This window comes from Marinobacter bohaiensis (assembly GCF_003258515.1).
GTDB lineage: Bacteria > Pseudomonadota > Gammaproteobacteria > Pseudomonadales > Oleiphilaceae > Marinobacter_A > Marinobacter_A bohaiensis.
The window spans coordinates 342,107-394,787 of sequence record NZ_QGEH01000003.1 but is presented as its reverse complement, the minus strand read 5'-3'; the positions used below and the strand labels follow the sequence as shown (position 1 = coordinate 394,787).

General features: G+C 63.4%; 52 protein-coding genes (1 of these 52 only partly in view). 21 read left to right on the top strand and 31 right to left on the bottom strand.

Annotation, left to right across the window (positions count from 1 at the left end):
- Positions 1 to 270: 270 nt before the first annotated feature.
- From DKK67_RS16640 to DKK67_RS16620, 6 genes are all read right to left on the bottom strand, one after another.
- Complete coding sequence (locus DKK67_RS16640) at positions 271 to 1,215, bottom strand: toll/interleukin-1 receptor domain-containing protein (protein WP_111497622.1); 945 nt, start codon at positions 1,213 to 1,215, stop codon at positions 271 to 273.
- A gap of 139 nt (positions 1,216 to 1,354) precedes the next feature.
- Positions 1,355 to 2,590, bottom strand: a complete 1,236-nt coding sequence (locus DKK67_RS21640) for a hypothetical protein (protein ID WP_162628859.1) — start codon at positions 2,588 to 2,590, stop codon at positions 1,355 to 1,357.
- A 454-nt stretch (positions 2,591 to 3,044) separates the two neighbouring features.
- Complete coding sequence (locus DKK67_RS16635; RefSeq protein ID WP_111497621.1) at positions 3,045 to 3,986, bottom strand: carbohydrate kinase family protein; 942 nt, start codon at positions 3,984 to 3,986, stop codon at positions 3,045 to 3,047.
- Positions 3,987 to 4,155: 169 nt separating this feature from the next.
- Positions 4,156 to 4,986, bottom strand: a complete 831-nt coding sequence (locus DKK67_RS16630) for a hypothetical protein (protein WP_204355858.1) — start codon at positions 4,984 to 4,986, stop codon at positions 4,156 to 4,158.
- Positions 4,987 to 5,096: 110 nt separating this feature from the next.
- Positions 5,097 to 5,501, bottom strand: coding sequence for a lysozyme inhibitor LprI family protein (locus DKK67_RS16625; RefSeq protein ID WP_162628858.1), 405 nt, complete (start codon positions 5,499 to 5,501; stop codon positions 5,097 to 5,099).
- Positions 5,502 to 5,617: 116 nt separating this feature from the next.
- The gene (locus tag DKK67_RS16620; RefSeq protein ID WP_111497619.1) at positions 5,618 to 6,385 is read right to left on the bottom strand and encodes a helix-turn-helix domain-containing protein; all 768 of its coding nucleotides are present in this window, start codon (positions 6,383 to 6,385) and stop codon (positions 5,618 to 5,620) included.
- 227 nt (positions 6,386 to 6,612) lie between these two features.
- Here DKK67_RS16620 and DKK67_RS16615 point away from each other — a divergent pair, with 227 nt between their 5' ends.
- Positions 6,613 to 6,882, top strand: coding sequence for a YiaA/YiaB family inner membrane protein (locus DKK67_RS16615; protein WP_111497618.1), 270 nt, complete (start codon positions 6,613 to 6,615; stop codon positions 6,880 to 6,882).
- Between the two features lie 4 nt (positions 6,883 to 6,886).
- Positions 6,887 to 7,588, top strand: a complete 702-nt coding sequence (locus DKK67_RS16610; protein WP_111497617.1) for a PspA/IM30 family protein — start codon at positions 6,887 to 6,889, stop codon at positions 7,586 to 7,588.
- A gap of 195 nt (positions 7,589 to 7,783) precedes the next feature.
- Here DKK67_RS16610 and DKK67_RS16605 read toward each other — a convergent pair whose 3' ends face one another.
- From DKK67_RS16605 to DKK67_RS16570, 8 genes are all read right to left on the bottom strand, one after another.
- Positions 7,784 to 8,443 (bottom strand): CerR family C-terminal domain-containing protein, encoded by a 660-nt coding sequence (locus DKK67_RS16605; protein WP_111497616.1) that lies wholly within the window; start codon positions 8,441 to 8,443, stop codon positions 7,784 to 7,786.
- Between the two features lie 16 nt (positions 8,444 to 8,459).
- Complete coding sequence (locus DKK67_RS16600; protein WP_111497615.1) at positions 8,460 to 11,624, bottom strand: efflux RND transporter permease subunit; 3,165 nt, start codon at positions 11,622 to 11,624, stop codon at positions 8,460 to 8,462.
- Positions 11,625 to 11,631: 7 nt separating this feature from the next.
- Positions 11,632 to 12,777 carry an efflux RND transporter periplasmic adaptor subunit gene (locus DKK67_RS16595; protein ID WP_228160680.1) on the bottom strand — a complete coding sequence of 382 codons (1,146 nt, stop codon included), beginning with the start codon at positions 12,775 to 12,777 and terminating at the stop codon, positions 11,632 to 11,634.
- 786 nt (positions 12,778 to 13,563) lie between these two features.
- Positions 13,564 to 13,980 carry a VOC family protein gene (locus DKK67_RS16590; protein WP_111497614.1) on the bottom strand — a complete coding sequence of 139 codons (417 nt, stop codon included), beginning with the start codon at positions 13,978 to 13,980 and terminating at the stop codon, positions 13,564 to 13,566.
- Positions 13,981 to 14,071: 91 nt separating this feature from the next.
- Positions 14,072 to 14,458 carry a DUF4124 domain-containing protein gene (locus DKK67_RS16585; protein WP_162628857.1) on the bottom strand — a complete coding sequence of 129 codons (387 nt, stop codon included), beginning with the start codon at positions 14,456 to 14,458 and terminating at the stop codon, positions 14,072 to 14,074.
- A gap of 32 nt (positions 14,459 to 14,490) precedes the next feature.
- Positions 14,491 to 15,423 (bottom strand): cation diffusion facilitator family transporter, encoded by a 933-nt coding sequence (locus DKK67_RS16580; protein ID WP_111497612.1) that lies wholly within the window; start codon positions 15,421 to 15,423, stop codon positions 14,491 to 14,493.
- 83 nt (positions 15,424 to 15,506) lie between these two features.
- Positions 15,507 to 15,836 carry a TraR/DksA family transcriptional regulator gene (locus DKK67_RS16575; RefSeq protein ID WP_111497611.1) on the bottom strand — a complete coding sequence of 110 codons (330 nt, stop codon included), beginning with the start codon at positions 15,834 to 15,836 and terminating at the stop codon, positions 15,507 to 15,509.
- Positions 15,837 to 15,978: 142 nt separating this feature from the next.
- Complete coding sequence (locus DKK67_RS16570; protein ID WP_111497610.1) at positions 15,979 to 16,437, bottom strand: hypothetical protein; 459 nt, start codon at positions 16,435 to 16,437, stop codon at positions 15,979 to 15,981.
- Positions 16,438 to 16,561: 124 nt separating this feature from the next.
- On the opposite strand from DKK67_RS16570, the gene DKK67_RS16565 reads away from it, so the two are divergent.
- A complete protein-coding gene (locus tag DKK67_RS16565; RefSeq protein WP_204355857.1) occupies positions 16,562 to 17,563 on the top strand; it encodes a ChaN family lipoprotein in 1,002 nt (333 codons plus the stop codon).
- Positions 17,564 to 17,572: 9 nt separating this feature from the next.
- Here DKK67_RS16565 and DKK67_RS16560 read toward each other — a convergent pair whose 3' ends face one another.
- Both DKK67_RS16560 and DKK67_RS16555 read right to left on the bottom strand, forming a co-directional pair.
- Positions 17,573 to 18,229: a glutathione S-transferase family protein gene (locus DKK67_RS16560; protein ID WP_111497609.1), complete on the bottom strand. Its 657-nt coding sequence runs from the start codon at positions 18,227 to 18,229 to the stop codon at positions 17,573 to 17,575.
- Positions 18,217 to 18,783, bottom strand: coding sequence for a PEP-CTERM sorting domain-containing protein (locus tag DKK67_RS16555; protein ID WP_111497608.1), 567 nt, complete (start codon positions 18,781 to 18,783; stop codon positions 18,217 to 18,219). The genes DKK67_RS16560 and DKK67_RS16555 overlap by 13 nt, the downstream gene beginning before the upstream one ends.
- A gap of 191 nt (positions 18,784 to 18,974) precedes the next feature.
- On the opposite strand from DKK67_RS16555, the gene DKK67_RS16550 reads away from it, so the two are divergent.
- The gene (locus DKK67_RS16550) at positions 18,975 to 19,397 is read left to right on the top strand and encodes a DUF4399 domain-containing protein (RefSeq protein ID WP_111497607.1); all 423 of its coding nucleotides are present in this window, start codon (positions 18,975 to 18,977) and stop codon (positions 19,395 to 19,397) included.
- 21 nt (positions 19,398 to 19,418) lie between these two features.
- Here DKK67_RS16550 and DKK67_RS16545 read toward each other — a convergent pair whose 3' ends face one another.
- Both DKK67_RS16545 and DKK67_RS16540 read right to left on the bottom strand, forming a co-directional pair.
- Positions 19,419 to 21,164: an alkaline phosphatase D family protein gene (locus tag DKK67_RS16545; protein ID WP_111497606.1), complete on the bottom strand. Its 1,746-nt coding sequence runs from the start codon at positions 21,162 to 21,164 to the stop codon at positions 19,419 to 19,421.
- 417 nt (positions 21,165 to 21,581) lie between these two features.
- Entirely contained in the window at positions 21,582 to 21,761 is a 180-nt protein-coding gene (locus tag DKK67_RS16540; protein ID WP_111497605.1) for a hypothetical protein, read from the bottom strand.
- Between the two features lie 225 nt (positions 21,762 to 21,986).
- On the opposite strand from DKK67_RS16540, the gene DKK67_RS16535 reads away from it, so the two are divergent.
- From DKK67_RS16535 to DKK67_RS16520, 4 genes are all read left to right on the top strand, one after another.
- Positions 21,987 to 22,835, top strand: coding sequence for a substrate-binding periplasmic protein (locus DKK67_RS16535; protein WP_111497604.1), 849 nt, complete (start codon positions 21,987 to 21,989; stop codon positions 22,833 to 22,835).
- An 11-nt stretch (positions 22,836 to 22,846) separates the two neighbouring features.
- Positions 22,847 to 23,536, top strand: a complete 690-nt coding sequence (locus DKK67_RS16530) for a class I SAM-dependent methyltransferase (RefSeq protein WP_111497603.1) — start codon at positions 22,847 to 22,849, stop codon at positions 23,534 to 23,536.
- An 80-nt stretch (positions 23,537 to 23,616) separates the two neighbouring features.
- A complete protein-coding gene (locus DKK67_RS16525; protein WP_111497602.1) occupies positions 23,617 to 24,180 on the top strand; it encodes a gamma-glutamylcyclotransferase in 564 nt (187 codons plus the stop codon).
- 163 nt (positions 24,181 to 24,343) lie between these two features.
- Positions 24,344 to 25,927, top strand: a complete 1,584-nt coding sequence (locus tag DKK67_RS16520) for a hypothetical protein (RefSeq protein WP_111497601.1) — start codon at positions 24,344 to 24,346, stop codon at positions 25,925 to 25,927.
- Between the two features lie 55 nt (positions 25,928 to 25,982).
- Here the strand turns inward: DKK67_RS16520 and DKK67_RS16515 are convergent, their stop codons facing one another.
- Positions 25,983 to 26,435: a DUF4124 domain-containing protein gene (locus DKK67_RS16515; protein ID WP_162628856.1), complete on the bottom strand. Its 453-nt coding sequence runs from the start codon at positions 26,433 to 26,435 to the stop codon at positions 25,983 to 25,985.
- A 150-nt stretch (positions 26,436 to 26,585) separates the two neighbouring features.
- Between DKK67_RS16515 and djlA the strand changes: the two genes are divergently transcribed.
- The 4 genes from djlA to DKK67_RS16495 all read left to right on the top strand — a co-directional run bounded on the left by djlA (position 26,586) and on the right by DKK67_RS16495 (position 30,453).
- Positions 26,586 to 27,365 carry a co-chaperone DjlA gene (djlA, locus tag DKK67_RS16510; protein ID WP_111497599.1) on the top strand — a complete coding sequence of 260 codons (780 nt, stop codon included), beginning with the start codon at positions 26,586 to 26,588 and terminating at the stop codon, positions 27,363 to 27,365.
- 236 nt (positions 27,366 to 27,601) lie between these two features.
- Complete coding sequence (locus tag DKK67_RS16505; protein WP_228160679.1) at positions 27,602 to 28,414, top strand: poly(ethylene terephthalate) hydrolase family protein; 813 nt, start codon at positions 27,602 to 27,604, stop codon at positions 28,412 to 28,414.
- A 158-nt stretch (positions 28,415 to 28,572) separates the two neighbouring features.
- On the top strand, positions 28,573 to 29,619 hold the full coding sequence (locus tag DKK67_RS16500; RefSeq protein WP_111497598.1) for an AraC family transcriptional regulator: 1,047 nt from the start codon (positions 28,573 to 28,575) through the stop codon (positions 29,617 to 29,619).
- A gap of 9 nt (positions 29,620 to 29,628) precedes the next feature.
- Positions 29,629 to 30,453, top strand: coding sequence for a lipase secretion chaperone (locus tag DKK67_RS16495; RefSeq protein WP_111497597.1), 825 nt, complete (start codon positions 29,629 to 29,631; stop codon positions 30,451 to 30,453).
- Here DKK67_RS16495 and lnt read toward each other — a convergent pair.
- The 6 genes from lnt to DKK67_RS16465 form a co-directional block, all read right to left on the bottom strand.
- Positions 30,395 to 31,972 (bottom strand): apolipoprotein N-acyltransferase, encoded by a 1,578-nt coding sequence (gene lnt, locus DKK67_RS16490; protein ID WP_111497596.1) that lies wholly within the window; start codon positions 31,970 to 31,972, stop codon positions 30,395 to 30,397. The two genes, DKK67_RS16495 and lnt, sit on opposite strands and share 59 nt — an antisense overlap.
- A complete protein-coding gene (locus DKK67_RS16485; RefSeq protein WP_111497595.1) occupies positions 31,969 to 32,496 on the bottom strand; it encodes a hypothetical protein in 528 nt (175 codons plus the stop codon). The genes lnt and DKK67_RS16485 overlap by 4 nt, the downstream gene beginning before the upstream one ends.
- Before the next feature lie 117 nt (positions 32,497 to 32,613).
- On the bottom strand, positions 32,614 to 32,925 hold the full coding sequence (locus tag DKK67_RS16480) for an AzlD family protein (protein ID WP_111497594.1): 312 nt from the start codon (positions 32,923 to 32,925) through the stop codon (positions 32,614 to 32,616).
- Positions 32,915 to 33,634, bottom strand: coding sequence for an AzlC family ABC transporter permease (locus tag DKK67_RS16475; RefSeq protein ID WP_111497593.1), 720 nt, complete (start codon positions 33,632 to 33,634; stop codon positions 32,915 to 32,917). Before DKK67_RS16475 ends, DKK67_RS16480 begins: the two co-directional genes overlap by 11 nt.
- A gap of 53 nt (positions 33,635 to 33,687) precedes the next feature.
- Positions 33,688 to 34,566 carry an Nmad3 family putative nucleotide modification protein gene (locus DKK67_RS16470; RefSeq protein ID WP_111497592.1) on the bottom strand — a complete coding sequence of 293 codons (879 nt, stop codon included), beginning with the start codon at positions 34,564 to 34,566 and terminating at the stop codon, positions 33,688 to 33,690.
- The gene (locus tag DKK67_RS16465) at positions 34,563 to 35,168 is read right to left on the bottom strand and encodes a methyltransferase family protein (RefSeq protein WP_111497591.1); all 606 of its coding nucleotides are present in this window, start codon (positions 35,166 to 35,168) and stop codon (positions 34,563 to 34,565) included. Before DKK67_RS16465 ends, DKK67_RS16470 begins: the two co-directional genes overlap by 4 nt.
- Positions 35,169 to 35,352: 184 nt before the next feature.
- Here DKK67_RS16465 and DKK67_RS16460 point away from each other — a divergent pair, with 184 nt between their 5' ends.
- Together DKK67_RS16460 and DKK67_RS16455 are read left to right on the top strand one after the other, a co-directional pair.
- Positions 35,353 to 36,798 (top strand): amidase, encoded by a 1,446-nt coding sequence (locus DKK67_RS16460; RefSeq protein WP_111497590.1) that lies wholly within the window; start codon positions 35,353 to 35,355, stop codon positions 36,796 to 36,798.
- Between the two features lie 142 nt (positions 36,799 to 36,940).
- Complete coding sequence (locus DKK67_RS16455; RefSeq protein WP_111497589.1) at positions 36,941 to 39,910, top strand: DUF3857 domain-containing protein; 2,970 nt, start codon at positions 36,941 to 36,943, stop codon at positions 39,908 to 39,910.
- Positions 39,911 to 39,919: 9 nt separating this feature from the next.
- On the opposite strand, the gene DKK67_RS16450 is transcribed toward DKK67_RS16455, so the two are convergent.
- Entirely contained in the window at positions 39,920 to 41,797 is a 1,878-nt protein-coding gene (locus DKK67_RS16450; protein ID WP_111497588.1) for a sensor domain-containing diguanylate cyclase, read from the bottom strand.
- 166 nt (positions 41,798 to 41,963) lie between these two features.
- Complete coding sequence (locus DKK67_RS16445) at positions 41,964 to 42,392, bottom strand: secondary thiamine-phosphate synthase enzyme YjbQ (RefSeq protein ID WP_111497587.1); 429 nt, start codon at positions 42,390 to 42,392, stop codon at positions 41,964 to 41,966.
- A 188-nt stretch (positions 42,393 to 42,580) separates the two neighbouring features.
- Between DKK67_RS16445 and DKK67_RS16440 the strand changes: the two genes are divergently transcribed.
- From DKK67_RS16440 to DKK67_RS16420, 5 genes are all read left to right on the top strand, one after another.
- Positions 42,581 to 44,434, top strand: coding sequence for a putative bifunctional diguanylate cyclase/phosphodiesterase (locus DKK67_RS16440; RefSeq protein WP_111497586.1), 1,854 nt, complete (start codon positions 42,581 to 42,583; stop codon positions 44,432 to 44,434).
- 33 nt (positions 44,435 to 44,467) lie between these two features.
- Positions 44,468 to 45,055: a GNAT family N-acetyltransferase gene (locus DKK67_RS16435; protein ID WP_111497585.1), complete on the top strand. Its 588-nt coding sequence runs from the start codon at positions 44,468 to 44,470 to the stop codon at positions 45,053 to 45,055.
- Between the two features lie 81 nt (positions 45,056 to 45,136).
- Positions 45,137 to 45,895 (top strand): amino acid ABC transporter substrate-binding protein, encoded by a 759-nt coding sequence (locus tag DKK67_RS16430; protein ID WP_111497584.1) that lies wholly within the window; start codon positions 45,137 to 45,139, stop codon positions 45,893 to 45,895.
- A 15-nt stretch (positions 45,896 to 45,910) separates the two neighbouring features.
- Complete coding sequence (locus DKK67_RS16425; protein ID WP_111497583.1) at positions 45,911 to 46,585, top strand: amino acid ABC transporter permease; 675 nt, start codon at positions 45,911 to 45,913, stop codon at positions 46,583 to 46,585.
- Entirely contained in the window at positions 46,582 to 47,337 is a 756-nt protein-coding gene (locus DKK67_RS16420) for an amino acid ABC transporter ATP-binding protein (protein WP_111497582.1), read from the top strand. The genes DKK67_RS16425 and DKK67_RS16420 overlap by 4 nt, the downstream gene beginning before the upstream one ends.
- On the opposite strand, the gene DKK67_RS16415 is transcribed toward DKK67_RS16420, so the two are convergent.
- From DKK67_RS16415 to DKK67_RS16400, 4 genes are all read right to left on the bottom strand, one after another.
- Positions 47,325 to 47,771, bottom strand: a complete 447-nt coding sequence (locus DKK67_RS16415) for a hypothetical protein (RefSeq protein WP_111497581.1) — start codon at positions 47,769 to 47,771, stop codon at positions 47,325 to 47,327. The two genes, DKK67_RS16420 and DKK67_RS16415, sit on opposite strands and share 13 nt — an antisense overlap.
- Before the next feature lie 88 nt (positions 47,772 to 47,859).
- Positions 47,860 to 48,681, bottom strand: a complete 822-nt coding sequence (locus tag DKK67_RS16410) for an acyl-CoA thioesterase (protein ID WP_111497580.1) — start codon at positions 48,679 to 48,681, stop codon at positions 47,860 to 47,862.
- Positions 48,678 to 49,295, bottom strand: coding sequence for a 2-hydroxychromene-2-carboxylate isomerase (locus DKK67_RS16405; RefSeq protein ID WP_111497579.1), 618 nt, complete (start codon positions 49,293 to 49,295; stop codon positions 48,678 to 48,680). Before DKK67_RS16405 ends, DKK67_RS16410 begins: the two co-directional genes overlap by 4 nt.
- Positions 49,296 to 49,344: 49 nt before the next feature.
- On the bottom strand, positions 49,345 to 50,118 hold the full coding sequence (locus tag DKK67_RS16400; RefSeq protein WP_111497578.1) for an SDR family oxidoreductase: 774 nt from the start codon (positions 50,116 to 50,118) through the stop codon (positions 49,345 to 49,347).
- A 169-nt stretch (positions 50,119 to 50,287) separates the two neighbouring features.
- Here DKK67_RS16400 and DKK67_RS16395 point away from each other — a divergent pair, with 169 nt between their 5' ends.
- Entirely contained in the window at positions 50,288 to 50,770 is a 483-nt protein-coding gene (locus DKK67_RS16395; RefSeq protein WP_111497577.1) for a winged helix-turn-helix transcriptional regulator, read from the top strand.
- Between the two features lie 221 nt (positions 50,771 to 50,991).
- Positions 50,992 to 52,681, top strand: the 5' portion of a protein-coding gene (locus tag DKK67_RS16390) for a putative bifunctional diguanylate cyclase/phosphodiesterase (RefSeq protein WP_111497576.1). Its footprint extends 323 nt past the window's final position; only the first 1,690 of its 2,013 coding nucleotides appear in the window; its start codon is at positions 50,992 to 50,994; its stop codon lies beyond the right edge, outside the window.

Sequence of the window (52,681 nt, the reverse complement as noted above, 5' to 3'; positions counted from 1 at the left end):
ATGAAAACCGTCGACGATTACTGGCCTCAGCGTCTGTCCTGACCCGCCCTTTAACGGCAACACCTAGCCTTGGAATACAGGCCTGGATCGGTGTTTGCCTCTTGACGTGGGGAGTCATATCAACGCCCAATTAAGGTGTGACCCACGCAATCACGTTACTCAACATGGACGCCGTAAACACTGAACTAAACCTAAACCCAAAATGCCAGGCGTGGGGAATCACTCTTAAATTGTTTGTTATAAGCCGAACACACGGTACAACTTACTTCTTTACGCAAACTTTGAGAATGATGTACTTTTAGCTGGCGCAATTACGTAACTAATAGTCAATTCATCTTTATCATCACCATGCCTACATCTATATAGGACTTGTTCCACTTTTAACGCTAAATAATAACCATTAGTGTTCTGCAAAACTGCAATTTCACCGACCCGTAAACTAGAACTTCTTTCCTCAAGATAAAATGAAGGGTCAGTAGCATCAACAATGTCAGATATGTCTTTGAAACTCTCAGGAGCTATAGATAAGGAATGTATAGATTCAGGGTCGTTGTATATCCATATAGAGCCCGCACCACATCTAGACCAATACAATTCAAAAGCCATCTCTCCCTCACCAACCCAATAACGACCGTTATTAGCTGTCGGATTAACAGTAACTTTGGACTTTGTAGCAGGGTTACTAAAAGAAGCAGGCACATCAAAAGTAATTGGAGTTATGGGAGAAACTTCTCTAGCAAAGGGACTCGAACCTCTCTTTGGTCGTGGTTTTACGGATTTACCCCACAGGTTACTAATGAGCTCGCAGTAACTATTTTCGTAATCTGATGCCTCAAAGCTTAGATATAACTTGCTAGAAACAAACGTCGGAGTCATATTGGGTGAGTCATTATTAACAACTATAGGGATTACCCTGTTGCTTCCCAGATCTGCCATTATTTGAGCAGTAATTATCATTTTTTCATAACCGACACCACCACTACGCATGTCATTAGCTTTTTTTACATATGACTCCGTACATATTAAAACAACTCTATCTGCATCAGTTAGACCAGATTCCATAAAAAAGGGAAGATCATCGCCAACTCTCAAGTCCCATTGGTCTAATGTCACAGCAACTCCATTTTCTTCTAAACGTGTTGCTAGCGCTAGAACCCACGCTTTATGTTCTTCACTATCATGAGAGTAAGAGAAAAACACTTTAGGTACTTGCATAAAATTAACCTTAAACTATCTACTAAAATTTGACTTCCTAAGACGTATGCTCAACTAGGCTTATAACGCTTTTGTTTAGCGGCGCCCCGACAGGGGCGTCCGGTGGAGGCCGTAGGCCGGAACAAACTACAACAACTTGTTAGCTGCCATCTTCGGAAACAGGTTTTAATTCATATAGCTGCCCGTTTACTTGTTCTTTAAAAACACCTTTATCGATGAGCCTTCTAATTGCCTTTTGAGCCATTCCATTCGATATTCCTAGTTCCTGAGCAACGGTCTTGTGGATATGTCGTGGCCACGGTTGACCGGGAAGCTGTAACCTAACTTTATCGATAATTTCATCGGTTAGCTTCATTCCGCTGGAGGGAGCTATGCCTATTCTTTTCAGCCTTACCTCACCGTTGTGATAACGAACTAACCTATATTTAGCTTCGCATTGGTCACAAACCACATTTGAAATTGACCCAGGGAATGAGTTGAGCATGGTAGTAATCACTGACGAGCAATCTTCACAATTAATTTCTTCCGGGATATCTTTACTTACTTCGAGGTAGAAACTGCCCTTGCTCTCGTCATAAAGGGATACATATCTAGATTTACATTCACTACATTCAACTTTCTTTGCTGTATTCTTCTTTGCCCTTTGTCGGTAGCTCAGTTCCGATTCGCACTTGGGGCATTTCACAGATATATCTTTACGGATTGATTTTCTTGCAATCTTTGGTACCGGGCGCCTTCCAGAGACCTCATTTATCATTTTTGATAGGTCGTTTCGCAACGAAAGTAGTTGAACTTCTTTCTCTTTTTGACTTTGCTCAGATTGGCTTGCTTCTCTTTCCAATACTCTTTCAAGCCTATCGGTAAGCTCAAGAACGTATTCTTGTAGTTCCTGCTTTTCTTCCCTTTGTTCTTCTAGCTCTTCACCAATTACTCCCTGCCAATCACTTAAGGACGTATCATTTACAGACTTTAACATTGCCAGCATTTGTATAGCGCTTACTATGCGCTGTTCTCGACTATTGACTAGTTCTTGAATAGTTTCAAAGTCGCTGGCGTTAAGCTCTTCCTCTAAGAAAGCACTTAGTTGTGATAGCTGGTCAGATAGGTTTGTCACTTTCTCAGACGCTTTTAAGGCATAAGTTCTAAGGTTTTCTTGGTGGGACTCTTTTGCTTCCGAGATGGAAGTCCTGTGGATCGATTCAGAGTAAAGGAAAGAAACTATCCATGTGGCAAGAATCGATAGCAATGTGAGTATAGTGCTCATCAATCCTGTTTCCCGAGTCGTTAGAGTCGAGAAAGATAGAATTAGCAACACCGTTAACACGCCAATAACCAACAGGATCAACGCAATGCTTGCTACCGTTTTTGTTTTCATTCTACTCCGTACCTTTGATCTATGAACTGAGTAACAGCTAACAGCGATTAGACCGCGCTCCGCAATATCAAATAATCGTGCGTTCCAGATAACAACCGGGGCAACGGCCCGAACTAATAAAAAACCTATTTTAATCAGCACTTTAGGCCTTGCGCACAGATACCCCATGCAATATCGCGACTTCCGCATTCCATGATTTCCATATACCTGTACACACAACCGCACCGGAACACACGGGAAGGCTCGGAACTCACCACCAGAACGATCAGGAAGGAAAACGCAGAAAACAGAAAGGCAAACCTCATCCCTGATCACACCGCAGCCCCAGCGATATCCCACCGCCAGTGAGGCGCCCGTTTGGGCGCCTTTTATTCGAGTCTAGCGATCCAGCGCGGTGGCACCACCGCGTCTGACAAGCTTTTACAAATCGGGGATTGCGACAGGTCGTGTTAAATCAGAGATCGTCCGCCGTCGGTAGGGCATCGAACGCCCCGTAGCGGGATACGGCCACGGCGCCGCAGCGGCAGGCAAACTGGAGGTCTTTTTCCAGTTGGGCCTTGTTGGCGATCCAGCCGGTCAGGGTTTCGCGGGTGATGCCCTGCTCCGCCAGCCGGTGCAGCAGGCCGGCTACGAAGGCGTCGCCGGCGGCGGTGCTGTCGATCATGTCGGCGGGGACGGGGGCGATGTCGGTGGCGCCGCCGGGCCAGTAGACGTTGAGGGGGTTGCCGCCGTCGGTGACGAGGACGAGCTGGGCGCCGTCGTCGAGCAGGCGGGTGACGGTGGTCTGTTCATCACCGTAGAGGGCCTCCAGCTCTTCGCGGCTGAGTTTGACGATGTGGGCCAGGGCCATGGCGTCGGCGATGGTGTCGGCGGGTGTGGCGGTCTTGGGCCAGAGGTTGTGGCGGTAGTTGACGTCGAAGCTGACCAGGCAGCCGGCGTCCCGGGCCTGTTGCATGAGGGCCAGGGTGGTGTCGGCGATTTCCGGGTCGGTCAGGGTGTTGGAGCAGCAGTGGAAGATGGCGGGCGTGTCGAACAGGCCGTCGGGGACGTGTTCGATGCGGTACAGCAGGTCGGCGCTGCCGTCGCGGTAGAAGGCGAAGCTGCGTTCGCCGTCGGCGTCGAGGCTGACGAAGGCCAGCGCGGTCATGCCGGCGGCGGTCTGGTGCAGGGCGTGGGTGTCGACGCCGTAGTCGGCCATGGTCCGCACGAGCATGTCACCGAACATGTCCTTGCCCACCTGCCCCATAAAGCAGGCCTGGCCGCCCAGTTTGGCGACGCCGACGGCGACGTTGGCGGGGGCACCGCCGGCCTGTTCCAGGAAGGTGCGCTGGCCGTCGTCGCCCGGGCGGGCCAGCATGTCGATGAGGGCTTCTCCGAAGGCAATCACTCGCGTCATTGTTGTTCTCCGTGTTTGGCGCGTCCTGCACCGCGTTGAATTCGGCCCTTATCTTGCGCCGACGCTCACGGAAAACTCAAGCCGACCGAAGTCTGAGGCGACTCAAGGCTTGCTCCGAGACGCCTCAGCCAACCCTGGTCGGAGGCGTGCTGATATCGAACGCTGCGCCCTACCCCGGGCTCGGCCCCACTTCCTTGTAGGTCTCCACGCGATTGAGCCAGCCGGCCAGCCACTTGTCGCGCTCGATGGCCCGGGGCGCGTTTTCGGCACGCTGGGTCAGTACGTCGGCGGCGGCCTGGCGGAAGCGGGCCAGCGCGGTGCGTTTGTCGACTTCACCCATGCGTTCAAGCACCTGGCGCAAGCCCCAGCCCTGGCCGTCGTAGGCCTCGGAGGCCTTCAGGCCCTCGCCCTTGAAGTTGACGTAGTCGATCAGGGCGTAGACGCCGCCGGCGGTGTTACGCAGGTTGTCGATGCGCTGGCGCATGGCGTCGCGCTGGTCTTCGGGGGTGGCGTCGAGGATTTTCGACAGGGACTCCTGGGCGCGGCTGTACATGAACTCGGCCTGGACGTGTTTGGTCTCGTCCAGGAACCAGCGCAGGAACTCGATCTGCGGTCCGCTCTGCTGGTTGAGGAAGCTGTCCCGATCCGGCCAGGGCGCGTCCAGCGGGCTCATTTTGGCGAGCCAGTCGGGCATGTCGACGGACTCGGCCTTCATGAACTTGACCAGCGCCGGGAAGCTCTCGGCGTAGGGCTCGTCCACGCCCTTGGGGTACCAGATGAAGTGCCCGATGCCGAGGGACGGGAAGGCCTCACCCTCGTTCCAGTGCACCAGGCAGTCCACCTCGCCGGAACACTCGTTCTGGAAGATTTTGCTGGCGACCCAGTCCAGCTGTTTGTCGGAAAGGGACAGGTCGACGTTCGGCTTGCTCTGGGAGCAGCCGAAAACCGTCAGGACTGCCGCCAACGCCAGCAGTGAAAAAAGGGAACGAAAACGACTCACGGGATGATCCAGAAGCACTCGAAATGTTGGCGCTCAGGATAACGCAGGCGCCGCCTGGAATCGGCTTATCGATATGTCATTTTAGGCCGCCCCGGCGCGCTTGAGGTAGGTCATTGAGGCTCTGGCAAAACCGGTTCGGAGTCGTCGTCCCTGGTGAGGAAGGAACGCCAGATTTCGTGGGTCCGGGCGCGGGTCAGGCGCGTTTTACATTGCGCAAATTTCACACTACCCAGGGTGGAATCGCTCCAGACGTGAAACAGGGAATCACAGTGTTTGGTGCGGTATTCGTCCCAGGTTTTCTGGGCGGCGTTGATCAGGCGGTGGTTGGACGGTGCCTCGTCGTAGCGGTCCAGAGCCGCCTGCAGGTATTGCTTCATTTCCTCGTTGGCCGATTCCAGCTCCATGGAAGCGCAGCGGGTCATGTCCATGGTGGTCAATGGGTTCTCGCAGTCGTCGTCCGCTGCCAGGGTCAGTCCGGCGTACGCCATCATCATCAGGGCGATGAGCAATCGCATGGGGTCGTCTCCGTTTTGGGTCAGTGTGGGTTCGTCGATCTCGAACCGCGTGAGTGAGGGGCGCCGTTCGTCGGCACGCATGGAATCGGAAAACCGCCCCAATGCGCAAGCGGTTCTCAGCGTGCCGGATGCCCCGGATAAACTTTCTGCGCCTCAGGGCGGCGGTAGTGTCGGAACGCCGCCACCTCCCAGGGACGCATCGCCAGGATCAGGCTGACGCCGTAGCGCTGATCCAGCGGCAGGGATAAATCTTCCCGATGACAGTTGCGAAAGTCCAGCGCCAAACGTCGGAGTTTCTGCTGCATGACGTCGTTCGAACGCGGCGAGAGCATGCCGTTGAGGAACAGGCGCAGCTCCCCTGGCCGGTTGAAGCGGCACTGGAAGAAATCCCCCTGCACCTGCTCCTCGAAATAGGTCTGGATCGGCCCGTTGCGCTGCCACTGGAAATCATGGCTGATCAGCGGCTTGATGCGGTTGCCCGGCAGCAGATCGATCAGGCCCATGCGGTCCAGTTGCGCCAGCCGGCCGATCACCTGGTGCTCGCTGAGGGTATAGGCCGCCAGGATGTCCTCGAAGTGCCAGCGGTTCAGCGCGCAGATCGCCACCAGCAGCAACGGGATGTCGGACACCAGTTCCTGCTCTTGCTCGCGGGTCAGGCGGTCGATGCGGGTTTCCGGCTCCAGGCGGCGCATCAGGTCGCTGATCTCCAGGCCCAGCAGGGCGCAGATCTGGTCCAGCCGCTTGAGGGAAAACTGGCGCTCGGCGAATAGGCGCTTGACGCTGGCTTCCGACAGGTCGAGGGCGTCGGCCACCTGCTGGTAGGTCAGGCCGTGTTCCTTCAGGGCGCCCTTGAGGGCGTCGACAATAGCGGTGGTCTGGGCCATGAGGATCCCTCTCTCATCTCTCTGTTGCTGCCTGGCCGTCGCGGCGCCCGGCAATCGCTCCGGCGAAGCCCCCAGTTTAAAGCAACGTATCGCCCTGCAATACCCACCATCGACGTAGACGCTACTTTTTGGCTTTTGCTGGTTGCCCTGCCCGCCTGCCACCAGAGTGGACTCCAACGCGGCACCGATGCCGCAGACCCAAAAAGAAGCGAATACTGGAGGCACACATGGATAACGAACTGAGCAGTAACTCCACCGGCTGGCTGTTTTTCGTAAAGGCGTCCTTCGCCATCGCGCTGGTGGCCACCGGTGTAGGCATCGTCTTCACCCCGACGGATCTGCTGGTGAAAGGCTACATGGCGATCTGCGCGCTGTTCCTGGTGAGCACCACCATCACCCTGTCCAAGACCATGCGCGACGAGCACGAGAGCCAGCGCATCCACAACCGGCTGTCGGAAGCCCGGGCCCAGCAGATCCTGAAAGAGTACGGGGAGTAACGTCATGATGCTCTGGAGAAAAGTCGGCACCCTGTTCCGCGCCTCGGCCCACGAGCCGGTGGAGAAACTGGTGGACGCCAACGCCCTGCGCATCCTGGCGCAGGAGCTACGGGAAACCGAGGACGCCATGGTCGGCGCCAAGCGTGAGCTGGCCGGGCTGATGGCGGAATCCAAACAGCTGCAACGCAGCAACGAGCGCCTGGCGCAGACCATCACCGAGCGCGAGGGCCAGGCCCGGCACGCGCTGGAACTGGATGAGGAAGCACTGGCGACGGAACTGGCCGAACGCATCGCCGAGGACGAGAACCTGCTGGCCGAACAGCGCCGCCACGCCGACTACCTGGCGGCGCAGGAGAAAACCCTGCGCAAGCGCCTGCAGGACGCCGGCCGCACCCTGCAGCATTACAAGCGCGAACTGAGCCTGGCCAAAGCCAACCACAACGCAGAGAAGGTGCTGAAAGAACTGGGCAGCCACACCGCCGGCCTGCACACCCACATGAGCGACCTGGCCGCCTCGGTGGATCGCATCAAGGCCCAGCAGGAGCGCACGGCGGACGTGAACGACAGCCTGCAGGAGCTGGCCGAAGAGGAACTCGGCAGCCACCTGGACCGCAAGCTGGAAAAAGCCGGAATCGACAACGGGAAGCACGATGCCAAAGCGGTGCTGGCGCGGTTGCGGGCGAAGGACGCGCCGCAGGCGACGTGAGGCGATGGATGGTTGGGTAAGGGCTCACTCTGGTGTGAGCCCCTGGCCGCCCGGCCGGGCGGCTCGGAAACTGAAGTTTCCGCTACATGGATGGTGCTAACGCCAGACGACAGACAGCCCGCTCTCCCTGTACCAGACACTTCAGTTTATGAGGCGCCGCCAGGCGACCGGACGATGAATCCTCGATCAGCCTGTTTACTCCGCCCGCTTTTCCAGCGCCGCTACGTGGGCCAGCACTACCTCTTCCGCCATGTCCACCAGCTCTGGCGGGAAGCGGTCGCCGCAGTCTAGGCGTCGCAGTAGCGGTGTGCGGCCGACCAGGAAGAAAACGATCTGCCCCACCAGCGTGTGGGCTTCGAGGATCACGCGGGTTTCGGTGGGGTCGCGGCCCATGAGCACGGCGATCAGCGTGGTCAGGTGGACGTGCCCCAGCAGGAAGGCTTCCTGATAGAGAATATCGTAGGCGTCGGTGGGATTGGCCTGTTCGCGCATCACCATCATCAGCCAGCGGCGGGCTTCCTCCTCCTGGCTGAACAGGCGCACCATGCGCCGCACCAGGCCGCTGATCAGCTCCCGGGCGGCGTCGGGGTCGATGTTACTGACATCCGCATGGCTGACTTCCATGCCCTCCAGTTCGAACACCACCCGCAGGCGCCGGGCGATGTGGCGGGCGATGGCCAGGTAGAGCCCCTGTTTGTTGCCGAAGTAGTAGGCGATGGAGCCGATGTTGGACTGGGCCGCCTCGGCGATCATGCGCGTGGTGGTGCCCTTGAAGCCGAACTGGCCGAACAGGTCCATACCCGCCAGGATCAGCTTGCCGGCGGTCTCGTCTTCCAGTCGCGTTTTTTCAGTCACAGCTTCGGATCCATGGTCAGGCATTCTCGGGTGTCGCGGCGCCCATCTTCTCCGATTCGCCCCGGAAAAAGTAGGTGTAGAGCACCGGCACCACGCCCAGGCTCATCACCGTGCCCAACGCCAGCCCGCAGGCCATGGCGCTGGCCATGCCGTAGAACAGCGCGTCACGGCCGACGATCAGCGGCAGGAAGCCGAGAATGGTGGTCACCGTCGCCATGAGGATCGGCCGCAGCCGTCGCACGGACGCCTGGATCACCGCCTCGGTCATGTCCAGCGCCGGATCGCGACGGTCGATGTCGATGCGGTCGATCAGCACGATGGCGTTGTTGATGATGATCCCCGCCAGACTGTAGATACCCAGCAGCACCATGAAGCCGAAGTTGGCACGCATCAGCATCAGCCCCAGCGCCACGCCGACGATCACCAGCGGAATGGTGGTGACGATCAGCAGCGGCCGCTTGAAGGAATTGAACTGGGCCACCAGCAGGATGAAGATCACCCCGAGGCACATGGGCAGGTAGGCCTGCAGCGCCGCCTTCCCCTCGGCGGACTGGGTCACCACGCCGTCGAACTCGATCCAGTGCCCCGGCGGCAGGTCCGCTTCGATGCGGTCCAGCGCCGGCTGGATCCGGGGCATCATGTCCTCGGCGGTGAGCCCGGCGTTGCGGCCCTCGATGGTGATGGTGCGCACCAGGTTCTCGCGGTCGATGCGGTAATAGCCGTTGCCGATGTGCACCTGCGCCACCTGGTTGAGCGGCACGCCCTGCCCCGGGTTTTCCAGCGGGTAGACGGTCAGCGACTTGAGCCGCTGCAGGCTGGAACGCTCGGCCTCCTCGTAACGCAGCATGATGGGGATGATGTTGTCTCCTTCCCGGTAGTTGCTCAGGTGGTAGCCGTCGATGGCGCCGCGCAGGGAACGGGCAATGTCCTCCGACGTCACCCCCGCACTGCGCGCCTGGGCCTGATCCACCTGGATGTTCAGCGTGGGAATCCGCGCCTCCCAGCTCTGGCGCACGTCGCGCGAGCCCGGCAGATCCTTGAGGGCCTGTTCCACCTGCTGGGCGGCGCCGAACAGCACTTCCCGGTCCGGCCCTTTCACCTGGATCTCCAGCAGGTTGGAGTCGGACGGCCCGAGGAACATCTTGGTGATCTGCGGGTAGACGTCGGGGAAGTCCCGGTTCAGCACGGTGCGGGTTTCGGCCATTACCGCGTCCACCCGGTCGCGATCGCTCACGTTCAGCACCAGGAAGCCCTTGTTCGGTGCCGGGTCGATGGGCGTCAGCGACAGCACGAAGCGCGGCCCGCCGAAACCGGCGTAGGCGGCAACGCTGGAGACGTCCTCGTGCAGGGCCTGGTCGTCGTTGAGCGCACCGCTGATCGCCTGGATGCGCCGGTCCGCTTCGGACGGGGCAATGTCCGACGGGAAGTCGAGGTAGACCAGCACCTGGGTGCGGTCGGAATCCGGGAAGAACTTCTTGGGCACCACCTGCATCAGGCCGACGCCGCCGATCAGCGCCAGCACCATGATCCCCAGGAACAGCGGGCGGTGACGCAGAACCCGGCGCAGCAGCGACTCGTAGCGGCTGGCCATGAAGCGGAACAGGCGGTCCGACAGGCTCTCTTTCGACGCACTCTCTTCCGACGCCTCCTCTTTCGAAGCACCCTCTTTCGAAGCACCCGGGCCACGACGCCTGGCCGCGTCCTGTTCCGGCAGCTTGAGGAAGCGGTGGCACAGCACCGGCGTCAGCGTCAGGGACAGGAACCAGCTGGTCAGCAGGGAGATGGCGATGACGATGGAGATCGAGCGGGTGTACTCGCCGGACACGTGCTCCGCCAGCATCAGCGGCAGGAACACGAGGATAGTGGTCAGCGTGGAGGACAGCAGCGGCACCGCCAGTTCGCCGCCGGTCTGCTTGAGGGCCTCGTCGCGACTGGCGCCGTTTTCCAGGCGGGTCTTGAAGTCCTCGGCGATGACGATGGCGTTGTCCACCAGCAGCCCCAGGGCGATCACCAGCGTGGCCAGGCTCATGCGTTGCAGGGTCATGTCCATGAAGCCCATGATGGCCAGGGTCACCAGCATCACCGCCGGAATGATGGAACCGACGATCAGCCCCGTGCGCACGCCCAGGAACAGGATCACCACCGCCAGCACGATCACCAGGGTCTGGATCACGCTGGAGGTGACGCCGTAGACCGCGTTGGCCACCTGGTCCGCCTGGAAGGTCATGATCTGCAGGTCGTAGCCCGCCGGCAGGGTCTGCCGGACCTTGTGCAGGGTGTTTTTCACCGCGTGGCCATAGTCCAGCACGCTGTAGCCGTCGAGCATGGAAATGGCCAGCACGATGGCCCGCTTGCCGTTGAAATAGGCGGGCTGCTCCACCGGATCGACGTAGCCGCGATTGACGTGGCCCAGGTCGCCCAGGCGCATCGTGCCGCCATCAGGAAGCTGGATCTCGGCGTTGCGCAGGGCGTCGATGTCGGAATACTCGCCGGACACCTGCAGGGCGAATCGTTGTTCGCCGGACTCGATCACACCGGCGGGCGGCATCACGTTGCGGGACTGGAGCTGACCCGCCAGCTCGTTGGGCGTCAGGCCCAGTTCCGCCATGCGGGTTTCCGGCAGGTCGATAAAGACGCGCTGGGGCTGCTCCCCCAGCAGCTCCACCTTCTCGGTGCCCTCGATGCCGTAGATGGCGGTGCGGATGTGTTCCGCCATTTCCATCTGCTCGGCCTGGCTGAACACGTCCGAGGTCAGTGCCGCGGTGACCACGGCCACATCGCCGTAGTCGTCATTGAGCACCGGCGTGCCGGTGCCTTCGGGCAGCTCGGACTGCGCCGCGTCGATCTGCTCGCGCACCTCGTCCCAGATCTGGTCGAGGTTGAAAAAGCGGTCCTGGATTTCCACGTGGATCAGCGAGCGCCCGCGCATGGAGGTGGAGCGGATCTTCTCCACTTCCCCAACCTTGCGCACGCTGGCCTCCAGCGGCTTGGTGATGTTCTCTTCCACCTGCTCGGCGGTCAGCCCCGGGTAGGACGTACTGATCACCGCCTGGCGGATGGTGATCTCCGGATCTTCCCGGGTGGGCAGCGCGAAGTAGCTGACCACGCCGTAGAGAATCGCGATGGCGGTGGTGAGGTAGAGGACCGGGCGGAAACGGAAGGCCAGTTGCGACAGGTTCATGGCCACCTCAGTTGTACCGCTCGGGGCCCTGTCCCATCAGGTCCACGACCTCGCCCGGCGAGACGAACTCCGCCCCGCGCGCGACGATACGCTGGCCCGCTTGCAGGGCGCCGGTGACCGACGCAATGCGCTCATCCACGTGGGCGATGGCCACGTCCACCCGCTCCAGGGTGCGGTCCGCGCCGATGCGCAGCACGTGGGCCTTTTCGTCGCCGTCGTAGACCAGCGCCGTCAGCGGGATGCGCACCAGAGTGGCGTCTTCCGCTTCGCCGTTGGCCAGTTTGAGGTGAACCTGGGCGGTCATGCCTGAGCGCAGTCCGTCCAGCGGCTGCGGCAGGGTCAGCACCACCGGGTAGTTGTTGGACGACTGCGGCTGGGTGCCGATGTGCTTGATGCGCGCCGGGATGCGCTCGTCGCCCAGTGCCGGGATATGCACCTGCTGGGGTTCACCGTCATGGAGCCGGCCGATCAGGGTTTCCGGCACGCTGGTGTCCACTTCGAAGCCATCGCGGTCGGAGATCACATCGAGGATGGTCTGGTTGGGGCTGACCCGTTCCGAAGGCTCCACCCGGCGCTGGCTGACCGAGCCGGTGAACGGCGCCTTGAGGGCGGTCAGACGCAGGTCGCGTTCAGCCAGGCGGCGTGACGCCATGGCCGATTCGTAGCGCGAGCGGGCCGCGTCCAGAGACGCCCGGGCGCTGTCGAGCTGGGACTGGCTGGTGTAGCCCTTCTCGCGCAGGCTGTTCTGGCGGTCGTAGGCCAGTTTGGCCTCATCCAGCGTGGCCTTTGCTTCGCGCTCGGCGGCGACGGAGCGCTGGTACTCCAACTGGTAACGGGCGTCGTCCAGCACCGCCAGGGTATCGCCGGCCGCGAAGCTGTCGCCGACATCCACCGCCAGGCTCTCGATCTCGCCGGAGATCTCGAAACTCAGGGACGTCTGCTCCGCCGCCGTGATGCGTCCGGACAGGGTCACTTCCGTCGAGCCGTTGGCCGGCATCACCCGGGTGCTGTCCACCACCCGCGGCGGGGTCTCTTCCGCCTGCTCCCCGGCCGACGACGTGCAGCCGCCCAATACCCCGATCAGAACCGCCACGCCCCAAAAGCGCGCGGCTCGCGCCCTGCTTTCCATCGATGCCTTGCTGTCGGTTTGCATGCCCCATTCGCCCGTTTAATCAATTGATCAAACGGATTTTATAATCATTTGATTAAATTTGAAAGCAACGTAATTTTTGGATGGATAATCAATCGGATAAGCGGTTATCAGGGGTGCTTGAATGCCTCAACAGAGCACCGCTTAATGTAGCGGAAACTTTAGTTTCCAAGCCGGCCACTGGGCGGCCGGAACCAACTCCTATCCTGTGCTTTGGGGCAGCAGCATCCAATGGGGCGTTTGTGCCTCGGCGGGATTGTTTCGGGCACCTCGCGGCGCCTCAGAAACTAAAGTTTCTGCTACAGGGTGCGGGAGATTCCCAAGCTCGAAACCAGCACCGCCAATGTAGCGGAAACTTTAGTTTCCGAGCCGGCCACAGGGCGGCCGGAACCAACTCCTGTCCTGTGCTTTGGGGCAGCAGCATCCAATGGGCTTTTGTGCCTCGGCGGGATTGTTTCGGGCACCTCGCGGCGTCTCAGAAACTAAAGTTTCTGCTACAGGGTGCGGGAGGCCCCCAAGCTTGAAACCAGCACCGCCAATGTAGCGGAAACTTTAGTTTCCGGGCCGCCCCAGGGGCGGCCGGAACCAACTCCTGTCCTGTGCTTTGGGGCAGCAGCATCCAATGGGCTTTTGTGCCTCGGCGGGGCTTTTTCCGGGCACCTCACGGCGCCTCAGAAACTAAAGTTTCTGCTACAGGGTGCGGGAGATTCCCAAGCTCGAAACCAGCACCGCCAATGTAGCGGAAACTTTAGTTTCCGAGCCGCCCGAAGGGCGGTCGAGATCCCCTCGTCACTCCGGGTCCGCCGGCCCGACCCACGCAAACGGGTTGTAGGCCAGTTCCCAGAGGTAGCCGTCCGGATCGGAGAAATAGCCGGAGTAGCCACCCCAGAACACCTTCTGCGGCGATTTGATCCGGGTGGCACCGGCCGCCACGGCCTCGGCCATGACCCGATCCACTTCGGCTTCGGAGGCAAGATTGTGGGCGATGGTGAACCCGGGGAATCCGGCCGGCGGGCTGTTGGGAATTCCGACGTCGTCGGCCAGCGCTTCCCGCCCGTAGAGCCCCAGCCAGGTGCCGTTGAGGGTAAAGAAGGCGACTTCGGGCGGCGACTCCAGTTGTGGGAAGCCCAGCCCGTCACGGTAGAAGGCGATGGAACGCTTCAGGTCGGCCACCCCGAGGGTGACCATGCTCATTCTTGGGTTCATGGCGTGACCTCATCCGTCGATGCGAAACAGTCCCACAACAATGGCACATGGCGGTGCCGGGAGTCGGGAAGACTTTGCTGAACGCAACCGCCTACTCATAAATCACGCGGATACGGCCTTCCAGGGGCGCTTCAGGAATTTCGTAGGGCCGATTGTCGGACGCGTCGGCGGACCGGGACGATGTGGCCCTGTCACCCGATTGGCCCGGCTCGCGGGCCTGCCGCCACCGTTGCGCGTCTTTCGCCGCCTGGCGCTGGTTCTCGGCCCGCTGACCGGCTTCCAGGCGCGCCCGTTCGGACGGCCTGGCGGCGTCCACAGCTACCGGGCGCGCTGTCTCTTTATAGGCGGCGGGCACCTCGTCGCCGAAGTGGATCGCACCGTCCCGGTCGACCCAGCGGAACACCTCCGCGGCCGGTCCGGACGACCACAGTGTGGCCAGCGCCAGGACGAGCGCCGCCGGGCCGTGTCGGTTCGTCATCGCCCACCTGCTGCGGGCGGCCACGCCCGGAATTAACATTGCCCCGCCACGGGACAGGTATCCCGATCCCGCTCCCACTGAATGGTCACGTGGCTGATGTTGAAGTCGTGCCGTAGCCGGTGTTCCAGCTTTTCCAGCAGAGCGTCGTCGGAGGCCGGATCGGGCTTGACCAGGTGCGCCGTCAGCGCGTTTTCGGTGGTGCTCATGCCCCAGATGTGCACGTGATGCACGCCTTCCACGCCGGGCAGGTCCTGCAGCATCTCGCGCACCTCGTCCGGGTCGATACCAGCCGGCACGGCGTCCAGGCTCAGATTGAGGGATTCCTTGAGCAAGCCCCAGGTGCCGATCAGGATCACCACCACGATGGCCAGACTGACCACCGGATCGATCCAGGTCTGGCCCGTCCAGAGGATCGCCAGCCCGGCGACGGCGACCCCGAGGGACACCCCGGCGTCGGCCGCCATGTGCAGGAAGGCGCCGCGGATGTTGAGGTCGTCCTTCTGCCCCGCCATGAACAGCATCATGGTGGCGGCATTGATCACCACCCCGATCAGGGCCACGACGATGACCGTCATACCGGCCACTTCGGAGGGTTCGGCAAAGCGGCGGATGGATTCCCAGGCAATGCCGCCGATGGCCACCATCAGCACCAGCGCGTTGACCAGCGCCGCCAGGATAGTGGTCTTCTTCATGCCGTAGGTGCGCCACTTGGTGGCCTCCCGCTGGGCCAGCCAGGCCGCGCCCCAGGCCAGCACCAGGCCCAGCACGTCGCTCAGGTTGTGGCCAGCATCCGCCAGCAGCGCCATGGAGTCCGCCAGGACGCCGTAAACCGCCTCCACCACCACGAACACCGTATTGAGCACAATGCCAATGGCAAAGGCCCGGTTATAGCTGACCCCGTGGGCATGAGCGTGACCATGGCTGTGGCCATGATGCGCGTGCCCGTGATGGTGAGCGTGAGACATACCGCCGAACTCCTTGTGAACGTTTCCCGGCATTACAAACCCTGTAACCACTTCAGGGTCAAGCCATCACGTGACAGAGAGGCTCAGTGGGATCGTTGCTCGGCGCAGTCCACGCAGACGGTGGTCTGGGGCAGGATCTTCAGGCGCTCGGGATTGATGTATTCGCCGCAGTATTCGCAGATGTCACCCTCGCCTTCGGCAATGCGATTGAGGGCACGCTCCACCTGGCGCAGCTCTTCCCGGGCTTCGTGGTCGAGCCCGTCCACGACTTCGTCGTTCTGGCGCTGCACGGCCTGCTCGGCGAAGTCCGCTTCCAGGGGGCCATGGTCCCGATGCTGGTGGGCGGAATACTTGTCGATCCGGTTCTTGAGGTCCTGGCGCAGATCCGCCAGGAACGCCTTGCGTTCAGACATAGCCATTCCTCGCTCATCAATGAGCCTGTATTTAACTATAGGCCTTACGGCACAGGTTGACTCAGGTCAGTTGTTAACCAGACGGTCTTTAGACCCGCTCCCCGGTCGATCGTGCCCTTACGGAACGGCAAGGTTGTATGGCTCAGTGGATGTCGCGACGACCCTCAAGCCAGCGCTGCAGCGCGTCGTGCAGCGCTTCGGCCACGTCGAGGTCCAGCAGGTAGGGTTTTACGGGATCAATGGCCGGATCCGGCGGGTAACCGAGCAGCACCATGACGGTGACCAGCTCACGCCCGACCAGTTCGATACGATCGATGTGATCCGCCGTCAGCCGGTTGATGCAGCGCCCCCACCAGGTTGACTGGCGCTCGACCACCAGTCGCTGGATGGCGATCCGGTTGCCCAGGGCGGTACACAGATCACGCGGTGACGACGCCTGGGTGTTGGCCAGCAGGCGGTCGAGATCCCGGCTCATCCGGTGCCAGCGTCTGGCCTGATGGCGGAACGCCGGCGCCACCAGTGTCAGCGACGCGGTCAGTCGCGACGCCATGTCGGCGTCCAGCTCGAACGCGATCGGTGATTCGGTTGATTCAGTGCCCATGTCATCTCCCTGACAACGAGTATCCAGCGCGCCCTGATGAAAGCGGCCCCCTGGAAGGGTGCATCCGGCCACCCTGTGCTAAGGTCAGTTGCATTGTGCCGTCCGCCCATGCCCGAGGAAAGCGATGCCGCTCCCAAAACCACTCATTGCCGGTGCCCTGACGCTCCTGGCCGGCTGCGCCAGCCAGCCCCAGCCCGAACCCGCCGCGCCGGCGGAGGGCCACATTCCGCCCATGCACTCCATCCTCAACACGCCGCTGCTGGATAGCGACGGCCAGCCGATCGCTGTGGAGCAACTGGCACGGCGCTGGAAACAGGCGGACGTGGTGGTGATCGGCGAATTCCACGGCCACAACGGCGCCCACCTGCTGGAAGCGCGCATGCAGATGGCGCTTTTCAACGAACGGCCGGACCAGATCCTGAGCCTGGAGCCCTTCAACGCCGACCACCAGGACGCACTGGACCGATACCTGGCCGGCGATCTGGGCGAAGCGGAAATGATTGAGGATGCCGACGCCTGGGACAATTACCGCGCCGGTTACCGGCCTCTGGTGACCTTCGCCGCGAACCTGGAGCGGCCGGTGGTGGCGGCCAACGCCCCGGCAACCGCCGTGCGCTGCGTGGGACGCCGGGGGCCGGACGCCCTGCAACGGCTCGATGACGCCACCCGCGCCCTGCTGCCGGACAACCCGTTCCGCGGCGATGCCGCCTACCGCGAGCGTTTCTTCGAGGCCCTGGGCGGCCACGGTCACGCTGACGACAATGCGCTGGAAAACCGCTACCAGGCCCAGCTGCTGCGGGACAACACCATGGCCTCACGCATCCTCGACGCGCTGGAAGACAACCCCGGCGCCCAGGTGCTGCACATCACCGGCGACTTCCACAGCGCCGACAGGCTGGGCACCGTCGCCCTGCTGCAGGCCCGCGCCCCGGAGCTGTCTATCCGCGTGCTGTCGCCGATCCGGGTGGACGATCCGGCCCGACCGGCATTTGAGGAAGGCGATCTCACCCGGGGCGACGCGGTGTACCTACTCGCGCCCCTGCCTGCGGAATACCTGGATCCCGAGCGCATGCGCGCCGCCATCGGCGAGCGTTTTTCCCGGGCCGGTGAGATCGAGTGCCCGTGACCGGCGGGGTCAGGTCAGATCCCGTCCCGCCTCGTCTTCGGGGACCACTTCGGTTTCGGTGAGGGCCGCGGACAACCAGCGCTCCATGCACTCATGATGGCGCAGGCGCGCGGCGTACTGCTGGGCTCCGTCGGACAGGGGCGTGCCGTAGGTGAGGAAGCGCCAGGCCACCGGCGCGTAGAAGCAGTCGGCAATGGAGAAGTCGCCAAACAGCCAGGGCCCATCCTCGCCGTAGCGGGTGGTGCAATCGGTCCAGAGGGCGTCAATGCGGTCAATGTCGGCCCGGGCCGCTTCCGACAGCTCGATCAGCCGACGGGCGCGACAATTCATGGGCATTTCCGCCCGCAGCGCACCGAAGCCCGAGTGCATTTCCGCCACCACCGAGCGGGCGTGGGCCCGGGCCGCCGGGTCGGAAGGCCAGCCACGGCCGTCGAGATAGGTTTCCGACACGTATTCGCAGATGGCCAGGGAATCCCAGATGGTCAGCCGGCCGTCCAGCAACACCGGCACGCGGCAGGTGGGCGAGTAGCGCCCCAGCCGGACCTTGAGGCCGTCCTGCACCAGGGATTCCTGGATTTCCTCGAACTCGAGCCCGAACGCCGCCATCAGCAGCCAGGGGCGCAGGGACCAGGACGAGTAATTCTTGTTGCCAATCACGAGCTGCATGAGCGACTCCGGCGACGAAGACCAACGACCAGACTGATGGCCGTCAGGCCCAAACCGAACAACGCCAGCGCGCCCGGTTCGGGGACGGTTGCGACTCTACTGACGCTATATTGCCCCCAGAAGAACCAGTTTGTCTCCCCCTGCTGGAACCCGTTGGCTTCTTCCACCACGTTTTCCAGGTAGGCCAGGGGCTGCCCGCCGTCGGGCACGAAGAACAGGTCGAGGTACAGGCCGATGGACTGGCCCGACGCCGGACTGATGTCCACGCCGTAGCTGGCCAGCTCGCCGCCGTCCACGCTGCGCCCGTCCCGCTGGGTAAACAGCGCACTGCCCCACCAGTCAACGGCGAAGTCGTCGCTCACCAACAGCAGGTGCGACAGCTCGCCGGTGTCGGTATCGAGCAGCAGGGAGCCGCTGCCCAGCCCGGTGGGCGCACTGCAATCCGGCGGGCAGAGGCTGATGTCCTTGTAGTGGAAGCGGTAGTCGTACTGCATCACCGTGGCGACGGCGGGTTGGGCGAGAACCAGGAGCAGGATGGCAAACAGGCGGGACATGACGTCATCCTTGAATGTTGTTGTGATGGCTCACTATATCACTGTTCAAATATCGACCACACGAACTGATTGCACAGAATGCCAAGCCGCTGCCTGTGCAGAAAATCGACCTGTTCGCCCGCCGTTACGCTACCTATGCTGATACGGTAAGAAAGCGGTTTTTCGATGTTTCAAAGCAGGGAGACTGAGATATGCGACAGCTACCGAATGCCGTCCTGGCGGCGGCGCTGGCCTTTAGCGCTGGCTCAGCCCTCGCGGCCACCCCGGCCCCGGACGGCGCGTCAGTCTATTTCATCACGCCGAGTGATGGCGACACAGTCAGCTCGCCGGTTACCGTGCGCTTTGGCCTGGAAGGCATGGGCGTCGCGCCGGCCGGCATCGATATGGCGAAAACCGGCCACCATCACCTGCTGGTGGACGTGGACGAGCTGCCGCCCGCCGGCCAGCCGATTCCATCCGACGACCATCATCGCCATTTCGGTGGCGGCCAGACCCAGACGGAGCTGGAGCTGCCACCGGGCGAACACACCCTGCAACTGATTATGGGGGACCAGACGCACATTCCCCACGAGCCGCCGGTGGTTTCCGAGCGGATCACCATCACCGTCGAATAACGGGCGTCCGGGAATCCCGGCTCAGACGGACGTCAGACCCGGCGCCCCGGCCACGGTCCTCCGGGCGTAGGCACTGTCGCTGTCCAGGCTGTAGCTGGAGTCGGTGGCCGTGCTGACAAAACGCCAGTCGGCACGGGCTTCGGTGGCGGTAAAGGTCACCCGCAGGTAGCCGCGCTGGCTGACGTTGGCGTATTCGAGGCCGTCGATCAGCGTCTCCAGCCCCTGGGCGGCGGTGGCGGCCTCGCTCGCCGACAGCCCCAGGTAATATTCCAGCCCCGGCGAGCTCACCGAGGCGGTAGCGAATTCCACACCCACCACATCGCCGTCCGGATCGTCCAGGGTCAGGTTGTTGGCCCAGGCGTTGTGGGTATCGCCGGCCAGCACCACCAGGTTCTTGCCGTTGTCGGCCATCAACTGGAAGATCTCGTCGCGCTCCCAGACGTAGCCGTCCCAGGCGTCGAGGTTGTAGGGCAAGGTGTTGTCCAGACGGGCCTGCTGATCGGTAGTGAGCGATCCGCCGCTGTTCTCGATTTCCTTGAGCACCAACAGCTCCGTCAGCTGCGAGATCACCGCCGCCGAATCCCCGTTCTGATACGACACGATCACCTCTTCCGGGAACAGCATCCGCCCCATCAGCACCTGCTGCCCCAGCACTTGCCAGGTCGCGGTCGAGGTCTGGACCTGGTTGCTGAGCCAGGCCAACTGTTCGGCGCCCAGCATTTCCCGGTTGGCGTCCCTGCGAGCGTTGTTGACCGCCTCGCGGTCGATGATGTCGCCGCTCATGTAATCGTCGTAGTCGAGCTGTTCGTCCCGCGCGATCAGGCGGGTGTCGAGCATGTACAGGTTGACCAGGTCGCCGAACGCGAAGCTGCGGTAGATGGTCTCTTCGTCGTCCTCGCTGGCCGGGCGCACCGGCATCCATTCGAAGTAGGCCTGCAGGGCCGCCAGCTTGCGCTCGCTGTAGTCGCCTTCCGAACCCTGGTGATTCTGGGCGCCGCTTTCCCAGGCGTCGTTGGCCACCTCGTGGTCGTCCCACACGGCGATGAAGGGCACCTGCGCGTGCAGCACCTGCAGGTTGCTGTCGGTGCGATAGAGAGCGTAGCGGCTGCGGTAGTCTTCCAACGCCACCAGTTCGGTGTCGTTGGCGTCCGGAATCTGGCGCACTTCGTCCGTGCCGTACTGGCCGTTGGCGTATTCGTAGAGGTAGTCGCCCAGGTGAACCACCGCATCCAGATCACTCTCCTGGGCTACGGCGTCGTACACGTTGAAATAACCGGCCGGGTAATTGGCACAGGACATCACCGCCAGGGTCACCTGCGACACGCTGCCTTCGGGCAGGGTCCGGGTCTGACCGACCAGGGAAGTCGAGCCCTGGGACTTGAAGCGATAGTAGTAGGTTTCGCCCGGACTCAGGCTGAGCACGTCCACCTTGACGGTGTAATCGCGACCGGCGTTGGTTTCGGTGGTGCCGGAATGCACCAGGTTGGCGAAGGACGCATCCGTCGCCACTTCCCAACCCACGCTGACCGCGCCGTCGGTTTCCAGCGGGGTGACGCGCGTCCACAGCAATACGCGGTCCTGTAGCGGATCGCCGCTGGCCACGCCGTGCTGGAAGGCGGCACTGCCATTCGAATCGCCGCCTTCGTCCCCGGAATCGGACGACGAGCCGCCGGAGGACAGGCAACCGGCCAGGCCGGTGGATACAACCACCGCTCCGGCACTGAGAGCGGAGACGCGGAGAAACTCGCGACGGGTCAGGCGCTTCATGGCAAATCCTTTTGCTGGGCTCCGGCAAACCAGGGCGGCCGGGCAGAATGGGGTAACGAATGAGGATGACGACATCCCGCTGCCATCCGCGCTGGAGCATACCCAAGTCCAGACCCGCAAAAACAGTGCCGTAGCCGGCGTCAGTCGACGATGCGGACATGCCCTCTTCCTGCACCTGCCAACGAGATGACGCCGGTTTTCGCCCCGTCGAGGTGCGCGCAAACCGGCACCGCTGACGGGAAAAGAGACAGAGGCCATTGAAAAGCCGGAAATGAAAAGAAGACGGGGGACAACGTCGGGATTGGGGAAGGTATAAAGCCGTGCCCTGCCGGTCACAACGGCGCAGCCACTGACGGTCGTGCCTGGGGAATAGGCAGCAAGGCCGGCAAGCCGACGCCCCGCAAAGGCCGGGCCGTGCTACTGGGCCCTGGTTTTCTCTTGGCCGCAGCGCTCGCAGCGATAGACGGTCACCAGTTTGCCGCATTTAACGTCAAACTGCTTCTCCTTGCACACCACCCATTTGTGGAAATCGTGCTGACACAAACCTTTACGTGGTTTCTTCTTTTCCGGTCGCCGGAAAGGCAGGACATCGCCCATAGTCTCTCGCCTCTTGAGTCAATCCTTCTGGGTCAATCCTTTGGATGGTGCACAACGCGATCGCCCGATTTGAGAATACCCCCGCCGTCGCTGCTCGGGAAGAGGCTCAGGCGGAATGAGCGACAGGTGCCCCAGGACGGGCAAGATGATAGGCTTCCGGCTGGCTGTGATTATCTGGAACAGCGGTACAGATTGAGCCGTTTCATGCAAGGAAGCCACAAACCCATGCCTCGTCGAACACGCGGAGCCCTCCGCACCCTGCTGGCAGCCGGATTGTTACTGGGTGCCCTGAGCCCTGTTACCCGGGCCGAGTCGGTGCGCCTCACCAATGGCGACTGGCCGCCCTTTCTCATCGAAGAACCACCCCACGGGCTGGTGAGCCAGGTTGTGGAACGCGCCTTCGCGTTGGAAGGGGTCGACGTGGAATGGGGCTTCTTTCCCTGGTCGCGCTCTTTCAAGCTGGCGCGGGACGGCAACTGGGACGGTTCAGCCGGCTGGTCCTGCTCGCCCGAGCGCGAGATCAACTTCTACTTCAGCGACCCCATCGCGCCGATCCATTACGTTTTCTTCCACCGCGCCGACCGCACCTTCGAGTGGGACACCATCCACGACCTGAAAGGGCTGCGCATCGGCCTGACTCAGGACTACAATTATGGCAAGGCGCTGGCCCGGGCCGACGCGGAAGGTCTGATCACCACCGACGTCACCACCTCCGACCGGGTCAACTTCCGCAAACTGCTGGCGGGGCGCATCGACCTGTTCCCGATCGACATCGAGGTGGGGCGACACATGCTGAGAGAACAGTTCTCCGAAGAAGAAGCCCGGCGCCTGACCTATCATCCGCATGTGCTCCACGCCGCCCAGTTGCACCTGATCCTGTCACGACTGGTGCCCGGCAACCGGGCGCTCATCAACCGTTTCAATCACGGTCTGCATCATCTTCAGGCCAGCGGCGAAATGCGTGAGATCGCCGAGCAGTCGGGCTTCGACACGACGGACGCGCCCCTGCTCCTGCGGCACACCCACCGCCTGTCGGGCTGTGCCGACTCCCGTGATACGGCAAGCCATCACTGAAGCCCATCCCCATGGCCCACGGCGATCCTGAATCCCGGATTCTCTCCAGTTGGAAAACCAACGCCAGCGCCTGGATCCGCGCCGTCCGTGAGCATGAAATCGCCAGCCGCGAGACCGTCACCAACCAGGCCATCGTCAACGCCATCCTGACGTTGCAGCCCCGGCTCGTGCTCGATGCCGGCTGTGGCGAAGGCTGGCTGGTGCGTGCCCTGAGCGCCCACGGGATACGCGGTATCGGCATCGATGCCACACCGGAACTGGTGGAGCAGGCCCGGGTGTTGGACAATAGCCGCTACCAGGTCATGAACTATGCCCAGCTTGCCAACGCCCACAGCTTCCAGGTGGACGTGCTGGTCTGCAACTTCGCCCTGTTGGGGGACGCCTCCGCGAACGAACTGCTGTGCGCTGCCGCCGTACACCTGAAACCCGACGGCCACCTGGTGATCCAGACCCTGCACCCGCTGATGTCACTGGAACCCGGCAGTTACCAAAGCGGCTGGCGGGAAGGCACCTGGGCCGGGTTCAGCGACGCGTTCCGGGAAGCACCACCCTGGTACTTCCGCACACTGGGCGACTGGTTCGCGCTGTTCGGGCGCTTCGGCTTCCGGGTGCGATCGGTCGCCGAGCCCACCAACCTGCCCGGCAACCCGCCCTTCTCGATCCTGTTCACCATGGCGTATCCGGACGCCCCTCGCTCCTGAAAGTCAGGATTCCTGCCTTGCATACCCCGAAAACCTCCATGATAGACTGAGCCCGCACCCACGGGAGTTCAACGCATCCAATGACCGCCAACACCATCGAGATCAATCGCCAGCGCCATCGCTTTGACGGTCGCGAATCCGTCTGGCTGTTCGGCTACGGCTCGCTGATCTTCAAGGCCGACTTCCCCTACCTGGAACGCCGTCCGGCGTCCATCGAAGGCTGGGTACGGCGCTTCTGGCAGGGCTCCCACGACCACCGCGGCACGCCCGACGCACCGGGACGGGTGGTCACGCTGATTGAAGAAGCCGGCGCCGTTTGCCAGGGCATGGCCTACCGCATTGCCCCGGAGGTGTTCGACCATCTGGACGTGCGCGAGAAGAACGGCTACCTGCGCTTCATGACGCCCATGACCTTCGCCGACGGCGATCAGTCCGACGGCCTGGTGTACATCGCCACACCGAACAATGCCGCGTTCCTGGGCCCGGCGGACGAACGCGACATCGCCCTCCAGATCGCCGCCTCGCACGGACCCAGCGGACCCAACGACGAATACCTGCTGCGCCTGGCCGACGCCCTGCGCGAACTGGCGGACATCGACCCGCACGTTTTCGCCATCGAGCGTCATCTGCGGACCGCCGACTGACACGCCCGCCCTCTCCGCCTCATCGCAATGTTAAATCCTGTGATATCCATCACGCTGTAACAGCGGCTTCATCTGCCTGCCCTATTTCTGATGTTTTCTGAATAGCCGCTCCTCCGGCTAAACCTGTTCCGCCAAGGATCAACCAGACACAAGGGCTGTGAAGATGTCAGCGAGTTCCTCTCTTATCGTCGAAAAACTGTGGCGCCTGAAACGGGCCGTGGACCAGGGACACTGCCAGGGTGTCGAGTTCATCCACCTCAACAACCTGCTGCGCGATCCCGCCTACCGTGAGGATATCCTCGACCGGGTCGCCATCGGCGGCGACGACGAGCTCAAGGCGCTGGTCCGTGAAATCCGCCAGAGCGACGATGGACAGCCGCTGATGGCCACATCGCGCCGCCAGACCTACCAGACGGATCCGGCCCAACCGCGCCGTAAAGGCGGCTTCCGTGCCTCCCGCGTGCTGGCCTGGGCACTGCCGGTAGCGGCCGCCGGCGCCGCGATGGTCGGCTTCACCCACTTCGACAACCGCACCGTGCACATCAGCGACGACATCGTCACCGACACCACCTGGGAGTCCGGCAAGACCTACGTGCTCGACAAGAAGGTCTACGTCGACCAGGGCGCGAACCTCACGATCGAAAGCGGCGTCACCGTACGCGGTGAGCGCGGCTCGGCTTTGATCGTCACGCGCGACAGCAAGCTGTTCTCCCGTGGCAGCAGCGTGGCACCGGTGGTGTTCTCCAGCAACCAGGCGGAAGGCAAGCGCAAGCGTGGTGACTGGGGCGGCGTTGTGCTGCTGGGCAACGCGCCGGTCAATCAGCCCAATGCGTCGATAGAAGGCATCCCGGAGGGCGACACCCGCGGCCTGTTCGGCGGTGAGGATCGCCAGGACAGCTGCGGCGTGATGGAGTACACCCGCATCGAGTTCGCCGGCTTCGAGGTGTACAAGAACAACGAGCTGAACGGCCTGACCCTGGGCGGATGCGGCCAGAACACCATCGTCCAGAACGTGCAGGTACACCGGTCACTGGACGACGGCATCGAACTGTTCGGCGGCCAGGCCGACCTCAAGCACATCGTCATCACCGGCGCCGGCGACGACAGCCTGGACTGGGACTGGGGCTGGACCGGCCGCGTCCAGTTCCTGGTGATCCAGGCGCATCCGGACGACGGCGACAATGGCTTCGAAGGTGACAACAACGGCGACAACCACAACGCCGTCCCCCGTTCCGAACCGACCTTCTACAACGTCACCATGGTCGGCGGCGGGCTGTCCGCCAAGAAACACCGGGGCATGGTGATTCGCGAAGGCTCCGGCGCCCACTTCCACAACATGATCATGGACAGCTACGGCATCGAGGCCATCGACCTGCGGGATGAAGTGTCCTCACTGACCGGCGCCGGCACCCTGACCTTCACCCACAACATTGTCGCCAACACCGGCAACCTGGGTCAGAGCGGCACCGAGTCCGGCGATTCCGATGACGATTACGGCTTCGACGAGCAGGCGTGGACGCACACCCCGCAGGCCAAAAACCGCTTCCGGGTGGAAAGCGCCATGCTGCCGGCCGCGCGGGACATCACCTCACCGTCTTTCCAGCCGATCATGACTTCGCGCCAGATGAACGCGGAAACTCCGCCGGAAAGCGAATTCTTCGACGAATCCGCCACCTTCCAGGGCGCCATCAACCCGGTCTCCAAGACCACCTGGATGGACGACTGGACGGCGTTTCCGGCGTCCTGATCCGGTCCTGCCCAGGCCGTAGCTTCGGGGTTCCGGCGCTACGGCCGACCGTCCCTCAGTTGCAGTGTTTTTCGTAGTTCTGCCGGAATTCACGGCGGTAGCGGTCGCCTGCGGCGTCGTCCATATAAACCCGCTCGCCCTGATCGTTAAGCTCGTAGAACACCCGAACGCTTTCCATGTGTCTAAGCTCCGCCAGCATCCTGCGGCAGGCCTCGGCCCGCTCGGCATCCCGGGCGGACTGTTCGGCGGCGGCCGCCTCCTCGGCCTGGCGCTGCTCCCGGCGCTGCTGGAAGAAGTCATCGAGGTCGTCCAGGCGTTGGGTATTGTTCTCCCCTTCACCGTTCAGCTTCTGGGGCTGGCGCAGCTCCATGGTCCGGGCATTGCCCTGTTCCGGTGGGCGATCGCCGAAATGCACCCGCCCCTGATCGTCCGTCCACTGGTACACTTCCGCCTGTAATGCCGGAGAAGCAACGGCAATCAAAGCGGCCGCCATGATCTTGTATATCATCGAACTTCCTTGATTATTCAGTCGTGTGCCGGAATCATCGCATCCACCTCGATCGGGGCGCATCGATTCACGCCGCGGCAACACCGGTTGCAGTTGCACTTAAACGTATCGTAACTCCCGGCATACCATAAAACACGATAGGATGACCGCATGTTTTTCGCGATATTTATCGGTGGCCTGATCGGCTACCAGATCGGACGCCTGCCCGGACTGCTGATTGGCGCGGTCGCCGGTTACTTCATCAGCAACGCCCTGCGCAAGAAAGTGCGCTCCGGCCTGTTCCAGATCCAGTCCCAGTTCCTGCAGAGTACTTTTGCCGTCATGGGCGCGCTTTGCAAGGCCGACGGCGTGGTGAGCGAGGAAGAGATCCGCGTGGCGGAAACCCTGTTCGACCGCCTGCGCCTGTCCGGCGAGCAGCGTGAACTGGCCAAGGCCGCGTTCCGCCGGGGCAAGGAAGACGATTTCGATCTGGACGCCGAACTGGACCAGCTGCTGCGGGTGACCCGTGGCCAGCGTGCGCTGCTGCAGATGTTCCTGCAGGTGCAGGTATCGGCCGTGGCCGCCGACGGCGAGCTGCACCCGGCCGAACACCAGATGCTGCTGCGCATTGCCCGCAAGCTGGGCCTGCCGGAATCCCAGATCGACCAGCTCGAAGCCATGCTGCGTGGCGCCCGCAGCCACGGTGCCGGTGGCGCCGCCGGAGCACCACCGCGCGGCCAGCAACTGGCGGATGCCTACAAGGTGCTGGGCGTGTCGGAGGACGTCAGCGACGCCGAGCTCAAGCGCGCCTACCGCAAGCTGATGAGCCAGAACCACCCGGACAAACTCGCCGGCCGCGGCCTGCCCGAAAGCATGCGGGAAATGGCCGAGGAAAAGACCCGCGAGATCTCCAACGCCTACGACGTGATCAAGGCCGCCCGCGCCAGTTGATCGCTCACCGGGGCGCGGTGCCGGCCAACCGGGTCGGCGCCGCCAGCCCCCAAACCTGTTCACTTCCTCGACACAACCTGACCTGCCATCCTCGCGCCAATCGCGTTTTTCCCGTCATAGCTGCTCCTGCCGGGTGTTTCTAGAATCGCAACTGTTTTGTCCGATGTCGCGCCGAACCTTCGGCCGATTCCGGCGAAACGACGCCATATCGAGACAACATCAGGGAAGGAATAACAATGCAATCGTACGCTCTTCAATCGATGCGGATCGCGGCCATCGGCGCCGTTAGCAGTCTGATCCTGTGTGGTAACGCCCTGGCCATGACCCCGGGCGGGGACTCGCTCGCGCCCTACGAGGAAACCGGCCCGTTCAACACCACAACCCAGGCCGGCGGCCTGTCCTGCACCATCTACCGACCGGCCAGCCTGCAGGACGACCATCCGGTGATTCTCTGGGGCAACGGCACCGGCGGCACCCCATCCACCTACGGCGACGGCCTGGAGCACTGGGCTTCCTGGGGCTTTGTAGTGGCCGCCGCCAACACCAGCAACGCCGGCTCCGGCGAGGAGATGCTGGACTGCCTGGACTACCTGGAAAACGCCAGCTATTCCGACCAGCTCGACTTCTCCAACGTCGGCGCCTCCGGCCACTCCCAGGGCGGCGGCGGCACCATCATGGCGGCCCGGGATGCCCGAATCACCGCCACGGCGCCAGTGCAGCCCTATATCCTGGGCCTGGGCCACGAAACCTCGTCCCAGTACCAGCAAACCGCACCGATGCTGCTACTCTCCGGCTCCGATGACACCCTGGCCGGTCCCACCCTCAACCAGCAGCCGGTCTATCTGCGCGTCGACGTCCCCGTATTCTGGGCTACGCTGGATGGAGCCGGCCACTTCGAACCCGTGGGCGACTTCGGGGATTTCCGCGGCCTCACCACCGCCTGGTGGCTCTACCAGCTCACCGGCGATGCCGATGCCGCCGACCTGTTCACCGGCCCGTGCGTGGTCTGTGACCTGAGCGACTGGGACGTGGAAAGCAAAGGGCTCTGAGAAAGACGTAGGTCCAAACGGACACAGCCGACAAGCGCGGGCCAGACTCCGGTTTTCGACGGAGCCTGGCCCGCCGGTTCGCGGCGCTCTGGATCAGACGCCGCGCCGGCAACAGACGTGAGAACAACAAGAAGACATCAAAGCCAGGGAGGCTTGCCATGGACTTCGACGCCCGAGTGATCCCGCTGCACCGACACCCTCTCGGCTTCATCGAAGCGTTCGAGCGACTGGGCGCGCAGCAGAACGATCTGCTGCGCGGCACCGGCGTGACACCGGCCCTGTTCGACATGCAGGACGTGCGCATCAGCTACAACCAGTTGCACGCCCTGATCGGCAATGGCATTCGCCAATGCGACCGGCCCGGCCTGGGGCTCGAGGTGGGCATGCGGTTTGACTGGACCTACTGGGGGCCGGTGGGGTTCGTGGTTTACTGCAGCACCAACCTGAAGGATGCCGCCGAAGCCTTTCGCCGCTACATGGTGACCGCCCAGCCCTTCTACACCCAGGCGGCCGCCCAGCCCAACTCCTACCTGGACGCCAACAACCGGGTCTTCGAACCGCTCGACTACGCCACCGCCTGCGAAGACGACCCGGTCATGCGCCGTTTCATTCTCGATTTCCGGCTTGCCATCAGCCTGCGTATCTGGGACCTGTGCGGCAACAAGTCGGTGAACGATCCCTCTGTCCATGTGCGACTCACGGACCCGCAGCCCGAATCGCTGGCGCCTTACCAGTCCCTGCCCTGCGACTCGATCACCTTCGGCTGCGAGGCGTCGACCATTTCCGGCCACCTTGAGCTGGTGTTCAAGCGCTTCCGGCGTCTACGCCAGCGCGCCTTCGATCAGATCGTCCGCCAATGCGAAACCGAACTGAGCAGCCTGTCCCGCACGGTCACCTTTGCGGATCGGGTGCGCTGGCACATTCGCGCGCACTTCAGACCCGATCTGCAGCTTGGGCAGGTGGCCGGCCAGATGAATGTGACGCCAAGAAGCCTGAGCCGGCGACTGAACGCCGAACAGACCAGCTTCCGCAAACTGCTGCATGAGGTCCGCATGGAGATCGCATCCCACCAGCTGCGCTGTTCCCGCCTCAGCGTGGAAGACGTGTCCGAACTGACCGGGTTCTCATGCGCTTCCAGCCTGCGTCGTGCCGTCAAGAACTGGAGCGGCGCGACCATCAGCGAGATGCGGGACGTGATGGGTTAGGTCGCCGATATGCATCCCGACCGTCGTAGCGACCAGCAGCAGGAACAGGCCCGCCAGAACCGGCGGGAGCGGCATCGCGCCATCCGGCTCAGCCTGGCGCTGGCCGTTCCCCTTTGCCTGGTCATCACCATCACGCTGGCCGGGCTGGCCTGGATAACGCCCGCGCAAAGGGCACACGAAGCAACATCCGTTGGCGGCAAGCCGGAGACGGGGTATCGCCCGGCGATCGTGCCGGCGAGCCAGGACGCCCGACGCACGACCGTTCAGGGATCGACGCCGAAGTCGGCAGCGCCGGTGACCGACACGGAAGCGGACTTCAACCTGGACGCCGTCGCCAACGCCCTGAGCCGGCTCAATCACGACGACAACGGGCGCCTGTTACTGGACCACCAAGCCCGGGAAACCCTGGAGGCCGCCTTCCTCAACCGGGACCATGCGTTGAATGAAGCCCGCTTCCAGGACCTGCAGAACCTGATCGAAGCCGGCCTGCAAGACGAGGCCGGGCGGCAGGCGGCGGCCGTCGCCGAACGTTTCTACCGCTACAGCAACGCCTACCGGGAAATCCGGGATACGCTGGGGCGGCATGCGGGCCTGGACCGACTGGAGGCGAACTATCGGCAGATCCATCAACTGCGCCGTACGTATCTGGGCGCGGATCTCGCCACGGCGCTCTACGGCGACGCTGAGTCCCTGATGCGCTACACCCTGGCGAGTATGCGCCTGCAGGCCAACCCATTACTGACTCCGCAACAGCGCCTGGCTCGCCAGGAGGCGCTCAGGAGCGATTTACCGGCATCGCTGGCTGACGCCATGACGCCGCCCACAACGCCCTGATGATCGCAGCGGCCAGCAGCAGGCCGAATACCCACGGCAGCAACCGCGGACTCCGGGTATAGACGCTGTCGGTGGCGTCCTCGCTCAGCGGCGCATCGATCCAGTAGGCGCCCGCCTCGCCGTATTCCGACTGGAACAGGCGCCGCCCGGACGGCAGGATCAGCGCCGACGGGCCATTGTTGATCACGTGCAACAGGGGGCGGCGGTTCTCCACCGCCCTCAGGACGGAGGCATTCAGGTGCTGGTGCGGCTGCCGGCTGGGGCCGAACCAGACGTTGTTGGACACCACGACCAACAGCTCCCGCGCCTCCCGTCCCCGGGCGGCATCGGCGACCAGCACGGGAAACAACGCTTCGTAGCAGATCAGCGGGATCACCGTGATCGCATCGGCCCTAAAACGCTCCGGCCCGTTTCCGGGCGCCACCTGAGTGAAAAACTCTCCCAACTGCCCGCGAACCCAGCGCCGGGCCGACGGAAATCGCTCCAGCAACGGCAGATACTCACCGAAGGCGACCCGCCGGATCTTGCGGTAGCGACCTTGCTCCCGCCCCCCGGAATCGATCAGCACGGTGCTGTTGTGTTCCGCACGGCCCGCCGCTCCGTCAACGTATTCCATGCCCTGCAGCAGGATGGCCGTCGACAGGCGCGCGGTTTCCCGGCGCAGCGCCGCAGCCACCCGGGGCTCCTGAAAATAGCGGTTGTCGCGGGCTTCGGGCCAGACCACCAGATCAGCGCCGGCCCGTGCCAACGCGGCTGAAAGGGCCATGGCTCGGGGATAGCTTGCGGTATAGCCCGGTGCCTGACGGGCGCTGTTCAGCCCGGTGTTTGTCTGGACGACGCCTACCCTTTCGGTCGGCGACTCCGCCACCCGCTCATCCCAGTGCCCGAGACTGACGGCGCCCCACACCAGCCAGACCATGGGCAGCAGCGTCGCGATCACGCTGACTGGATCGTGCCAGGGCGCCCGGGGCCCCGTCAGCCAGCGCAGGATCAACACGCTGACCAGCGCCATCATGGCGTCCAGGCCGCTGACGCCCACCACCGAGGTCCCCTGCAGCGCCACGAGAAAGGCGCTCTGGCTTTCCCCCAACTGGGCCTGGAACAGCATCGGGAAATAGCCGAAGAACAGCACCACCAGGGGTGGGAACAGCAGCAACGCGGACCAGCCCGTACGCAGGCGAAGCCACTGGAAAGCCAGCATCAGCAGAGCGATCAGTTGGGCGCTGTAGAGCCAGAACAGGACAGACAGAAGCACGGTCAGAGGCAGTCCCGGCGACCAAAGCCGCTGCAGGAAGCCGACAATCCACCAGGCGCCGACCCCGTAGAGCACCAGGCCGCACACCAGCCCCAGCCGATACGCCTGCGCCGGGCGCTTGTCGTGCAACGTCCAAAGCAGCGGCACGAAGCCGATCCAGCCCAGCAGGAACAGCTCCCGATCGACGTAGGGCAAGGCCAGAAGCAGCCCGGAGAGGGCCGCCAGCAGAAAGTCGCGGATGCCCGCCGAGCGGCGCCCGATCATGGTCCGGGCTCGCCGGACAAGGCCTTCATCATGGCGTTGTGCTGCCGGAACAGTGCCTCCGCGTCGGATACGCCGAACACGCGCCGCTGCAAACGCTCGCGTTCAGTCTGGGAAACGGGGGACGCCCTTTCCCCGAGGGCCAGGCGATAGGTGTTGTAACGAAGCAGTAAATCCCCGGCCTGGTCGCCCGCCGGCCCGGGCAGCCCCTTGCTCAGCAGGAAACGCAGGCGCCGGGCCGCCTTGTCGTCGATGGACTCACCGAAACCGCCGGTAGCGGCTCCCAACGCTTCCATAGTGCGGGCATCGCGAATCAGCTGCCCCTGCGAATCCAGCGGTAGGCGCGCCATCAGACGATCGAGGGCGGCGCCGTCGATGGTCGGGCTGGTCTCATGTGGCCAGGGGGCCGCAACCTGCCCGGCTGCGGTATGCAACGGCCTCGCGGGCACCGCGAAGCCGGCGATGCCCAGAAGCGCGATGAGGGTCAGGGGCGGGATCAGGCGTGCGGTTTGGCCATCGTCATCCATGGAACGTCCGGCGCAAGCAGTGCGATCCGGCTATCCTAGCAGGGGCCGACCAGCGGACAGGTAACACGAGTCTCGCGCCGGCGCGCGGTTTGGCGACTCATGTTACCCAGGGAAGGCTCAGAAAAAGTAACGCGCCCCCGCAGCCGCCGCGACACCGGCGGCAATGGCCGGCAATGGCTTGTGCAGGATCAGCATCATCGCCGCGGTCGTACCCAATGCCAGGCGTGCGCCCAGGTCGCCGGTGATGGCCATCGGCGTGAGTATGGCGATCAGCACCGAGCTGGCCATGGTGTTGATAAAACTCTCGATGCGCGGGTTGATGCGCACGTAGGACATGAGGAAAGGCCCGCCCCAGCGGGTGGCCAGGGTCACCAGCGCCATGACGGCGATGATGGCCAGTACGCCCAGTTCGGTGGTCTCAATGCTCATCGGACGTGCGCTCCAGCCAGAAGAAACCCACCACACCGCCGGCCAGCGCGCCCACCACCACGTGGGTGTGCGGCGGCAGCCACCAGTAGGCCGCCATCGCCGCGCCGGCCGCTACGGCCCAGGCCACCAGCACCCGCGGGTTCTTGCGGCCGCCCAGCGCCATGGCCAGCAGGAAACAGCCCAGCACCATGTCCAGACCCAGGCTCTTGGGATCCTGCAACAAGCCGCCAAAGTAGACGCCCAGCAACGTGCCGATCAGCCAGGCCACCCACAGCGCCGCACCGCCTCCGAGAATCACTTCCAGGTTGCGCCGGCCGTTCTGGTAGTCCTGGGCGGCGATCGCCCAGTTGGCGTCGGACAGCACCAGCAGGATGCCGTAGCGCTGGGGCGTGCGCATCTGGCGCAGCATGGGATAGAGCGAGGCGCCCATCAGGATATGGCGGGAGTTGATGGCGAACGTGATGGCCATCAACGGCAACAGGGCCACCTGGTCGCCCCAGAGTTCGAGCGCGGCAAACTGTGAGGCACCGGCGAACACCAGCACGCTCATCAGCGTGGCTTCCAGCGGCACGATGCCTTTCTGCACGGCCGCCAGGCCGAAGGCGGCGCCGAAGGCCACCACGAACAGGGAGATGGGCAACAGGCGCAGGAATTCGGACCGGACCTGGGCGGGCTGGAGCCGGTATGTCGTTTCAGCAGATGGGTTCATTTAGGCAAGCTAATTAAGTCACGGGCGCAAACGAATAGGTAGTTCCCGAAGCATCACCCGCAATCGGCCCCGGCGTTGGAGCGGATAATGCATCGGACCCACGGCAGGGCTTCCGGGTAATCCGTCGTGTCCAGCACAAACTCCTGTCCGCGCGCCACCGCCTGCAGAACGACACGGTGCGTCTCCCGCTGCCAGCGGTCCGCCCGGCTGTGGTAGGTCAGCGGCACCTTGCCGTCGCGCGGATGGAACCAGCGCGGCAGGGCCCAGATACCGGGGCGCGTCGCACGACGATCGGTGAGCTGAAGCGACGCCCGGTGACGCTCGAACCAGCCCGCGCCAGGCAACTTCTGCTCAGCCTCCCCCAGGTCGAGATGGTCCGCCGCCAGGTAGAGCGTGTTGCTGGCGTCCCCCTGCCAGCGGAAATGGGGATGGTAATCCGCCCAGGCGCGCACGGCTGGCGACGCTTCATCCACGGCGGCGATCTCGCCGATCTGCAACCAGCCCCAGATGACGTGGCGGGCCGGTTCGGCGGGGTCGAATCGCCAGCCGTCGTCGGTGACGAGCGCCGGACGGAACAGGCCGAAGAAAACGAACAGATCCCCCGGGGCAATGCCCTGGTTCTTCAGATGCCCCTGGGCGGCGCCGCTCTGGCCAAAGAGCCCACGCCAGCCGGGTTGGCGCGGCAGGGCCCGGGCATTGATGTCCGGGTCGATGTGGGCGCCGCTGCCGGCATTGAGCTTGTGGCGGGTCAACTGGGCGACCGGATCGCCCAGGCGGATGCCGTGATGGTCGATATCGCCGAACGTCACGCTGGAGCGGGTATCGGGAATCGGCAGCGACAGCAGTCGGCCATCCGGCAGGATCGGGCTGGGGCAGCCGCCGGAACTGGAATCGAACCCCTTGCGGCTGAAAATGATGCGGCGCGGTGTCATAACCAGCGTGGCACCCGGGCGAGGTATTCCTGGTAGGCGTCACCGTAAAGCCGGACCAGCGTGCGCTCTTCAGACCGGGCCTGACGCATCAGGACGACGACGCCGATCACCAGGCAGATCAGCGAGAAGACGCTGGGCAACGCCAGGAAGAAGCCCAACTGGCCCAGCATGATCGCCATGAACAGCGGGTTACGCGAGCGCCGGAACGGGCCGCTGGTGATCAGGTGGCCGTGGTGGGTTTCGTCAATGCCGGAACGCCAGTCCTGGTGCATGTAGGCCTGCACGTAATCCACCAACGAGAAGGACGCCAGCAGCAACAGCGCGCCGGTCAGCAGCACCGCCGGCTGATACAGCCACGATAGCACTCCCAGCCAGGGATCGATGTCGAAGACGATCCGGATCAGGCAAATTGCCAGGATGCTGGCGCGGAAGACATTAAACGTGTGGCGGTGCCACCAGGTGCCGCTGCCCCGTTTGCCATAGTGGATGTGGGAAAAGCGCATGCGCTCGAACAGGCCCAGGCTGCGGCTGGTGTAATGCAGGCCGATCATCAGGAAATAGATGCCGAGGAAATGCCTGACCAGCGGTTCAACTGATTCCATGCCTGTTCGAAGTCTCCGTTTTGCAAGCGGTCTGTTAAGGGGCAACAGAGCCTAACGGTTATTGCCGCATTGGGAAACCGCGACGCGGCTTCGCTTGATCGTCGACTGCCCTTAATGACATTCAGGCACGCCCCGGGTTTCGATAGAGTAAAAGACCACACCAATAATACCAGCAGGACCGTCCATGACCGTACAGCAGTGTCCCTCACCGGTCTCCGCTTTTGGCGACGATGCCCTGGGCGAACTCGACGCTACCGGTCTGGCCCGGTGCATCCACCGCGGCGAGATCAGCGCCCGGGAAGCGGTCGCCGCCGCCATTGAACGGGCCGGGGCCGTCGAGCCCCTGTTGCACGCCATCGCCACAGCGGATTTCGGGCGCGCCCTGCAACAGGCATCACAGCCGGTACACGGCCGCTTTGCCGGCGTGCCGACGCTGATCAAGGACAACACCGATGTGGCCGGACTGCCCACCGGACACGGCTCCCGCGCCGTTTCCCCCCGGCCGGCCCGTCACAACCACGCCTTCGCCCGCCAGTTACTGGCCCAGGGGATGGTCAACCTGGGCAAGAGCAGCCTGCCGGAGTTCGGTTTCAACGCCAGCACCGAACCGGTCCACGCCCCGGCGACCCGTAACCCCTGGAACCCCGCCTATTCCTGCGGCGCGTCCTCCGGTGGCGCGGCGGCGCTGGTGGCGGCTGGGGTGGTGCCCATCGCCCACGCCAACGACGGCGGCGGCTCGATCCGGATTCCGGCGGCCTGCTGCGGACTGGTCGGGCTCAAGCCCACGCGCGGGCGCCTGGTGGACGGCGTTCCGGCCAAGACTCTGCCGGTCAACCTGATCGGCGAAGGTGTGGTCACCCGCAGCGTACGGGATACGGCCGGTTTCCTGGCCGAGGCGGAACGCTACTTCGCCAACCCACGCCTGCCGGCGGTGGGCGAGGTGCTGGGTCCGGGTCGACGGCGTCTGACCATCGGACTGGTGCTGGATTCCGTGACCGGCCACCCGACCGATGCGGTCACCCGCGAGGCCGTGGAGCAGGTGGCGCAGCAACTGGAGGCGTCGGGTCATCGCATCCAGCCGATGAGCGTGCCGGTGCCCCCGAGCTTTGCCGAGGATTTCGCCCATTATTGGGCGTTCCTGGCGTTCATGGTGGCGCGCGCTGGCAAAGGTCTGCTGGGACCCGGCTTTGATCCAGCGCAGGTCGACAACCTCACGCGCGGTCTGTCCCGACGCTTTACCCGCAGTGCCCATCGGTTACCCGGCACCCTGTGGCGACTCCGGCGTAGTGAAACGGAATACCGGGAAGGTCTGCAGCGGCTCGGTGTCGACGCGGTGCTGTCGCCGACCCTGGGGCACACCACACCGCGCCTGGGTTACCTGAGCCCAGAGCAGGATTTCGATACCCTGTTCGAACGCCTGCGGCACTACGTCAGCTTCACGCCCCTGGCCAACGCCAGCGGTGCTCCGGCCATCAGTCTGCCGGGTGGACTGGGCCCGGATCACCTGCCCATCGGCGTGCACCTGTCCGCCCGGCATGGCCGGGAACGGGACTTGCTGGAACTGGCCTTTGAGCTGGAAGCAGCCGGCGACTGGCCAGCGATCCAGCGACTGGCCGCGTCCAAATCGTAACCGCATCACACCGGCGCGGATCGGCAGCACTGCGACCGTCATCGCGTGCTAAGATCAACCCGTGCCTTTCAGGGCATGTCGTTGGCATCGGCCGGTTTTTACCGGCCTGCCAGTCCCGCTGTTGAACATAGGTTATCAAGGAATGAGACCCCGCCCCGCGTTGCCGTATGCCGGCCTGCCGATTGTTGTCCGCGTTCTGTTCTGTCTGCTGCTGATCACCGCCGTGCCGGCCTGGAGCGCCCAGGTCCCCACAGGCCCGACGCCGGACTGGGTGGAGCCCGTTGCCATTCCCGCCAGTGAACCGGACGGCGAGGCGGAATCCGGGAGCACGGACGTGCTGCTGTTCGATGAGCAGGTCAACCTGACCGGGGCCCAGCCGCAGCAGTTCACCCACATTGCCAACCACATCCGCAACGCCGAGGGCCTGCAGGACAACAGCTCCCTGTCGATGACCTACGATCCGGACTACGAGTCCATCGTCATCCATCGCATCCGCATCCACCGTCAGGGCCAGGTGCTCGACCGGCTGGCCGACGCCCGCTTCGAGGTGTACCAGCGCGAGTCGGACCTGGAACGGCAGATGTACAACGGCACCCTGACCGTGCATACCGTGCTGGACGACCTGCGGGTGGGCGATACCGTGGAGTACAGCTACTCGATCATCGGCGACAACCCGGTTTTCGGCGGCCATTTTTCCTCCTTCTACCCGCTGCAGTGGAGCGTGCCGCTGGCGCGCCAGTCGCTTCGCATCCTGACGCCAGCCGACGCCCCACTGACCCTCGAAGCCCGGCCGAAGCGCGCAGTGCTGGACGAACAGCGCCAGGGCGGAACCATCGAGTACCACTACCAACAGGACAACGTGCCGGCGCGCACCAGCGACAGCGAGGCGCCCGCCTGGTATTCGTCACGGACTGTACTGACCCTGAGCCAGTTCGCCGACTGGCCGGCCGTGCACGCCTGGGCCACCGACCTGTTCCGGACGCCCGACGATCCCGGCGCCGCGGTAGAGGCCCTGGCGGAGCGGATCCGCGACGCGCACGCCTCCGATGAAGCCCGACTGGAGGCGGCCCTCGCTTTTGTACAGCAGGAGATCCGCTACGTCGGTATCGAACTGGGCGAAGGCTCGCACCGCCCCACATCACCGGCGGTCACGCTCCAGCGCCGCTTTGGCGACTGCAAGGACAAGACGGTTCTGCTCAACACCCTTCTGCGTCTGCTGGGGATCAAGGCCAACGCGGTCCTGGTGGACACCGGCCTGCGGCAAACCGTTGCGGACGAGCCGCCCACGCCGCTGGTGTTCGACCACGTCATCACCCGGGCGCAGCTGGGCGACCAGGTCTTCTGGCTGGACGGCACCCACACCCACCAGCGCGGTGCCCTGCCCTATCGCACACCGGCGCACTACGGCGCCGGCCTGATCCTGGGAGACGGCCCGGGGCGGCCCCAGGTGATCGAACCGGAAATTCCGCCCACGGCCATGCCGCGCCAGCACGTCACCCAGCACCTGGTGCTCCCGGAAGACGCCGATGCCCCGGCGGAACTGACCATCGTTACGGAAATGGGCGGCAGTGAAGCGAGCTACATGCGCGGACGGGTGGCCCGCTCCGGCAAGCAGTTCCACGAGGATTACCTGAACTACTACGCCAACCTCTATCCGGGTCTGGAGCGCATCGCGCCCACCACCTTCCGCGACGATCCCGAGCACAACCGGGTGGTGATCGAGGAGCATTATCGCGTCCCCAACATCTGGCAGGACGACGCCGAAGCCGGCAGCCGCACCGCCTGGCTGGACGGCGACCTGGTCAGCGACTTCCTCTACGCGCCGGAAGTGCAACGGCGCGAATCACCCTACGCGCTGTACCATCCGATCCAGCTGCAGCAGGCCCTGACCGTGGACCTGAACGGCGACTGGAACCTGTCGGAGGAGCACGAACAGGTTCGCAACGCCTTTTTCGATTTCCGACGCGACGTCACCTTTGTCGACGGGCACCTGACAGTCAGTCATCGGCTGGACTCCCACGCCGGATACGTGCCGGCGAACGACATGACCACCTACCTGGACGACCTCAAACGGGTCAACAGCCTGCGCTATTACGGCCTGGAGCAGATGGACGAGGCACCCCCGTCGTCGATGGCCCCCTGGATCATCGGCGTATCGCTGGTGCTGCTGTTGATTGTGGCGGGCATCGTGGATTACGTGATCGACCGGGGCCGGGAAAAAGCCGTTCCGCAAGGCCGCTACTATCCGGTCTCAACCGCCAAGTTCGTGGCGCTGAACCTGCTCTCCCTGGGCTGCTACTCGATCTTCTGGGCCTACCGCAACTGGGCCTATATCCGGGAGCGGGACGGCCGCAGCCTGTGGGCCTGGGCGCGGGGATTCTTTCTCGGCTTCACCCTCTACGGGCTCTACGCCGACGCCCGCAAGGACCATGAAGAGCAGCCCGCCCTGACCCTGGGACGCGCCGCCATCGTGCTGCTGGCCCTGGGCTATTTCATCTTCAACGCCCTGCTGGCCCGGGACAACATCCTGGTTTCCTACGCCGGGCTGACCCTGTCGATCCTGTGCCTGCTGCCGTTGCAGCGCCACTTCAACCGGATTGAGGGCGATACCGAGCGGTTCCGCTTCAATTCCCGCTGGCGCCCGCGCCACGGCATCCTGGCGCTGTTCTTCATAGCCCTGTTCAGTTACGACGTCGGCACCGCCACGTACCTGCTCCCGCCCAATCACGTGATGGCCGGCAGCGACCTGCCCGCGAAGACGCGCCTGTTCCTGGACCGCCACAAGCTCCTGGCGCCGGACGAGACGCTGCTGCAGTTCTATTCCCAGGGGGTGTTCGACTACACCGAGGACGGCAACGGCCTGACCGACCGGGGCGTGTTCTCCTACTGGTCGGACACGAACGCGCGCTTTCACATGGAGACCGCCCGCTACAGTGATATCGCGGACCTGCGGGTCACACCCGGCGACTTCACCAACCCCACCGCGATCCAGGTGATCCGCAACGATGGCAGCTACTTCATGCTGTTGCTGAGCACCGAAAAGGCCGGCGACCGGCGTTTCTCCAAGGCCCTCCGGGCCCGCTGGAACGGTTTGCAGCAAACCGCCATGTGAGGTGCGTGGTCACAGGCTATGAACCGGCGTGCTGAAGCGCGAGTCGCAGACGGTCACCCGGTTCCGGCCCCGGCCCTTGGCGTCGTAGAGCGCCTCATCGGCGGCGTGGAAGATAAGTTTAGTGGCCTCGACGTGCTCCGGCACCACACAGCACAGCCCGATGCTAACCGTCACGTTGAGTACTTCATTGGAAATGCGGAAATCAGTGCCGGCGATCGCTTCGCGGATGCGCTCCGCCACCTGCTCGGCACCGTTGGCGGGGGTTTCCGGCAACAGGACCACGAACTCCTCACCGCCGTAGCGGGCGGCCAGATCCTCCGGCCGGGTCACGAACCGGCGGATGCACTGGGCCACCATCTGCAGGCAATCGTCTCCCACCAGGTGGCCGTACCGGTCGTTGAAGCGTTTGAAGTGGTCGATGTCGATCACCAGCAACGCCAGCGGCTGGCCGAATCGATACGCCCGCACGCAGGCGGAACGGAAGCTGCGATCGAAGAAGCCCCGGTTCTTGAGACCGGTCAGGTTGTCGGTCTCGCTCAGTTCCTGCAAACGGCGGTTCAGGTCTTCCAGATCCTGGGTGCGCTCCTGCACCCGCTGCTCCAGCAGGGCGTTGGCCTCCTGCTGCACCGCCAGGCTCTTCTCCTGGGCCAGACGCACCTTGCGCTCCTCATGGTAAAGCCGCTCCTGGGCGTCGAAGGCGCGCTTCTTTTCCTTGTTGATCCGGTCCGCCAGGGCAATCGACAGCAGGATGACACCCAGCCCCGAGCCCACCTGGGTGGCGTTCTCTGTGAACACGTTCTGTGGCAGCAGGGTGAACTTGTTGAGCGCCAGCACTACGCCTCCAAACAGCATGAAGAACCAGGCGATGCCGAAATAACGGGCGGCGGGGTCCTTTTCATACCAACGGATGCTGCCCAGCAGCACCATCCCCGCGCAGCCGGACGCGGCCAGTACGATGGACGGCAGGATCATCAGCCTGTAAGGGACGGCCAGCGACACCAGTGCGAACACGCCGGAGGCAATGACGACGGTCACCGTGGTCCAGGCCAGTTTCGGATGGGTGTGCGGCAGCACGGTCAGGAAGCGCATGGCGAAGATTCCGCCGAAGAACACCGTCAGGTTGAGGAAGAACAGGATGGCGTGATCGTTCCACCAGGTGGACTCTGGCCACAGGTACTGGAAGGCCATGCCGTGCAGGCTGGCCAGGAACAGCGGCATGGCGCTGATGTAGCCGACGTAGTAGAGGAAACTGCGTTCGCGGACCACCACGAAGACGAACAGGTTGTACAGGATCATCACCAGCACGACGCCGTAATAGAGGCCTTCCAGCAGCAGGTGCGGCTGCTCGGCGACAAAGAACGCGTCCCGTGACCAGAGCGTCATGGGCAACTGCACCGAACTGGCGGTCTCCACCCTCAGGTACAGGCGGGTTTCGCTCTGGGGCGGCAGGTCGAGGGGCACCAGGAAGTTGCGGTGGCGAATCGGGCGGGCATTGAACGGCTGCTTGTCGCCCAGCGTCCAGGACTGCCCCACGGCGCCGTCATCAATCCGGTAGATCTCCACCGAATCCAGCACCGGATAGGCAATTTCAAGGATCTTGTGCAACTCGACCAGCTGCGGGTTCTCCAGGGTCAGACGAAACCAGTAGGCGTGATCACGATACCCCAGGTTGACGTCGTCTTCGGTATTGGCGGCCCAGTCGCGGTCCGGCAGCGTCATGATCGCTTGCAGGCTGCGTTCCTCATCGCCCTCCGCCAGGTACGATACGTGCGGGGACAATCCGATCTGGTCACCAAATGGCGTCAACACCAGCGGGTCGGCCCGCAGCATGGAGGCCGGGCCGGTCAGACCGGAGAGGAAGACAATGAACAGGAGCCAACGGAGCATAGGCGACTGACCGTTCTGATTGTTGTGGTGGTGCCGTTTGTTTTGGTTGTGCAATCAGTATGTAACAGCCGCTTCGTCTTTTCGGATTACTTTTGTAATAAACTGTTCCAGCGGACAACAGGAACGTCAAACGAACGCAAAATCGGGTCTTCCCGGACCCGGAAGCTTACGCCCGCTCGCCCTGAAGCGTCGCCACAACCCGCCGTGCACCGCCGCTGTCGCGATGTTCGCACAGGTAGATCCCCTGCCAGGTTCCCAACGCCAGGCGACCATCACCCACCGGCAATGAAAGCGTGGGCCCGATCAGCACGCTCTTGATGTGCGCCGGCATGTCATCCGGCCCTTCCATCACGTGCTCATAGTGCGGCGCGTTCTCCGGCACCATGACATTGAAATGGCGTTCGAGGTCGCCTCGCACATCGGGATCGGCATTCTCGTTGAGCGCCAGGGACGCAGAGGTATGCTGAATAAACAGGTGCAGCAGGCCAACCCGGTAATCGGCCAGTTCGGGGATCTGTTCGAGGATGTCCCGCGTAATCAGGTGGAAGCCCCGGGGCCGGGGATTCAGTGTGATGGTGTGTTGCTGCCAGCTCATGGAATCCTCCTGCGGATCGGATGACGGGTGACAAAGGCGTCGACACATCGGCCCGGGCCCGCGTTGGACAGACCCGGGGCACGTTGCCATTATAGGGAAGACGATTGCGCAAGTTCCGAACCGTTGTCCGGTGTCAAACCGACAGAATTCGGTTTCGCCCAGGCGCTTTGGCCGATGGTGTCCGCCTCATGTCGCAAAACAAGACGTTCATAGACTTTCACGAAGCCCTGCTGAGGCTGAGTCATCGATCCGACTTTATCAATGACAACCGCAGCAGGAAACTGGCCGCCCTGAGCGAGCTGGCGGGGCAGCTCCTGCAGGTGGAGCGGGTGAGCTTCTGGAAGATGAACCCGGAAGACAACCGCATCGATAGCGAGGTGCTGTTCCGCCTGGGCCAGGGGCACGATTACCACCCGATCGTGCTGACGGCAGACGACAACCACGGCTATTTCCAGGCCCTGCGCACCGCCCGGGTGATCGACGCCGGCAATGCCCGCGACGACCATCGTACCCGCGACTTCAACGAAAAATACTTCAAACCGCTGGGCATTCACTCACTGCTGGACGCGCCCATTTTCGACGGCGGCCGGCTCAGCGGGGTCATCTGCCTGGAGGCGGAAACACCCCGCACCTGGACCCTGCCGGAGATCTCCTTCGCCACCGCCATCGCCGACACGGTCAGCCTGATCAACACCCACGAGGCCTGGATCCGTTCGCAGAAGCAGCTGGACTACGTCACCCACTACGACAGCCTGACCGGACTGCCCAACCTGCAATCCTGCCGGGAACGCATCCACACCCTGATTCAGAAGATGAGCCGGCGTCAGGATGAGGGCTTTACACTGCTGTGGATCGACCTGGACCGGCTGAAAGCCATCAACGACGGCATGGGCGCGGCGGGCGGCAACCGGGTCATCGCCGAAATCGCCAACCGGCTGCGCAACCTGTACCTGGAAGGCCGGGACAAGCTCGCCCGCATCGGCGGCGACGAGTTCGCCATGTTGATCCGTCACCAGAGCAGCGCCGACCTCAAACTGGATCACCTGGTACAGCAGATCCAGCACGCCGTCAGCGACCCGATCGTTATCGACGACCGCACCCTGCGAATGACCGCCAGCATTGGCGTGTGCCAATACCCCAAGGACGGCCTGGATACCGAGGCCCTGCTGCGCTCCGGCGAGGCGGCCATGTACCATGCCAAGGAAAGCGGACGGGCGCGGATGCAGGCGTTTCACTCCGACTTCCACTCCACCGCCCGCTCCCGCTTTGCCCTGGAGAGCGAGCTGCGTCAGGCCATCAGCCAGCACACGCTGGACGTGTTCTATCAGCCCATCATCGAGGCCGGCAGTCAGGCCATGGTGGCCACCGAAGCGCTGGTGCGCTGGAACCATCCCCAGCACGGCTGGATGTCGCCCATCGAGTTCCTCGACGTCGCACGCAATGCCGGCCTGATGCAGGAGCTGGGCGAGTCGGTGCTGCGCCGGGTATGTCTGGACCATCAGGAAGCGGCCCGGCGCGGTCACGATCTTCCCACCACCGCCATCAACCTGGCGGCGGAACAGATCATGGACGACCGCCTGCCCCGTGTCGTCGCCGGGATGCTCGACGAATACGGCATCAACGGCCATCAACTGCAGTTCGAAGTCACCGAGGACGCCATCAAGGGCGACTCCAAGAGTATGCAGGGCACCCTTAACGAGCTGGTGGCACTGGGTTGCAACCTGTCCATCGACGACTTCGGCACGGGCTATTCCTCCCTGTCGCGGCTCAAGCACCTGCCGTTCTCGCGACTCAAGATCGACCGTTCCTTTATCCGCGACATTCCCGACGATGCCGACGATTGCGCCATCACCCTGTCGATCCTGGGCCTGGCCCGCGGGCTGGGCATGCAGGTGGTGGGCGAAGGCGTCGAGACAGAAGAGCAGCGCCAGTGGCTGACCGTGCAGGGCTGCAACCTGCTGCAGGGGTACCTGTTCAGCAAGCCGGTGCCGATCGAGGCCCTGCTCGAGTACAGTGACCGCCGGCTGCACTCGGCGCTGTGAGTTTTCTCCTTGCCAACATCGAACAGGCACATCATGTCCCTCGCCATGCAGACATTGCGGGGTCAGGCCCTGCTCAATCACCTGGATGCGCTGGCCGACCTGCGCATGACCGTGTTTCGCGACTTCCCTTACCTCTACGACGGCAGCGCGGCGTACGAACGCGACTATCTGCGTACCTATGCCCGCTCACCCGACGCCCTGTGCATCCTGGCCCGGGACGGTGACCGCATTGTCGGCGCCTCGACCGGCATTCCCATGCGGGACGAAGACGCCGCCTTCCGCCAACCGTTCGCCGAGGCCGGCTGGGATACGGATGCTATCTTCTACTATGGCGAGTCGGTACTGCTGGCGCCGTACCGGGGCCGGGGCATCGGCGTGGCGTTCTTTGACGAGCGCGAGCGCCATGCCCGGGAGGCGGGGTTCGACCACTCGGTTTTCTGCGCCGTCGTGCGGCCCGACGACCACCCGGCCCGGCCGGCGGATTACCAACCGCTGGACACTTTCTGGCGTCATCGTGGCTATCAGTCCATTCCCGGCCTTGAAACCCGCTACGCCTGGACGGATATAGGGGACAGCGGGCAAACCGACAAGCCCATGCAATTCTGGTTCAAGGCACTGTAAGTGTTCGTTCCAGAGTACCCATGACTCACTGCGAGCGCCGTTACCACCCTGCGGCACGCGCCCTTCCATCGGGAGATGAACATGAAAACCCTGCTGCTGAGCATCATCGCCGCCGCCTCGCTGGCGATCAGCCCTCTTACCCTGGCCCAGGACAAGGAGCCCCTGCGCGTGGGCATGTCCGGCCAGTATTTCCCGTTCACTTTCGTGGAGAAAGACAAGCTCCAGGGCTTTGAAGTGGACGTGATGAACGCCATCGGCCAGGAACTGGGCCGCGAGGTGGTTTACCGCACCGCCGCCTTCTCGGGCCTGTTCGGGATGCTGGAGTCCGGCCGCATCGATACCGTGGCGAACCAGATCACCATCACCGACGAGCGCCAGCAGAAGTATCTGTTCACCCAGCCGTACGTCTACGACGGCGCCCAGGTGGTGGTCAAGGAAGGCAACGACAGCATTCAGGGCGTGGAAGATCTCAAGGGCAAGACCGTGGCGGTGAACCTGGGGTCCAATTACGAGGACCTGCTGCGCGAACTGCCCTACGCCGACGAGATCGACATCCGCACCTACGACAGCAACCTGGAACAGGACACCGCCCTGGGCCGGGTGGACGCCTTCGTCATGGACCGGATCAGCGCCAGCCAGATCATCAAGGACAAGCCGCTGCCGCTGCAACTGGCCGGGCCGACCATCTCCAGCATTTCCAACGCCTACCCGTTCCGCGACACTGAAGAGGGCCGCGCCCTGCGTGACGAGGTGAACCAGGCCATCGAGACGCTGCGCGATAACGGCACCCTCAAAGCCATTTCCGAATCCTGGTTCGGGACGGACATCACCTCGCCCTGATCCGGGATCGCCTGAATGAACGTCCTCGACTTCAACTACATGCTGGAGCTGGTGCCCATCCTGCTCCGGTATCTGCCCCTCACGCTGCAGATGGCCACCGTCGGCATGGCGGTGGCGCTGCTGCTGTCCTGCCTGCTGGCGGTGATCCGGGTACTGCGGGTGCCGGTGCTCAACCGCATCACAATGCTGTTCATCTCCTTCTTTCGAGGCACGCCGCTGCTGGTTCAGCTGTTCCTGTTCTACTACGGCCTGCCGCAGCTGTTCAGCTCGCTGACCGCCATCGACGGCGTTACCGCCACCATTATGGGCCTGACCATGCACTTCTCGGCCTATATGGCGGAATCCATCCGCGCCGCCATCGTCAGCGTCGACCGCAGCCAGACGGAAGCCGGGCTGTCCATCGGCATGACCAACGCCCAGCTGATGCGCCGCATCATCCTGCCCCAGGCCACCCGTATCGCGGTGCCCACGCTGATGAACTACTTCATCGACATGATCAAGGCCTCGTCCCTGGCCTTCACCCTGGGGGTCACCGAGCTGATGGGCGCCACCCAGAAGGAAGCCGCCGGCAGCTTCCTCTACTTCGAGGCGTTCCTGGTGGTGGCGGTGATCTACTGGATCGTCGTCGAGCTGCTGGCGTGGCTGCAACGCTATCTGGAAAACCGACTCAACAGGGCCTACAGCCGATGATCAAGCTCAAGGGACTGCGTAAGCAGTACGGCAACCAGACGGTACTCGACGGCATCGACCTGGACATCGCCCAGGGCGAGATCGTGGTGGTGATCGGCCCGTCGGGCACCGGCAAATCCACGCTGCTGCGCTGCATCAATTTCCTGGAACAACCGTCGGCGGGGCAGATCAGCGTCGGCGACCTGACCGTGGACGCCTGCCAGGCGAGCAAAAGTGAGATTCTGGAACTGCGCCGGCGCACTGCGTTCGTGTTCCAGAACTACGCCCTGTTCGCCAACAAGAACGCCGAGGACAACATCGCCGAACGGCTGATCGTGGTGGATCGCTGGCCCAAGGCCAAGGCGCGCGACAAGGCCCGCCAGATCCTCAGCCGTATTGGTCTGGCGGAAAAGGCCCAGGCCTACCCGGCCTCGCTGTCCGGCGGCCAGCAGCAGCGCGTCGGCATCGGCCGCGCCATGGCCACCGGCGCCGAGGTGATCCTGTTCGACGAGCCGACCTCCTCGCTGGACCCGGAGTGGGTGGATGAAGTACTGGGGCTGATGAAGCAACTGGCCCAGGAGCGCCAGACCATGATCGTGGTCACCCACGAGATGGCCTTCGCCCGGGATGTGGCGGATCGGGTGATCTTCATCGACGGTGGGCGCATCGTCGAGCAGGGGCCGCCCTCGGAGCTGTTCTCCAACCCGCAGGACCCGCGCACCCGGGACTTCCTGCGCAAGGTGCTGGCGGACGCCCCGATTCAGGCCGGCTGACAGCGGGCGCTCACCCGGCGCAGGATCAGGGTACGGCTGACCGTCGTGTTCTGGTAGTACACCAGCGGCGTATCCGCTCCCACCGCGCCGTTGGCACTATTGGACATGGGCGTGTCCAGCACGCCGGCGGGATAGGACACGTCCACCGGCACCGCGTCGACGTAGCTGTCCCGCTGCACCGCCACCAGTCGCAGGGTATCCATGGAGCGCCCGGTATGGCTGGCACAGGCGGCCAGAGCCCTGGTTTCCAGTTCCGACCAGCGCCGTTCGGCCGCATCGGTATAGCTGACCTGCCAATGGTCGCCCGCGTCGGACACGATATAGCCACGAGCGCCATTGAACGGCTTCGGCCCCGTTGCCTGGCAGCCCGCCAGCAGAATCACGGCAACCAGCAGCAAGCGGCCGCCGCGTCGGGTGATTGCCCATCCGGCCATGATCCGATCCTGACTGTTCAACCCTGTCCTGAAAGCTTCGATCCGCGGCCAGCATCCGGGTTCCCCTCCCGGCTCCCCAAACGCCGATTTACCCCTTGAAGTAGACGATCTGGTGACTGGTGGCCAGCAGTTCGCCGTCCGCGCTCCACAGCTCGGCGCTCTGGTCGAAGTAGCTGCGGCTGTAGCGATTGGCGCGGGCCTGGCCCAGCAGCGAGCGATCGCCCTGGCGGGCCAGTGTTGCCGCATCGGCGTGGAAATAGGTCGTCAGCGACACGGTGCCGGCAGGCATGCGTTCCTGGCGGCGCACGAACACCCGCGGGAAGAAGCAGTCGCTGGCCGCCATCAGGGACAGGAAATCCAGTGGGCGGGCCGGATGATCGCGCACCCAGAGCCGCGTAACGGCGTTCTCCTGCGCCGGCGTCCGGCCGCTGGGATCGAAAGCACCATCCACGATGCGCAGTTCGTAGTTCTGGATCCAGCGCAGGTAACCGCGGGCGTCCAGGGGCTCGACCGACCCGGCGGGCGGCACCTCCGGCATGGACACGTCGGCGGACTCCCAGGAATCCCGCCGCACGCCGGTCAGCACCGTCGCGGTCACAGCGATCTGGTCGTCCTGGCTCAGTTCCAGGATCCAGTGCTGGGTCGAGCGGTTGGTGCGGGCTATGCGGGTCGATACGTCGAAATCCGCCTCGCCGATCGGACCGGCGAAGTTGACCGTCATGGCCACGGGGTCGCCCAGGCGCCCGGGATGCCGGAGCACGGCGTTCAGCAGCGTGGCGGCAATGATGCCGCCGTAGGGGCCGACCATATTGGCGTAGGCCGCCGGAAACCGGCCGCGCCAGGCATTGTCGCCATCGGCCTCCAGGGCAATGGACTGGTCGAAAGTGTGCAGGCTTGTGGATTGATTCACGATGACTCCTTGGGGGTTGAGTGTGCAGAGTCCGCCAGGGCTTCCTCCACCTGCCAGAGACGATCCTGGCCGAAATACATGGCGTCTCCCAGGAACAGCGTGGGCGCGCCAAAGACGCCGCGTTCCAGGGCCTGCGCCGTGATGTCCTTGAGCGCCTGCTTGATGTCAGGCTGCTCCACCTTTCCCAGAACCTCCTGCGGATCGAACCCGGCCCGGGCGAGGACATCGGCCACCACATCCGGTTCTCCCATATTCTGGCCGTCCACCCAAAGCGCCCGGAATACGGCGCCCAGGTAGTCCTGCAGACGTGGGCTGTCCAGGTACGCCACCGCGCCCCGCATCAGCATCAGCGTGTTGACCGGAAAATGCGGGTTGAACCGGAAATCCACACCATAGGCCTGGGCAAAGCGCTGCAGGTCCATGCTCATGTAGCGCCCCTTGGCCGGGATCACCGCCGGCGTCTGGTTACCGGTGGCCTGGAACACCGCGCCCAGCAGTATCGGCCGCCAGTTGATCCGCGCCCCATGGCGCGCCGCGAGATCGGGCAGTTGAGTCCAGGCCAGGTAGCTGGCCGGACTGCCCACGTCGAAATACACATCGATGGTCTGTTTCATGCTGGTCTTCCTGTCAGGGGTTGGTCGCGGTCGGTTGGGTGGCAAGCGGTCAGAACGTTTCCAGCCAGGGCCGTAAATCCAGTTCGTGGGTCCAGCAGTCCCGTGGCTGGCAATGCAGGCGCCAGTACTGCTCGGCAATGTGTTCCGGGTTGAGGATGCCGCCCTGCTCCTTGAGGGCATAGCGTTCGGGAAAGTTGTCGCGGATGAAATCCGTGTCGATGGCGCCGTCAATCACCGTATGGGCAACGTGAATGCCCTGGGGGCCCAACTCCCGCGCCAGACTCTGGGCCAGGGCGCGCAAGGCGAACTTGGCGCCGGCGAAGGCGGCGAATCCGGCGCTGCCCCGCAGGGACGCGGTCGCCCCCGTGAAAATCAGGGTGCCCTGCTGGCGCGGCCCCATGACCCGCGCCGCCTCTCGACCGGTCAGGAAACCGGCGAAGGCTGCCATCTCCCAGACCTTGCGGTAGACCCGGGCGGTGGTTTCCGTGATCGGGTGTCGGACATTGGCGCCGATGTTGAAGACCACGACGGCCACGTCGCCTATGTCCCGCTCGATGCGATCGAACAGGCCGACCATGGCGCCCTCGTCACGCGCATCGCAGCCGATGCCGTGGGCAACACCGCCCGCATCGCGGATACTCTGCACCAGGGGGATCAAGGCATCCTCATGGCGGCGCGTGACCACCACCGCCAGCCCTTCCCGGGCGAAACGGCGGGCAATGGCACCGCCGGTCGCGTCACCCGCGCCGATGATCACCGCCACGCGGGCTCTGGACGACGCGCTGCCGGCGCTCTCCGCCGACAATCCTGACTGCTGGGCCATGCCACACCTCGTTTTTGTCGTATGTGTTGTCGCGGCCCGACCGGGCCTTGTTGTTCTTGCCAGTACGTTCTTTTTTGGAACTCACCGTATAGTCAGTTCCGTTTTGGAACTTGTCAAGCTATCCTCGTACCATTCCAAATCGTATGACGGAAGGACACGACAAAGCTTTATGCGCTGGGAAGAACTCGATCAAGAACCGTGCTCGCTGGCACGAACCCTGTCGGTGGTCGGGGATCGCTGGACGCTGCTGATCCTGCGGGACTGCTTTCTGGGCGTGCGCCGCTTCGACACGTTTGAAAAGCGCCTGGGCATCACCCGCCATGTGCTGACCGATCGCTTGAAGAAACTCGTTCAACACGGTGTCCTGCGCAAGCAGCGCTACCAGGAACGGCCACCACGTGACGAGTACCGCCTGACCGACAAAGGCCTCGAGCTGCATACCGTCATCCTGGCCCTGGTCCATTGGGGAGACCGGCATATGACCGACGACCGGGGGGCCCCGATCAGGCACATCCACAAGCAGTGCGGAGCCGTCATGCACCCCGTCACGGTCTGTTCCGAATGCGGCGAGCCGGTGAGCGCCCGGGATTTGCGGGTGGAACCCGGAGAAGGCTGGCGGGACGCCGCGCCGATCGCGTCCCGCGACTCCTGATCATCGGGGCATCCGCCCGACCTTCACCCGACGACCGTCTGCGTCTACCCTTTCTGCGGGTGTCTGCTATAGATCTTGACCGAAAGTGACAGATCCTATCGATTGACCCTGACATTCAATCAACACGCTGTGATAAAGTTACGTTATTATTTGACACCCATCCCGAACGACGACACGACACCAGACATACCCGGCAGTATCCGGAAGGGAACGGAAGCGCAATGAGTGGAACGTACAATCTTTACCTGGTCGCCACCTCCGTCGTTATTGCCATTGTCGCCTCGTATTCTGCGCTGAGTATTACCTCGAAGATCTTCAATGCTTCCGGCCGGAGCCGATGCTTCTGGCTGGCGGCGGGCTCGATCGTGATGGGGGCGGGTATCTGGTCGATGCACTTCGTGGGGATGCTGGCGTTCCACATGCACGCCGACGTGCGCTACGACCTGGCCATGACGGCCATCTCCATGGCGGCCAGCGTGATCGCCTCGTTCATCGCCTTCTACATCACCCTGCCGGAGATGATCACCCGTTACAGGATCGCACTGGGCGGCGGCATCATGGGCAGTGGCGTGTCCATCATGCACTACCTGGGCATGGAAGCGATGATCATGGACGGCTCGTTCACCTACGACACCGGCCTGGTCGTGGTCTCCATCGTCATCGCCCTGGCGGCATCCTATGCGGCGCTGTTTTTGTTTGTGCGCTTCCAGAACCAGTCTGCCGCCAGTTGGGCCAAATGGCTGTCCGCCGTGGTGATGGGCATCGCCATCAGCGGCATGCACTACACCGGCATGAGCGCGACCGAATTCCACATGGCCGCCCCCGCAGTCACCGGCGCCAGCGACCACACCGACCCCTTCCTGCTCTACGGCGTGATCGCCACCGTCTTCGTCATCATCCTGATCTCCTGGGCGGCCATGTTCTTCGACCGCTATTTCCTGGAGACCATGGCCTACCAGGACGGCATCACCGGGCTGTCCAACCGCAATGAGATGAACCGCTACCTGAACCGGCAGAAGAACCAGCGCCATGCCGGCTTCCTGTTCCTGGATCTGGACCACTTCAAGGTCATCAACGACACCCTGGGTCATGACATCGGCGACCTGCTGCTCAAGGCCGTCGGCAAAACCCTGCAGTCGTTCCAGGACAGCCGCACCCAGGCCTACCGCATCGGTGGCGACGAGTTTCTGTTCATCGCCGAACGCAGCGACCTGGACGAGCTGGAGACGCTGTCCGGGCGCATCCTCGACCAGATCAAGCAGCCCTTCCACATCGAGGGCAACGAACTCTACGTGACCGGCAGCATCGGCATCGCCCTGGGGCGCATCGACCCAGCGGACAGCTCCGCCCTGCTGCGCGCCGCCGACACCGCCATGTACGTCGCCAAGAAACAGGGCAAGAACCAGCACTGCGTCTACACCGAGGCGATGGGCGTCAAGGAAGTGCGCAAGATGGAGATCGAGAAGGACCTGCAGCGCGGTGTGCGGGACAACCAGTTCTTCATCGAATACCAGCCCAAATGGAACGTCAAAACCGACCGGGTGTTTGGCTTCGAGGCGCTGGTACGCTGGAACCACCCTCGTCTGGGCGTGATTCCGCCGAATGAGTTCATCCCGCTGGCCGAGGAAACCGGGCTGATCGTGCCCCTCACGCAGCAGGTCCTGGAAGAGGCATGCCGGCGATGCATCGAGTGGCAGGCCGGCAATCCTGACCAGTCGGTGGCCGTCAACATCTCGCCCAAGCTGTTCCAGACCGACACCCTGTTCAAGCTGGTGGACACCGCCATCCGCACGGTCGGCCTGCGGCCCGGGCTGCTGGAGCTGGAAGTCACTGAATCCATGATGCTGCAGGACGTCAACGACATCGTGCGCCAGCTGAACGCGCTACGCGAGCTGGGCGTGAAGATTTCGA

Coding starts and splice junctions, on each gene's coding strand:
- DKK67_RS16640 (WP_111497622.1), bottom strand. CDS start 1,215: ATGCAAGTACCTAAAGTGTTTTTCTCTTACTCTCATGATAGTGAAGAA.
- DKK67_RS21640 (WP_162628859.1), bottom strand. CDS start 2,590: ATGAAAACAAAAACGGTAGCAAGCATTGCGTTGATCCTGTTGGTTATT.
- DKK67_RS16635 (WP_111497621.1), bottom strand. CDS start 3,986: ATGACGCGAGTGATTGCCTTCGGAGAAGCCCTCATCGACATGCTGGCC.
- DKK67_RS16625 (WP_162628858.1), bottom strand. CDS start 5,501: ATGCGATTGCTCATCGCCCTGATGATGATGGCGTACGCCGGACTGACC.
- DKK67_RS16620 (WP_111497619.1), bottom strand. CDS start 6,385: ATGGCCCAGACCACCGCTATTGTCGACGCCCTCAAGGGCGCCCTGAAG.
- DKK67_RS16615 (WP_111497618.1), top strand. CDS start 6,613: ATGGATAACGAACTGAGCAGTAACTCCACCGGCTGGCTGTTTTTCGTA.
- DKK67_RS16610 (WP_111497617.1), top strand. CDS start 6,887: ATGATGCTCTGGAGAAAAGTCGGCACCCTGTTCCGCGCCTCGGCCCAC.
- DKK67_RS16600 (WP_111497615.1), bottom strand. CDS start 11,624: ATGAACCTGTCGCAACTGGCCTTCCGTTTCCGCCCGGTCCTCTACCTC.
- DKK67_RS16595 (WP_228160680.1), bottom strand. CDS start 12,777: ATGCAAACCGACAGCAAGGCATCGATGGAAAGCAGGGCGCGAGCCGCG.
- DKK67_RS16590 (WP_111497614.1), bottom strand. CDS start 13,980: ATGAACCCAAGAATGAGCATGGTCACCCTCGGGGTGGCCGACCTGAAG.
- DKK67_RS16585 (WP_162628857.1), bottom strand. CDS start 14,458: ATGACGAACCGACACGGCCCGGCGGCGCTCGTCCTGGCGCTGGCCACA.
- DKK67_RS16580 (WP_111497612.1), bottom strand. CDS start 15,423: ATGTCTCACGCTCACCATCACGGGCACGCGCATCATGGCCACAGCCAT.
- DKK67_RS16575 (WP_111497611.1), bottom strand. CDS start 15,836: ATGTCTGAACGCAAGGCGTTCCTGGCGGATCTGCGCCAGGACCTCAAG.
- DKK67_RS16570 (WP_111497610.1), bottom strand. CDS start 16,437: ATGGGCACTGAATCAACCGAATCACCGATCGCGTTCGAGCTGGACGCC.
- DKK67_RS16565 (WP_204355857.1), top strand. CDS start 16,562: ATGCCGCTCCCAAAACCACTCATTGCCGGTGCCCTGACGCTCCTGGCC.
- DKK67_RS16560 (WP_111497609.1), bottom strand. CDS start 18,229: ATGCAGCTCGTGATTGGCAACAAGAATTACTCGTCCTGGTCCCTGCGC.
- DKK67_RS16555 (WP_111497608.1), bottom strand. CDS start 18,783: ATGTCCCGCCTGTTTGCCATCCTGCTCCTGGTTCTCGCCCAACCCGCC.
- DKK67_RS16550 (WP_111497607.1), top strand. CDS start 18,975: ATGCGACAGCTACCGAATGCCGTCCTGGCGGCGGCGCTGGCCTTTAGC.
- DKK67_RS16545 (WP_111497606.1), bottom strand. CDS start 21,164: ATGAAGCGCCTGACCCGTCGCGAGTTTCTCCGCGTCTCCGCTCTCAGT.
- DKK67_RS16540 (WP_111497605.1), bottom strand. CDS start 21,761: ATGGGCGATGTCCTGCCTTTCCGGCGACCGGAAAAGAAGAAACCACGT.
- DKK67_RS16535 (WP_111497604.1), top strand. CDS start 21,987: ATGCCTCGTCGAACACGCGGAGCCCTCCGCACCCTGCTGGCAGCCGGA.
- DKK67_RS16530 (WP_111497603.1), top strand. CDS start 22,847: ATGGCCCACGGCGATCCTGAATCCCGGATTCTCTCCAGTTGGAAAACC.
- DKK67_RS16525 (WP_111497602.1), top strand. CDS start 23,617: ATGACCGCCAACACCATCGAGATCAATCGCCAGCGCCATCGCTTTGAC.
- DKK67_RS16520 (WP_111497601.1), top strand. CDS start 24,344: ATGTCAGCGAGTTCCTCTCTTATCGTCGAAAAACTGTGGCGCCTGAAA.
- DKK67_RS16515 (WP_162628856.1), bottom strand. CDS start 26,435: ATGATATACAAGATCATGGCGGCCGCTTTGATTGCCGTTGCTTCTCCG.
- djlA (WP_111497599.1), top strand. CDS start 26,586: ATGTTTTTCGCGATATTTATCGGTGGCCTGATCGGCTACCAGATCGGA.
- DKK67_RS16505 (WP_228160679.1), top strand. CDS start 27,602: ATGCAATCGTACGCTCTTCAATCGATGCGGATCGCGGCCATCGGCGCC.
- DKK67_RS16500 (WP_111497598.1), top strand. CDS start 28,573: ATGGACTTCGACGCCCGAGTGATCCCGCTGCACCGACACCCTCTCGGC.
- DKK67_RS16495 (WP_111497597.1), top strand. CDS start 29,629: ATGCATCCCGACCGTCGTAGCGACCAGCAGCAGGAACAGGCCCGCCAG.
- lnt (WP_111497596.1), bottom strand. CDS start 31,972: ATGATCGGGCGCCGCTCGGCGGGCATCCGCGACTTTCTGCTGGCGGCC.
- DKK67_RS16485 (WP_111497595.1), bottom strand. CDS start 32,496: ATGGATGACGATGGCCAAACCGCACGCCTGATCCCGCCCCTGACCCTC.
- DKK67_RS16480 (WP_111497594.1), bottom strand. CDS start 32,925: ATGAGCATTGAGACCACCGAACTGGGCGTACTGGCCATCATCGCCGTC.
- DKK67_RS16475 (WP_111497593.1), bottom strand. CDS start 33,634: ATGAACCCATCTGCTGAAACGACATACCGGCTCCAGCCCGCCCAGGTC.
- DKK67_RS16470 (WP_111497592.1), bottom strand. CDS start 34,566: ATGACACCGCGCCGCATCATTTTCAGCCGCAAGGGGTTCGATTCCAGT.
- DKK67_RS16465 (WP_111497591.1), bottom strand. CDS start 35,168: ATGGAATCAGTTGAACCGCTGGTCAGGCATTTCCTCGGCATCTATTTC.
- DKK67_RS16460 (WP_111497590.1), top strand. CDS start 35,353: ATGACCGTACAGCAGTGTCCCTCACCGGTCTCCGCTTTTGGCGACGAT.
- DKK67_RS16455 (WP_111497589.1), top strand. CDS start 36,941: ATGAGACCCCGCCCCGCGTTGCCGTATGCCGGCCTGCCGATTGTTGTC.
- DKK67_RS16450 (WP_111497588.1), bottom strand. CDS start 41,797: ATGCTCCGTTGGCTCCTGTTCATTGTCTTCCTCTCCGGTCTGACCGGC.
- DKK67_RS16445 (WP_111497587.1), bottom strand. CDS start 42,392: ATGAGCTGGCAGCAACACACCATCACACTGAATCCCCGGCCCCGGGGC.
- DKK67_RS16440 (WP_111497586.1), top strand. CDS start 42,581: ATGTCGCAAAACAAGACGTTCATAGACTTTCACGAAGCCCTGCTGAGG.
- DKK67_RS16435 (WP_111497585.1), top strand. CDS start 44,468: ATGTCCCTCGCCATGCAGACATTGCGGGGTCAGGCCCTGCTCAATCAC.
- DKK67_RS16430 (WP_111497584.1), top strand. CDS start 45,137: ATGAAAACCCTGCTGCTGAGCATCATCGCCGCCGCCTCGCTGGCGATC.
- DKK67_RS16425 (WP_111497583.1), top strand. CDS start 45,911: ATGAACGTCCTCGACTTCAACTACATGCTGGAGCTGGTGCCCATCCTG.
- DKK67_RS16420 (WP_111497582.1), top strand. CDS start 46,582: ATGATCAAGCTCAAGGGACTGCGTAAGCAGTACGGCAACCAGACGGTA.
- DKK67_RS16415 (WP_111497581.1), bottom strand. CDS start 47,771: ATGGCCGGATGGGCAATCACCCGACGCGGCGGCCGCTTGCTGCTGGTT.
- DKK67_RS16405 (WP_111497579.1), bottom strand. CDS start 49,295: ATGAAACAGACCATCGATGTGTATTTCGACGTGGGCAGTCCGGCCAGC.
- DKK67_RS16400 (WP_111497578.1), bottom strand. CDS start 50,118: ATGGCCCAGCAGTCAGGATTGTCGGCGGAGAGCGCCGGCAGCGCGTCG.
- DKK67_RS16395 (WP_111497577.1), top strand. CDS start 50,288: ATGCGCTGGGAAGAACTCGATCAAGAACCGTGCTCGCTGGCACGAACC.